This window comes from Actinomycetospora sp. ABD4_176, from assembly GCF_056311855.1.
The window spans coordinates 4,291,956-4,349,113 of record NZ_CM149974.1 but is presented as its reverse complement, the minus strand read 5'-3'; the positions used below and the strand labels follow the sequence as shown (position 1 = coordinate 4,349,113).

Here is a 57,158-nt window from a genome sequence, read left to right as displayed (position 1 = left end):
AAGGTCACGATCGACGCGTCGGGCGCGTCGCGCTCCGCCTCGAACACGGCGAGCGCCGCGACGAACGACAGCAGGCTCACCGTAACGATGAGGTAGCTGCCGACGCGCCCGCGGAAGTCGTCGCGCAGGACCCGGTTGAGGGTCGCGACCGCCGCGACCAGGCGCAGCAGGCGCAGGAACCGGAGGAACGGTGCCGCGACGATGAGCAGGTCCAGGGGGTGGCGGACGATGAACCGCAGCCGCCGCCGGGCCAGCGAGACTCGCGCGACGTAGTCGACGACGTAGACGCCCCAGAGGACCCACATGGCGGTGTCGAGGACCTGCCACACGATCTGGCCCTGCCGCGTCGCGAGCACCTGCACCGCGTAGAGCACCAGGTAGACCACCGACAGCACGGTCAGCGGGATGTCGGTGCGCCGCTCCCAGGCCTCCAGCCGCGGTTCGTCGTCGTGCTCCATGGGCACGGACAGTAGCCCGCCGGCGTCGCCGACCTACAGCGTCGGCAGCCACCGGCCGAGACGCTCGAGGCCCTCCCGGGCGTCCGCGGTCGCACCGGCGAACGACAGCCGGATCCAGGTGTGACCGTCGACCGGGTCGAAATCGATCCCCGGCGCCACCGCCACGCCGGTCTCGGCGAGGATGCGCTGCCCGAACGCGAGGGAGTCGTCGGTGAGGTGGGCGACGTCGGCGTAGACGTAGAACGCGCCGTCGGCGGGCGCGAGCCGCGTCAGGCCCACGGCCGGGAGCCCGTCGAGGAGCAGCCGCCGGTTCAGGGCGTAGCGCTCGACGTGGGCGTCGGCCTCGGCCAGCGACGCCTCGGTGAACGCCGCGAGCGCCGCGTACTGCGCGGGCACCGGCGGGCAGACCGTGAAGTTGCCGGCGATGACGTCCACGGCCCGCCGCAGCCGCTCGGGCACCAGCAGCCAGCCCAGTCGCCAACCCGTCATCGACCAGTACTTCGAGAACGAGGTGACCACGAGCGCCTCGTGCGAGGTGCTCCAGGCGCTGGCGGTCGGCGGGGCGTCCCCGTACTCGATGCCGTGGTAGATCTCGTCGCTGACCAGCTGGACGCCGTGCTCCTCGCACCACCGGGCGAGCGCGGCCAGCTCGTCGGGCTCGATGACGCTGCCGGTGGGGTTCGCCGGGCTCGCGACGACGACGCCCTTCGGCGGGCGGTCGAGCTCCTCGAGCATCGCGACCGTCGGCTGGAACCGTGTCCCCTCGCCGCACGGGAGCTCGACGACGTCGCAGCCGAGCGCGGCGAGGATGTTGCGGTAGCAGGGGTAGCCGGGGCGGGCGAGCACCACGGTGTCGCCGACGTCGAACGCCGCGAGGAACGCGAGCAGGAACCCGCCCGAGCCGCCGGTGGTCACGACGACGTCGTCCCGGCGCACCGTGTCGTCGCCGTAGCGGGCGCGGTGGTGCGCGGCGATCGCGTCGCGGAGCTCGAGGGTGCCGAGCGAGCCGGAGTAGCCGAGGATCTGCTCGTCGAGGGCGCGCTTCGCGGCGTTCCGCACGTCGACCGGGGCGGGCGTCGACGGCTGGCCCGCCGAGAGGTTGACGAGGTCGCCGTGCGTGCGCGCCCGCTCGGTTGCGGCCGCCCAGACGTCCATGACGTGGAACGGGGGGACCGTGGCCCGTGTCGCCGGGCCGAGGCGCGCCAGAGTCGTCACCCCGTCACCCTAGGTCGGGCTCGGCGGGTCCCTAATAGCCGACGTAGGCGTCGCCGCGGGCGAGCGCCTCGACACCCGGCACCCGGGACACCGACCCGTAGCGCTCGATCGCGTAGCGGACCCCGGCGATGATGTTGTCGACGGGATCACGGATGTCGTCGTGCCCGGGCAGCTTGTGCGCCTCGAACGTCGGCCCGATCGTCTGCATGAGGCCCTGGGACGGCGTGCCCCTGTCCGCGTTGGAGTCCCAGTCGTTCACGGCGTCCGGGTCGCCGCCGGACTCGCGCTCGATGATCGTCGCGATGGCGGCCGGGTCCATCTTCTCGGGCGGCACCCCCGACTCCTGCAGGATCGCCGTCGCCTGACGGATCCAGTCGCCAACCTGGCCCGAGGGCGCCGGCCTCGTGCCGCCGGTCGCGGAGCCCGACGCGCCGGACCCGCCGCCGGAGCCGCCGCCACTCCCTGCGCCGCCGGTGCCGCCGCTCCCTTCGCCGCCGCTCGCGCCGTCGGCACTGCCGTGGCTGCCCGGGTCGGCGGCGCCCGCGAGAGTGCCGGTGCTGGTCGCGGCCGCGTCCTCGACCGGCCGCCACGGCACCGGCGTCGCGCGCGGCGTGGCCGTGGCGGGGGCGTCCGGTGCGGGCAGCGCTGCGAACGCCGTCATCGCCTCGGCCGTCCTGCGCAGGCGGGCCGCGGCGTCGGCGAGCTCGATCTCGGCGCGCTCGACGGCCGCCCGCGCGGCGTCGGTGGGTCCGCGCACCGCGTCCGCGGCGAGGCGGTCGGCCAGCGCAGGCGGGAGGCCCGCGCCCGCGACCGTCCGGTCGCGCGCCGCGCCGGCCATCGCCAGCGCCTGCGCCACCTGCTGCTCGACCTCGCGGCGCAGCCCGTCGAGGACGGTGCCGACCTGCTCGAGCGTCGTGACCGCCTCCGCGATCGCCTGGCGCTCGCTCGCCCCCGCCTTCCGGAACGAGGCCACCCAGCCGCCGAACGCTGCCGCGCCCTCGCCCTCCCAGCGGCCCTCGATCGCCGCCGCAGCTCGGTCCACGGCACGCACCGAGCCGTCGACGCCGTCCCCCACCGCCAGCACGTGCGCCGCCACTGCCCGGATCGCACCCGGGTCGACCGTGCGGAGCCGCGCGGCGAGGCCCGCGAGCTCCGCGGCTGCGGGTTCGGCCGCGAGCCGGCCGTCGAAGTCGGCGGGCGGCACGTCAGCTCCCCGCCGGCCGGAGGGAATCGGCGGCGGCCCGGTCGGTCGACCGCACCAGCTGGATGGTGGCGTCGAGTGCCCGGTCGGCGTCGCCGAGGCGGGCGCCGGCCGCCTCCAGATCGGCCGTGAGCGCCCGGGTCAGCGCGGCCACCGCATCGCGCAGCGCCGCCGACGCCGTGAGCCCGCCGACCTCGGGCGGCGGGGTGCCCTCGAGCCGGTCGGCGAGCCCCGGCATCCGCCCGGACTCGCCCGCGAGCACCGTGCGCGCCTCCTCGAGCGCGCGGGTGTCGACGGCGAGGTCGGGCATGTGAGGAACGGTAGGCGGGCCGACGCCACGGTGGTGCCGTTCGGAAGAACCCGCGTCAATAGCCGACGTACGCATCGCCGCGGGCGATCGCCTCGACACCGGGCACCTCGGACACCGAGCCGTACCGGTCGATCGCGTACCGAACCCCGGCGATGATGTTGTCGACCGGGTCGGTGATCTCGCCGTGTCCCTCGAGCTTGTAGGAGTCGAACGTCGGGCCGATGGTCTGCATGAGGCCCTGCGAGGGCGTGCCCTTCTCGGCGTTCGAGTCCCAGTTGTTGACGGCCTCGGGGTCGCCACCCGACTCGTGGTCGATGATCGTCGCGATGTCGTCGGCGTCCATCTTGTCGAGCGGCACGCCCTCGGCCTGCAGGATCGCCATCGCCTCGCGGATCCAGTCGCCCACCTCGCCCTTCGGGCCGCCCGCCGGCGCGGCGTCGGTCGCAGTGTCGGCGGTGTCCCCGGTGCCGTCGGCCGCTGCGGTGCCTGCGGCGGAGTCGTCGGCAGAGGTGTCGGCAGAGGTGTCGGCAGAGGTGTCGGCAGAGGTGTCGTCGGCCGCCGAGGCGCCGGCCGCGGACGAGCCGTCGGACGCTGAATCGCCCGCCTCGTCGTCCGTGTCCCTGCTCGTGCCGGACGCCTCGTCGTCGCCGGTGTCCTCGCTGCCGCCCGAGGCCTCGCTGTCGTCCGGGGACCTGCTGCCGTCCGAGGACCCGCTGCCGTCGGACGCGTCGTCCCCAGCCGCTGCGTCGGGATCGCCCGACGGTCCGTCGTCCGAAGAGCCGGCGCCCTCGGACGAGCCGGTCTCGGAGCCGCCGGGTCCGCCGGCGTCGCCGGTGCCCTCCGATGTCCCGGTCTCGGCGTCCGAGCCGTTCGTGTCCGACGTCGAGCCATCCGACCCGTCTGGTTCGGTCTCCGAAGCATCCGCGTCGTCCGCACCCGACCCCGAGCCGGGCGCGTCGGACCCCGAGCCGTCCCCACCGCTCGCTTCAGTTCCCGAAGCATCCGCGTCGTCCGCACCCGATCCCGAGCCTTCCGCGTCGGACCCCGTTCCATCCGCACCGCTCGCTGCGGTTCCCGAAGCATCCGCATCCCCCGCGCTCGACCCCGTACCCGTCGAGCTCGACTCCGAGCCACCCGACCCCGAGCCGTCCGGGTCAGACCCCGCCCCTCCCGTGTCCGCAGCATCCGAGCTGCCGGCGGAGCCCGAGCAGTCATCCGTCGACGAGTCCGTCGCCGACCCACCCGCCGACGAACCGTCGAGCGACGAGGTGTCGGTGAAGTCGCCGGACGAATCGGCCGAGGACCCACCCGACAAGTCGATCCCCTGCACGCCGCCCCCACCGTCGTCGACGAACGCCGGAGCGGTGGCCACCGCCTCGCCGGTCAGCGGCGACGCCGCCGTCCACCACAGCGGCCCGGCACCGGGCGGCGGGGCGATCGGGCGGGCGTCGGGGGTGGGCAGGCGGGAGAAGGAGGTCAGGTCCCCGGCGAGCTCACGCAGGGCCGCGGCGGCGTCGCCGAGGGCGGTCTCGGCGCGGTCGACGGCGGCTCGGGCCGACGCAGTGGGCTCCGCGATCGCCTCGGCGACGAGCTGGTCGACCATCGCGGCGCGCGACGGGTCGGCGAGCGCCTCGACCCGCAGCCGGCGCGCGGCGTCGAGCGCCCGCGACACGTGGGCGTCGACCTCCCGTCGCATCCCCGCGAGCTCCTGACCAGCACCATCGATGCGGGAGCGGATGCGACCGGCACCGTCGAGCGTGCGCCCGCGGGCACGGTCGACGTCGTCGAGGTAGCCCCTGAGCGCCTCGGCACCACGCCCCTGCCAGGCCTGCCGGACCTCGGCGCCGTGACGGTCGACGGCCCGTAGCGATCCGTCGACGCCCTCGGCCATCCCACCGAGCCCGCGCGCCGCGCCGTGCAGCACCTCGGGGTCGACCTGCTGGACACGGGCGACGAGAGCACTGAGCTCCTGGCCCCCGGGCTGCGCGGCGAGCTCGCCGACGGGGTCGAACGGCACGCGATCACGCCGCGGACAGGGACGTGGCGGCGTCCGCGTCGACGGTACGGATGCCCGCGAGCGCGGCGTCGAGAGCGCGGTCGATCCCGTCGAGACGGGAGCCCGCGGCGCCGAGCTCGGCGTCGAACGCCCGCGCGACCTCGTCGAGGGCGCCGAGCATCGCGCCGGCCGAGGCGAGGTCGCCGAGGCCGGCGCGGGGCACCGCGAACCGGTCGACCATCGCCGGCACCCGGCGTGCCTCGGACGCGATGCCGGCACGCGCCTGCTCGAGGGCGGCGGGGCCGAGGACGAGGTCGGGCACGGACGGCAGGGTAGGTCGCCGCCGCGGACCCGTGGTGCCGTTTCGCGGAACCTGCGTCAGGCGCGCATTGGCATGGCGACGCGACCGGCGGCGGCCTCGCGGGCGATGTCGGTGCGGTGGTGCCCGCCGGGAAGGTGGACGGCGGCGAGACGGGCGTAGGCGTCGTCGCGGGCGGCATCGAGGTCGGCACCGGTCCCCACCACCGAGAGCACCCGCCCGCCGCTCGACACCACGGCGCCGTCGTCGCGGCGGCGGGTGCCCGCGTGCAGGACGCCCGGGTCGTCGGAGCCGCGCAGGACGTCGCCGGTCCGGACCTGCCCGGGGTAGCCCTCGGCGGCCACGACGACGGTGACCGCAGCTCCGTCCGACCAGGTCGGCGCGGGCTCGTCGGCCAGCCGCCCGTGCGCGGCGGCCGCGAGCAGCGACGCCGCCGAGCTGCGCAGGAGGGCGAGGACGACCTGGGTCTCGGGGTCGCCGAAGCGGCAGTTGAACTCGACGACCTGCGGCCCCGACGACGTCAGCGCGAGCCCGGCGTAGAGCAGGCCGGAGAACGGGGTGCCGCGGGCGTCGAGCTCGGTGACGACCGGGGTGACGATGCGGTCGACCACCTCGTCGACGAGCCCCGCCGGAGCCCAGGGCAGCGGGGCGTAGGCCCCCATCCCGCCCGTGTTCGGCCCGGCGTCGTCGTCGCCGAGGCGCTTGAAGTCCTGCGCGGGCAGCAGCGGGACGACCGTCGTGCCGTCGACGACGCAGAACAGCGAGGCCTCGGGGCCGTCGAGGAACGACTCGAGCAGCACGGGGTGCCCGCCCTCGAGCACGGAGGCGGCGTGGCGACGGGCGGCCGCGAGGTCGGACGTCACGAGCACCCCCTTGCCCGCGGCGAGCCCGTCGTCCTTGACCACCCACGGCGCCTCGAAGCGGGCCAGGGCGGCGTCGAGGTCGCCGGGGTTGTCGACGCTCTCGCTGCGGGCGGTGGGCACGCCGGCAGCGGTCATGACGTCCTTGGCGAACGCCTTCGACCCCTCGATGCGCGCGGCGGCGGCCGTCGGCCCGAAGCAGGCGACGCCGGCCTCGCGCAGCGCGTCGCCCACCCCGGCGACGAGCGGCGCCTCGGGGCCGACGACGACGAGGTCGGCGCGCCACCCGCGGGCGAGGGCGACGACCTGCTCGGGGTCGGCGGCGTCGGCGAGCCCCGGGTGCTCGGCCAGGGCCGCGGTCCCGGCGTTGCCGGGGGCGGCCGCCAGGGCGGTGACCTGCGGGTCGCCGGCGAAGGCGAGCAGCAGGGCGTGTTCGCGGGCTCCGGACCCGATGACCAGGACGCGCACGCCCGACACGCTACGGGGAGCCCCCCGTGGGCCGGCCCGGGCGGGGCACCGCACCGAGTTCGGATGCCTCGGCGTGTCTCCTCGCGAGGATGTGGCGATCCTGGCTTTGAACGCCAGCAATGCCGCATCGCTCGAACCGCCCCGCACGCGTTGTTCACCGCGGGGACGGGCGGGCCGGGTGGCGGGGGCGGGCGGGCCTGGGGATCATCCGGCGCGATGACCAGCCCGGATGCGGTGCCCGCCCTGTCCCGTCGCTCCGCCCTCTGGGGTGGTCTCGCCGCCGCCGGGGTCCTGGCGGCCGGGTGCGCCGACACACCCCCGACCGCCGCGTCGCCCGCCGGGCCGGACGGCGCGGCGAGCACCCCCGCTCCGCCGCCCACCCCGGCCGGTGCCCCCGCCCCGGACCGCGGCGCGGACGGCGCCGCGCCGGACCGCATCACCGTCGTCGGGCACCGCGGGGCCTCGGGCTACCGCCCCGAGCACACGCTCGCCGCCTACGACCTGGCGATCCGCATGGGCGCCGACGCCGTCGACGTCGACCTCGTCCCCACCCGCGACGGCGCCCTCGTCGCCCGCCACGAGCCCGAGATCGGCGGCACCACCGACGTCGCGACCAGGCCCGAGTTCGCGACCCGGCGCACCACGAAGCAGATCGACGGCACCGCGACCACCGGCTGGTTCACCACCGACTTCACGCTCGCCGAGATCCGCGCGCTGCGCGCCGTCGAGCGCATCCCGGAGACCCGCCCGCACAGCACCCTCTACGACGGCCGCTACGGGGTCGTGACGTTCGACGAGGTGCTCGACCTGCTCGACGGCCTCGCCGCCGAGCTGCGCCGGCCGGTGGGCGTGCTGCCCGAGGTCAAGCACTCCACCTACTTCGCGAGCCTGGGCCTGCCCGTCGAGCCCGCCCTCGTCGAGACCCTGCGCCGCCGCGGCCGCGACCGCGAGGACTCCGGCGTGATCATCCAGTCGTTCGAGACGGCCAACCTCCGCGCGCTGAGGGGCCAGGTGGGCTGCCCGCTGCTGCAACTCGTCGACACCGCCGGCACCCGGCCCGCCGACCTCGTCGCCGCGAACGACCCCCGCACCTCCGAGGCCCTGCTGACCCCGGACGGGCTGCGGGACGTCGCCACCTACGCGACCTGGCTCGGCCCGAGCAAGGACTGGATCGTCCCGCTCGGTCCCGACGACGCCGCCGGCCCGCCGACGCGCCTGGTCGAGGACGCGCACGCCGCGGGCCTGCGCGTCATGCCCTACACGTTCCGCAACGAGAACGAGTTCCTGCCGCTCGGGCGGCGCCGCGGCGGCGCGACCGGCAACGGGGCGGGCGCGCCGCCGGACACCTACGGCGACGCGTTCGGCGAGTACCAGCAGTTCGTCGGGCTCGGCGTCGACGCAGTGTTCAGCGACGACCCCGACACCGCGCTGGCTGCCGTGACCCCGCCCTGACTAGGGCGCGAGGCGCCGATCGACGTAGCACCAGCGCCAGGACTCGTTCGGCTCGTGCGAGCGCATCACGGGGTGGCCGGTGTCCTCGTGGTGCTTGGAAGCGTGGCGGTACGGGCTGGAGTCGCAGCACGCGACGTGCCCGCACTCCACGCACTTCCGCAGGTGGGCCCATGCGGTGTAGCCCTCGGCCCGGCAGTCCGGGCAGATCAGGGTCTCGCCGTCGCGCGCGACCGCGTCCGGCGCCGGGTCGGCGGCGACACCGCCGGTCCCGATGGTCAGGAGGTGTTCGCAGGCGCCCACCCGGACGAGTTTACGGGGCGGCCTCGGGCCGCGTGACGGTTTCGTCGCGTCCCGGGCCCACCCCGATCGCCGAGACCGGCGCGCCCGAGAGCTCCTCGATGCGCTCGACGTAGTCGCGGGCCTTGGCCGGGAGGTCGGCGAAGGAGCGGCACGCCGAGATGTCCTCGAACCAGCCCGGCATCGTCTCGTACACCGGCGTCGCGGCGGTGACGTCGGCCTGGGTCATCGGCATCTCGTCGACGCGCTGCCCGTCGACCTCGTAGCCCACGCAGATCGGCACGTTCTCGAGGCCGGAGAGCACGTCGAGCTTGGTGAGGAACAGGTCGGTGATGCCGTTGACGCGCACCGCGTACCGGGCGATCACGGCGTCGAACCAGCCGCAGCGGCGGCTGCGCCCGGTGGTCACGCCGAACTCGCCGCCGGTCTTGCGCAGGTACTCGCCGTCGGCGTCGAACAGCTCGGTCGGGAACGGCCCCGAGCCCACGCGCGTGGTGTAGGCCTTGAGGATCCCGATCACCCGGCTGATGCGCGTCGGCCCGATGCCCGACCCGGCCGCCGCCCCGCCCGCGGTGGGGCTCGACGACGTGACGAACGGGTAGGTGCCGTGGTCGACGTCGAGCAGGGTGCCCTGCGACCCCTCGAGCAGCACGGTCTCCCCGCGCTCCAGCGCCTGGTGCAGCGCGAGGCGGGTGTCGGCGATCCGGTGCGCGAAGCCCTCGGCGTGGCCCAGCACGGTGTCGGCGACCTCGTCGACGTCGAGGGCGCGCCGGTTGTAGATCTTGACGAGGACCTGGTTCTTCAGCTCCAGCGCGGCCTCGACCTTCTCGCGCAGCAGCTTCTCGTCGAGCAGGTCCTGCATCCGCACGCCGACCCGGGCGATCTTGTCCTGGTAGGCCGGGCCGATGCCGCGACCGGTGGTGCCGATGCGGGACTTGCCCAGGAAGCGCTCGGTCACCTTGTCGATGGCCACGTGGTACGGCATGATCACGTGCGCGTCCGCGGAGATCAACAACTTGCCCGTGTCGACGCCCTTGGCCTCCAGGCCGGCGAGCTCCTCGAGCAGCACCCCGGGGTCCACCACCACGCCGTTGCCGATCACGTTGGTGACACCCGGCGTCAGGATCCCGGACGGGATGAGGTGCAGGGCGAAGTTCTTGCCGTCGGGCAGCACGACGGTGTGCCCGGCGTTGTTGCCACCCTGGTAGCGCACGACCCACTGGACCTGCTCACCGAGGATGTCGGTGGCCTTGCCCTTGCCCTCGTCACCCCACTGGGCGCCGATGAGGACGATGGCCGGCATGTGACACTCCCTGACGTTCGACTGCGCTGGTCGCACGGGAGTGCGGGGCCCGCCCCGTGCAACGGAAGGGTAGTGCACGCGTGTCCGCTGGCTCGTCGTCGCGCATGCTGACGTGCGGGAGCGACGCCGGAGAGCGCTGGAGCGCCGCCGCGTCGCCGGGCTCGATCCTCGCGCTGTCGGCCCGGCCCACCCGCGGCGAGGTCGACCCGGTCCTCGACGCGATCGGTGACGGCGGGCGCCTCGTCGTCGCCGGCGACGACGCCGCGATCGCCGCGGTGCTCGTCCGCCTGCTGCGTCGCGAGCGCCTCGACGTCGAGGTCGCCCTGCTCGCGGACCCCGACTCGGCCGCCGCGGCCGTGTGGGGCCTGCCCACCGACCCGGCCGCGGCCCTGGACCTCGCCCGCGACGGGACGGCGCGCCCGGCCCCGCTGGTGCGCGACGACCACGGCGGCCTGGTCGCCGGGCGCCACACCACGGGCCCGGTCCACGGCGAGATTTACTGCGGCGAGCACCGCGTCCTGCGCGGCGACGCGGCACAGGTCGCCGTGGCGCCGGACCCCGCCGGCGGCGTGCGCGTCACCGTCACCGGGCCGCGCCGGCTCGGCGGCCTGCGCCCGGGCCGGGTCACCGAGCACGCGGGGCGGGCGGTCCAGCTCGGGTGCCGGCCGCCGGTGACCGTCGTGCGCGACGGCGTCCCCGGCGACCGGCCCGTGCCCCGCCGCAGCTGGTACCGGCACACCGAGGACTGGCTCCTCGTGCGGCCCTGACGCGGCCGCTCGATGTGACCGGCATCACCCCGCGGACCGGCGGGAATCCCCCGGGTCGGTGGGCCGCACGACTGCGCTGGGCGACCACCGAGCCACCGTCCGTGCCCACCTGCCGCCGACCACGTGTGCCGGGACGGGGTGGGGGTATGCCAGGACCATGCTGGCGGTGGTGGTCATCCTCCCGATCGCGATCATCCTGGTCGTCTGCCTGCTCGAGCGGTTCGAAGCCCACGCGACGGCGGTGCCGGTCGCGGCCCGGGCCCGGCGACGCGCCCCGGTGGAGCCCACCGGCCCCGCCCTCACGCTCGTGCACCACGACGACGACGCACCCGCGGCGCCCCGCGCGCCGGTGTCCGGTCTCGACGACACCCGCGAGCTCCGCCGGGCGTCCTGACGCCGTCGCGCGCCGCCTCGGGAGAGGGTTTCCTCAGGAGCGTCCGGGGTCCTCCGGGTCCTCCGGGTCCTCCGGGTCCTCCGGGTCCGCGGGATCCTCGCGATCGCGCCGCGTGCTCGTCGTCGCTGCCACCGCCTCGTCACGGTCGTGGCCGGCCGCGGTCAGAAGGTCCACGATCATCGACTGGATCTGCGCCAGCACCACGTCCGCCGAGTAGCCGCCGCCCCGCTCCGGCAGGGTGGCGACCGTGTCCAGCAGCGCGCTGCGGGCGCCGTCGGTCGACTCGCCGTCGGTCAGCTCGGCACGCAGCGTGCGGGTGTCGTCGGCCAGGCGCCGCAGCACCGCGACCAGCTCCGGATCGGGCCGCTCGCCGTCCCGGATCGCCGCGTGTGCGCGCCGGGCGAGGACGCGCGCGTTGCGCAGGGCCAGGTCGACGGGCCGCACGGCCGTGCGCAGGCGCGCGAGCTCCCCGCGGTGGCGGCGGCGCAGCGGCGCGATCGTCGTGATCTCGAAGCCCGCGTCGACGGCGTCGGACAGCGCGTCGACGCGCCCCTGCGTGGCCCGCGCCCGCTCGAGCACCCCGGCGGCCGCGTCGAGATCGCCGGCCTCGAGCGCGTCGGCGGTCCCGGCGAGCACGGCCTCGAGCTCGGTGAGCAGCGCCGAGAGCCCGCGCCGGGCGCGGGTCAGCGGATGGGAGGGCAGGGTCGCCGCGGTGGCCAGCCCGATCGCCGCCCCGATGAGCGTGTCGATCCAGCGCGAGAAGGCGGCTGTCGTGCCCGGCGGCTGCAGCGTCGCCACCAGCACCGCCGACACCGCGGCCTGGTTGAGCAGCAGCGCCCCGACGTCGAAGAGCAGCGCCGCGAGCAGCGCCAGCCCCACCACCACGCTGATCTGCCACCAGCCCGGCCCGATGAGCACGACGATGAGGTCGCCGACGGCCACACCCACGCTGACCCCGACCGCGAGCTCCACCGAGCGCCGCAGCCGGTTGGTGACGCCGACGCCCAGCACGAGGACGCAGGCGATCGGCGCGAAGAACGGCACCGGGTGCCCGACGACGTCGCGCGCCACGAGGTAGGCGAGGCCGGCCGCGAGCGCGCACTGCAGCACCGGCAGCCCGGAGTCGCGCAGGCGCCGGACCCGGGTGCCGGCGAGCCCGCGCAGGCGCGGACCGACCCGGCCCTGCCCGCCGGGCATCGCGTCAGGCCAGGCCGAGGGCGGCGAGGGCCTCCGGGTCGCAGTCGGCGAGGAGCGCCTCGCAGCGCTCGACCTCGTCGGTCTCGCCGATCGCCCGGGCGGCCTTGGCCAGCGACGCCACCGCGCGCAGGAAGCCCTGGTTGGGCTCGTGGCTCCACGGCACCGGCCCGAAGCCCTTCCAGCCGTTACGGCGCAGCTGGTCGAGCCCGCGGTGGTAGCCGGTGCGCGCGAACGCGTAGGCCGTGACGTGCTCGCCCGCCGCCTCGGCGCGCTCCGCGAGCGCCGCCCACCCGGCCGAGTAGGTCGGGTGGTCGGCGACGACCGCGGCCGGGTCCTCACCGCGCTCCAGCCGCGACGCCGGCTCCGGCGTCTCGGGGAGATAGGTCGGCTGCGGCCCCAGCAGGTTGTGCCCGTGCCCGGCGCCCGGGCCCGTCGGGATGGTCATGGAGCCATCATCCCCGGCGTCACTTCCCGAGCGTCTGCCCCGTCGAGCGCAGGTCCTCGCAGGCCGTGGTCACCCGCTCCGCCATCGCGACCTCGGCCTTCTTGCCGTAGCTGCGCGGGTCGTAGGTCTTCTTGTTCCCCACCTCGCCGTCGATCTTCAGCACGCCGTCGTAGTTCTCGAACATGTGCGCGGCGATCGGGCGCGTGTAGGCGTACTGGGTGTCGGTGTCGACGTTCATCTTGACCACGCCGTAGTCGAGGGCCTCGTGGATCTCCTCGAGCAGCGAGCCCGAGCCGCCGTGGAAGACCAGGTCGAACGGCTTCGAGCCGTCGGGGAGGCCCAGCTCCTTGGCCGCGACCTCCTGGCCCTTCTTGAGCACGTCGGGACGGAGCTTGACGTTGCCCGGCTTGTAGACGCCGTGCACGTTGCCGAACGTCGCGGCCAGCAGGTAGCGGCCCTTCTCCCCGCCGCCGAGGGACTTGACGGTGCGCTCGTAGTCGCCGGGCGCGGTGTAGAGCTTCTCGTCGATGTCGGCGGAGATGCCGTCCTCCTCGCCGCCGACGACGCCGATCTCCACCTCGAGAATGATCTTCGCCTTGCCCGCCTTCTCCAGCAGCTCCTGGGCGATCTCGAGGTTCTCGGTGAGCTCCACCGCCGAGCCGTCCCACATGTGCGACTGGAACAGCGGGTTCTGCCCGCGGTCGACGCGCTCCTGGCTGATCGCGATCAGCGGGCGGACGTAGGAGTCGAGCTTGTCCTTCGGGCAGTGGTCGGTGTGCAGCGCGACGTTGATCGAGTACTTCTCCGCCACGACGTGCGCGAACTCGGCGAGCGCGCTCGCGCCCGTCACCATGTCCTTCACCGACTGCCCCGACCCGAACTCGGCCCCGCCCGTGGAGAACTGGATGATCCCGTCGCTCTCCGCCTCGGCGAAGCCGCGCAGGGCCGCGTTGATGGTCTCCGAGGACGTGCAGTTGATGGCCGGGAACGCGAAGCGGTTCGCCTTCGCGCGGTCCAGCATCTCGATGTAGACCTCGGGGGTCGCGATGGGCATCGTCGTGCCTCCCAGGAGCTCCTCGACAGGGGCCGGGCACCGGAGCGGGCGCGGTCCGGCCGGGCGTCGGCGCAGTATGACGCAGGCGAGGCGCCCGGCGCTGCGTCGTCCGGTGTGACCGGAGTCCCCGCGCACGCCCCTGGGCCACGCGGGTGATCCGGGGGCTCGCGGTCGTCCCCACCGGGACCACGCGTGGTGAAGGGCTATCGTCGGAGAGGTGGGTCACCCGGGGGAGAGCGCCGTCGAGCGCACACTGGGCAGCCTGCGGGCCATCGACGCCGTCGCCCCGGCCGACGCCGCGGTCGCGCACCCGTCGGCCCGCCCGTCGGGCCCGCCGCGACCTCCCGGCCCGCCGGGCACCGCGTCGTCCGGGCCGGCGTTCGGGCCGGCGAGCGGCCCGGTCGCCACCCAGGACCAGCACGAGGCCCCGCGCACGCTCGAGGACCTCTACCGCGAGCACCGGATGCGGTTCGTGCGCCTCGCGGTGCTGCTCGTGGACGACCCGGCGACCGCCGAGGACGTCGTCCAGGAGGCGTTCACCGGGCTGCACCGGCACTGGAGCCGCCTGCGCGACGAGCACGCGGCGCTGGGCTACCTGCGCACGGCGGTGGTCAACGGCTCCCGCTCGGTGCTGCGCCGCCGGCGCACCGCCCGCGAGTACACCCCGCCGCACACCGCCGACGCCCGCTCGGCCGAGTCGCTCGCGATGCTCTCCGCGGAGCACCAGGCGGTGGTCTCGGCGCTGGGCAAACTGCCGCGGCGCCAGCGCGAGGTGCTGGTGCTGCGGTACTACGGGGGGCTCTCCGAGGCCGAGATCGCCGAGGCCACGGGCATCAGCAAGGGCACGGTGAAGTCGACGGCGAGCCGCGGGCTCGAGGCCATCGGCAAGCTGGTCGGCGGGGGGTAGGGCCGGTCGGGCGACCGGCCCAGCGATCCCGGACGGCCCACGGACGGCCCTGGGTCACGCGGGGTGTCGCCGTTACCATCGGCCGGGATGAGCGACGAGCGGCTGCTGTCCGAGGCCCTGCGTGCGCACGCCGCGGGCGGGGTGTCCACCCCGGGCGGCGCCGCCGGGGGTACCGGTGATCCCTCGCCGCCCACCGAGGCGCACGAGGCCCCGTCCGGCGGCTCGCGGCTGCGCGACCGCTTCCGCCCGCTGGGTCGCCGCCGCGGGCAGGAGGAGGCGGCGCCGGGGAACGCGCCGGAGACCGTCGCCCAGCACGGGCCGGCGACCGCCGGCCCGCCCGGCATGACCGGCCCCGGGCCCGCCGTCGGCAAGGCCCCCGCCGGACCCACCGCCGTCGGACCCACCGCTGCCGGACCCACCCCCGCCGGACCCGTCCCCGGCGGGCCCGGTGCCGGCGGCCCCACGACGACCGGCCCCTACTCCGCCGCCACGCGCGGCGGGCCGCCGATGCCGCGTCCGGCCCCGCGTCCCGGGCCGGCGACCGCCGAGCGCCCCTGGGCGCCGGGCGCGCCGCCGCCGCGCGCCCCCGCCCGCCCCGGTCCCCCGCCGCCCGGCCCCGGTCCGGCCGGTCGTCCCGCGGCGCCCGGGGTGCCCCGGGCCCGGCCGGTACCCGCGCCCGGCACGGCGCCGCCGCCCGCCGACGCGCCCTCGGCGTGGACACCCGCGCGGATCGCCTGGTGGTCGGGTGTCGCGCTGCTCGCCGGCGCCGTCGCGGGCGCGCTCGCGGCCGTCGGCACCCTGGCCCTGCCGGGCTGAGCAGGTCACCACCCGGACGAACCGGTGACCCCGCCGCCGACGCCCCGGCCCGCCGCGTACGGTGCTGTGACGTGTCGCCCACCGCCGCCGCCACCACGGTGCAGGCCCTCGGCCCCGAGTGGCTGGACCCGCAGTACATCATCGAGGCGCTGGGCCCCTGGGCCCTCGCGGGCGTGTGCCTGATCATCTTCGCCGAGTGCGGACTGCTGGTCGGCTTCTTCCTGCCCGGCGACTCGCTGCTGTTCATCACCGGCCTCGCGGTGGTCACCGGCCTCATCGACACGCCGCTGTGGCTGGTGTGCGTGCTGCTGGTGGTGTGCGCGTTCCTCGGCAACGCGCTGGGCTACTACATCGGGCTCAAGGCCGGGCCCCCGATCTTCGACCGGCCGAACTCCAGGCTCTTCAAGCGCGAGAACGTCGAGCGCACGCAGAAGTTCTTCGACAAGTACGGCAACCGGGCCATCGTGCTCGGCCGGTTCGTGCCGATCGTGCGGACGTTCATCACCGTCATGGCCGGCGTCGGGCGCATGGACGCGCGTCGCTTCCTGACGTTCTCGCTGATCGGCGGCGTCGCGTGGGCGGCCGGGGTGACGCTGCTCGGGGCCGGCCTCGGCCAGTTCGAGTTCGTGAAGAACAACATCGAGGCCATGCTCCTCCTCGTGGTCGCGCTCTCCCTGGTGCCGATCGCGGTCGAGCTCATCAAGGCGCGCCGGGAGCGCAAGCTCGGGGCGCAGGGGCTGGCCGAGGACGTCCTCGACGGGGCGACCGACGAGCCCACCCAGGTCATCGACACCGGCGTCGACGGGCCCACCCAGCACATCGACCGGCGCCGCTGACCCTCCTACGGGGAGGCGTGCGCGCGGATCCACGCGTGCATGGCGATCCCGGCCGCGACGCCGGCGTTGATCGACCGCGTCGACCCGTACTGCGCGATCGCCAGCACCTGGTCGGCGCCCGCCACGGCCGCCGGCGTCAGCCCGACACCCTCCTGACCGAACAGCAGCACGCACCGGCGCGGCAGCACCGCGGTCTCGAGGGCCGCCGCCCCCGGAGCGGTGTCGACGGCGACCACGACGAGGTCCTCGGTCCGGGCCCAGGCGAGCAGGGCCGCGACGTCGGGGTGGTGGTGCACGTGCTGGTAGCGGTCGGTCACCATCGCGCCGCGCCGGTTCCAGCGCCGCCGTCCGACGACGTGCACGGCCGCCGCGGCGAAGGCGTTCGCGGTGCGCACGATGGTGCCGATGTTGGCGTCGTGGTGCAGGTTCTCGATCGCGACGTGGAACGGGTGGCGCCGCTGGTCGAGGTCGGCGACGACGGCCTCGCGGCGCCAGTAGCGGTAGCGGTCGACGACGTTGCGCCGGTCGCCGGCGGCGAGGAGCTCGGGGTCGTAGCGCGGGTCGTCGGGCCAGGCCGCCGGCCCGCCCGGCCAGGGTCCGACCCCGACCGGCTCCGGCCCGGTCGTCCACTCGGTGGGGCCGGGCTGGTCGTCCTCGGGGCCGGGGTCGCTCACAGCCCCAGGTCGGCCAGCCCGAGCAGGGAGCGGCAGGCCAGGTCGCGGGCCTCGACGGCCTCGGTCGCGCCCGTGCCGCGGTCGACGACGGTGACGACGCCGACCACCTCGGCGCCCGCCTCGACCAGCGCGTCCACCGCGGTGAGCACGCTGCCGCCGGTGGTCGAGGTGTCCTCCACGGCGAGCACCCGGCGACCGGTGACGTCGGGGCCCTCGATGCGCCGCTGCATGCCGTGGGTCTTCGCGGCCGAGCGCACCACGCAGGCGTCGACCGGCGCGCCCGGGGCGTGCATCACCGCGAGCGCGACCGGGTCGGCGCCGAGGGTGAGCCCGCCGGCGGCGTCGTAGTCCCAGTCGGCGGTCAGCTCGCGCACGAGTCGCCCGATCAGCGGCCCGGCCTCGTGGTGCAGGGTCGCGCGGCGCAGGTCGACGTAGTAGTCGGCCTCGCGCCCCGAGGACAGCGTCACGCGGCCGTGGACGACGGACAGCTCCGCGACGAGGGCCGCGAGGCGGGCGCGGGCGTCGGGGTCGACCGTCGGGGTGGTCACCGCACTCATCCCCGTCCCGTCGCCGTGCGCGCCGCGATCGCCCGCAGCAGGGCGCGCGGCACCATCCGCGTCGCGCCCACGATCGTCTTGTACACCGCGCCCGGCACCGACACCGCCTTCCCCGCCTCGAGGTCGTCGAGACCCTCCGACACCACCGTGTCCGCGTCCAGCCACAGCCAGTCCGGGCCCTGGCGCTCCTGCCCGAGGCGCGCGTGGAACTCCGTGCGCGTGAAGCCGGGGCACAGCGCCATGACCCGCACCCCGGTGCCGTGCAGGGTCAGCGCGAGGTTCTGCGAGAGCGTCGTCACGTAGGTCTTGCCGGCGCTGTAGACCGACCCCCGCCCGGGCAGGAAGCCGGCCACGCTGGAGACGTTGACGACGTCGCCGCGCCCCCGCGCCACCATGCCGGGCAGCGCGGCCGCGGTCAGCTCGAGCACGGCGGCCGTGTTGACCTCGTAGTTCGCGCGCAGCGCCGCCGGGTCGGTGTCGACGAACTCGCCGGCGGTCGCGTAGCCCGCGTTGTTGACGAGCAGCGCGACCGGGCGGCCGGCGTCCAGCCGGTCGGCGACCCGCCGCCGCTCGGCGGCCGCCGCCAGGTCGGCGACGAGCACCTCGACACCGACCCCGTACCGCGCCCGCAGGCGCTCGGCGAGGCTCTCGAGGCGGCCGGCGTCGCGGGCGACGAGGACGAGGTCGTGCCCGGCGACCGCGAGCCGCTCGGCGAACGCGGCGCCGATCCCGGAGCTGGCGCCGGTGACCAGCGCGGTGCCGTCGCGCGCCCCCCGGGGACCGCGGCGGCCGCGCAGGGCGCCGGCGAGGCTCCCGCCCCGGCCCCCGCCCCGGCGCAGCCCGGACGCGGCGCGGACGGCGTCGAACGGGACGAGCCGCGACACCCCGGCGAGCGCCTTGAGGCCGATGCCGGGCGTCGAGACCGGGTGGCCCGCGGCGTGGTCGGCGAGCGCGGCGGCCGCCACGGCGTCGGCGTCGGGCGGGGCGACGCGCATCGCCACCGCGTCGGCGGCCCGGCCCGGCGGCGGGGTGGGGCAGACGACGGTGAGCCCGAGGCCGTCGCGCGCCAGGGCCTGGGCCAGCGACTCGGTGAGCATGGCGACGTAGGCCTGCGCGGCCCCGTCGAGACCGGGCGCGCCGGCCAGCGGCACGTAGGCCCCGGGGCCGGCGACGGTGATCACGCCGCCCGGGCCTGGGTGCCCGCGGGCGATCATCCCCGGCAGCGCGGCGCGCAGGAGCGCCAGCACGGCGCCGGCGTTGCGGTCCAGGGCGGCGCGGACCCGCGCGGGGTCGCCGTCGGGCAGGGCCTCGGTGCCCGCCTTCGGGGGGCCGACGACGAGCAGGTCGATCGGGCGGGTGTCGGCCGCGAGGCGGCGGGCGACGAGGTCGAGGTCGTCGGCGTCGGCGAGGTCGCCGGGCAGGATCTCGGGACGCGTCCCGGCCGGCTCCCCGGCCAGTTCCCCGGCCAGCGCCTCGAGCGCCTCGCGCGCACCGCCGGCGAGGATCAGCTCGTCGCCCCCGGCGTGCAGGCGCCGGACGAACGCGCGGCCCAGGTCGCTGTCCGCGGACGTGACCAGGGTCCGGCGCGGGACGGGCCCGCTCACCGCCCCGAGGACGAACTGCTGCGGGCGCCGGGCCCGAACTCGTCGTCCTCGACGTCGTAGGGGATGTCCGCGGGGCTGTCCTTGTGGGTCGGGCGCGGGGCGGCCGGGGGGTCGTCGGGGCGGGCGGCGTCCGCGGGGGCGTCGGGCGCCGGGGCGTCCTCCGGCCCGGGCCCGGCCGCGTACGGGTCCTCCTCGTCGCCGCCGGCCGCGTTCTCGAGGGCCACCGACACCTCGACGAGCGCCTGTAGCAGGCCCTGGACGCGCTCGGGGTCGGCCCCGGCGTCGATGCTCGCGAGCACCCACGTGTCCTCGGCCCAGACGAGCGGCACGTCGTCGCCGACGAGGTCGGCGGCGCGGGCGACCTCCGGGGTGATCAGCGGGCGGGCCTGGGCGACCGAGGTGACGAACGCGTAGCGCTCGCCGACCTGGCCCAGCGAGTCGAGGCCCGCGTCGTCGGGCAGGGGCGCCGAGGGCAGGCGCAGCTCGAGCGCGACGGGCAGGGTCGCCACCCCGCGCACCGCGGCGACGATCCCGGTGACCTGGCCGGCCTGCTCGTGGTCGAAGACGTGGGCGAGGCGGCGGCCGCCCGGACCGGGGACGGCGCCGGTGGCGAGGTCGAGGGCGCGACCGTGCCCGCCCTGGTGCACGGCGCCGTAGCGCCAGCGGCTCGGCAGGACGGGGTCGACGTCGACGAACTCCCAGCTCTTCTGCTCGGCCCAGCGGCGCCGGTCGCGCCGGTGTCCGCCGGTGCGCGCGCGGTCGGAGAGCAGCAGCAGCGCCCCGCCGCCCGCGGCCAGCGCCGCGACGACGAACCAGACCCAGGCAGGCACGCCCTGGAGGGTACGACGCCCACGTCCACCCATCGTGCAGCCCATCACCGGCGCGCCGAACCATGTGAGCACTTTCCGGGCCTATAGGCCCGGAAAGTGCTCACATATCGGGTCGCGGGGCGCGGTTAGAGTCGGTGATCGTGAGCGCCACGCTGGTCGCGCGGGACCTCGCCGCCGCGCACGGCGCCCGGGTGCTGTTCTCCGGTCTCGACCTCGTCGTGGCACCCGGCGACGTCATCGGGCTGGTCGGGGTCAACGGCGCCGGGAAGTCCACCCTGCTGCGCCTGCTCGCCGGGCTCGCCGCGCCGGACCAGGGGTCGGTCGCCGTCACCCCGCCGACCGCGACCGTCGGCCACCTGCCCCAGGAGACCGCGCGCGTGCCGGGCGAGACCGTGCGCGGCTTCCTCGGCCGGCGCACCGGCGTCACCGACGCGGCCGCCACGCTCGAGACCGCGACCACCGCGCTCGCCGAGGGCGTGCCCGGCGCCGACGAGGCCTATGCCGTCGCGCTCGAGCGCTGGCTGGACCTCGGCGGCGCCGACCTCGAGGAGCGCACCGGCGAGGTCGCCGACGACCTCGGCATCCCCGCCGACCTGCTCGACGCGGAGATGACCGCGCTCTCCGGTGGCCAGGCCGCCCGCGCCAACCTCGCCTCGCTGCTGCTCGCGCGCTTCGACGTGTTCCTGCTCGACGAGCCCACCAACGACCTCGACCTCGCGGGCCTCGAACGGCTCGAGCGCTGGGTGCGGGAGCTGCGCGCGGGCACGGTGCTCGTCAGCCACGACCGCGAGTTCCTGGCCCGCACGGTCACGTCGGTGCTCGAGCTCGACCTCGCGCAGCAGCAGATCACCCAGTACGGCGGCGGCTACGAGGCCTACCTCGTCGAGCGGGCGACCGCGCGCCGGCACGCGCGCGAGGCCTACGAGGAGTACGCCGAGAAGCGCTCCGAGCTGACCGCGCGGATGCAGACGCAGAAGCAGTGGGTGGACAAGGGCGTGCGCAACGCCCGCAGGAAGGCCACCGACAAGGACAAGTTCATCAAGCACCACAACGCGCAGACCTCGGAGAAGCAGGCCTCGAAGATCGCCCAGACCGAGCGACGGATCGAGCGCATGGAGGTCGTCGAGGAGCCCCGCAAGGAGTGGGAGCTGCGGATGTCGATCGCGACGGCGCCCCGCTCGGGAACGGTCGTGGCGACGCTCGACGGCGCGGTGGTCCGGCGGGGCGACTTCACCCTCGGCCCCGTCACCCTGCAGCTCGACTACGCCGACCGCGTCGCCGTCACCGGGGCCAACGGAGCCGGCAAGTCGACGCTGCTCGCGCTGCTGCTGGGCCGCCTCGCGCCCGACGCGGGCCGGGCGGCGCTCGGGTCGGGCGTGGTCGTCGGCGAGGTCGACCAGGCCCGCGGCCTGCTCACCGGCGCGACCGCCCTGCTCGACGTCTTCTCCCGGGAGCCCGAGCTCGACCGCTGGCCCACGGCCGAGGTCCGCACCCTGCTCGCGAAGTTCGGGCTCGGCGCCGAGCACGTGCACCGCGGCGCCGACACCCTCTCCCCCGGCGAGCGCACCCGCGCCGCGCTCGCGCTGCTGCAGGCCCGCGGCGTGAACCTGCTGGTGCTCGACGAGCCCACCAACCACCTCGACCTGCCCGCCATCGAGCAGCTCGAGTCCGCGCTCGCGTCGTTCGAGGGCACGCTCCTGCTCGTCTCGCACGACCGTCGCCTGCTCGCCGGGGTCGCCACCACGCGGCACTGGCACGTCGACGCGGGGCAGGTGCGCGAGCGCAGGTGAGCAGCGCACCGGTCGTGAGAACGTTCTCATCGCGTCGTCACGGACCGCTCACCCGCGACGGCCAGGGTGGCGGCATGGCTCGACCGACGCTCTCCGCCGCCCTGCTGCTCGCGGGCCTCGGGATCGGCATGGTGGGCGCGACGGCGTGCGACACCTCGACGGGTGTCCCGCTGCCCGCGCCGGTGTCGGTGCCGTCCGTGCCGCCGGCACCGGGCGGGGCCCCCGCCCCCGGGCAGGACGACGACGGCTACGTGGCGCCGCCGCCCGCCGGCGGGCAGGAGGACGGGGATGACGGCGCGGACAGCCCGGACGACGGCCCCGACGACGGCCCCGACGACGGCCCCGACGACGGCCCCGACGACGGCCCCGACGACGGCTGACCCCGACCGCGACGCGGCACCTGAGCGGGCGACCGCGACGACCGGCCACCTCGCCCGCTTCCTACGTGCCCGCGGCACCCGCGTCCGCATCGTCGCCTGGGTGCTGCTGCTCGTGCTCGGGAGCCTCGCGGTGGTCACCGTCGTCACCTGGCAGCTGCTGATCCGCGCCACCGACGCCCGCATGGACACCGCCCTGCGCACCGAGATCGAGGAGTTCACCGCGCTCACCGCGTCGGGTCGCAGCCCCGCCGACGGCGCCCCGTTCGCGTCGGTCGACCAGGTGCTCCAGACCGCGATCACCTACAACCTCGCCCGCCCGAACGAGAAGTTCCTCGGCTACCTCGACGGCGTCTTCCGCTACCAGAGCCGCCAACAGAGCCCGGTGCTGCTCGCGGACGACCGCGAGTTCGCGCGCCTCGCCGGGTCGGTGGCGACGCCGGTCGAGGCGCGCTACGAGAGCCGGGCGGGGGAGGTCCGCTACATCGCGGTCCCGGTGACGCTGGCGGGCGACCCGGCGCGCGGGGTCATCGTCGTCGCCTACTTCGCCGACCAGGAGCGCTCCGCCGCCGACGACGCCGCGGGACTCATGGTGGCGGCGGGCGCGGTCGTCGCGGTGCTCGCGGCGGTCGCCGCGTGGCTGGTCGCGGGCCGGATCCTGCGCCCGGTCCGCGACGTCGCCGACACCGCGCGGGCCATCACCGAGACCGACCTCTCCGCGCGCATCACCGCGGGCGCCGAGGGCCGCGACGAGCTCGGAGCCCTGGTGCGGGCGGTGAACGCGATGCTCGACCGCGTCGAGGACGGGGCGCGCGCCCAGCGCCGGTTCGTCGACGACGCCGGTCACGAGCTGCGCACCCCGATCACCATCGTGCGCGGGCACCTCGACGTGGTCGACGCCGACGACCCCGCCGACGTCCGCGGGACGATCGGGCTGGTCGACGACGAGCTGGAGCGGATGAACCGCATCGTCACCGACCTGCTCGTGCTCGCGAAGGCCGAGCAGCCCGAGTTCGTGCGCCCGGCGCCCACCGACGTCACCGCGCTGCTCGAGGAGACGCGGCGGTTGGCGTCCGGGCTCGCCGACCGGGAGTGGGCGCTGGTCGGCGGCACCGACGCGCTCGGTCCCGACTTCACCGCCGACCTGGACGCCCAGCGGGTGACGCAGGCGCTGCTCGTGCTCGCCGACAACGCCGCCCACCACACCGCGCCGAGCGACCGCATCGTGCTCGGCGCCGGGGTGGACGGCGGATCCCTGCGGCTGCGGGTCGCCGACACCGGCACCGGCGTCACGGCCGCCGACCGCGAGCGCATCTTCGCCCGCTTCGCCCGCGGCAGCGGAGAGACCCGGCGCTCCGACGGCGCCGGCCTCGGCCTCGCCATCGCCGGAGCGATCGCCGCCGCGCACGGCGGGCACGTCGAGCTCTCCGACGGCGTCGGCACCGGCCTGCCCGGCCAGAGCGGGCCCGGCGCCACGTTCACGCTCGTCCTGCCCCTGCACCACCCCGAGACCGAGACGGACCGCCGTTGAGCAGCATCCTCATCGCCGAGGACGAACCGCGGATCGCCGCGTTCGTCGAGAAGGGCCTGCGGTCGGCCGGCTTCGCCACGACTGTCGTCGACGACGGGATCGCCGCCCGCGACCAGGCCCTGGCCGGGCACCACGACCTGCTGGTGCTCGACATCGGGCTGCCGGGCCTCGACGGGTTCGCGGTGCTCGCGGAGCTGCGGGCGTCGGGGTCGCGGATGCCGGTCGTCGTGCTGACCGCACGGGACAGCGTCGCCGACACGGTCGCGGGGCTCGAGGGCGGCGCCGACGACTACATGGCCAAGCCGTTCCGGTTCGAGGAGCTCCTGGCCCGGGTGCGCAGGCGGCTCGCCGACGCCGGGAGCGGCGAGGTGACGGTGCTGCGCCTCGGCACGCTGTCGCTGGACCTGCGTACCCGCCGGGCCACGGTGGACGGGCAGACCGTCGACCTGTCGGCGCGCGAGTTCGTCCTCGCCGAGACGTTCCTGCGCCACCCCGGCCAGGTGCTCTCCCGCGAGCAGCTGCTCTCGCGGGTGTGGGGCTACGACTTCGACCCGGGCTCCAACGTCGTCGACGTCTACGTGCGCTACCTGCGCCGCAAGCTCGGGGCCGAGTGGATCACGACCGTGCGCGGGATGGGGTACCGGCTCGGCTGAGGCACGGGGGCTGCTGGGGTGCTCGGGCCGTCAGTCGCCCCAGCCGTCGTCGTCGCCGGGACCGTCGTCGTCGTCCCGGACATCGTCGAGGTCGTCGTCGCGGTCGTCGCGGTCGTCGCGGTCGTCGCGGTCGTCGTCGCGGTCCCGCAAGCCGTCGTCGTCATCGTCGTCGTCACCGAGGCCGAGCGGCGGCAGCGGCTGGCCCGGCGCCGGCCCGGAGCCCGGGACGGCGGGCACGGACACGGCGACGGGCATCGGGGCGCCGTCGGTGGCGGCGCAACCGGTGAGGGCGAGCGCCCCGCCGAGCGCGGCGAGGACGAGCAGGGAGCGGCTACGGGTCAGCGGGCTCATGGGGTGCCTCCGGAGGTCGCGCGGGCGTCCCTCGCCCGGCACGCACCAGCGTCGTCGGCGCCGGTGAGGCGTCCGGGAGAGGGCGATGAGGGCACTCTCACGGAGCGCGGAGGACCTCGCGGGCGAGGTCGACGAGGCCGTCGTCGTCGCGGGCGGCGCCGCGGCGCTCGGCGCGGGCGAGGGCGTCGGCGCCGAGCCGGTCGGCGAGGTGGTCGCGCAGTGCGGCGAGGCGGGCGGCGTCGGCACCGAACAGGGCGCCGCCGGATCGCCGGGCGAACAGACCGCCGAGGAGCTCGGCCGCGACCTCGTCCCGGCCCGCCCGGGCGAGCAGCTCGACCACCGCGCGCAGGCCGACCCACTGGTGGGTGCGGTTGCCGGTGCCGCGCCAGTGCTCCAGGGACTCCGCGGCGGCGCGGGCCGCGCCCGGGACGTCGCCCCGGCGGGCGCGCAGGGACGCGACGGTCACCAGGGCGACGCCGAGGGCGTAGTGCTCGCCGACCGCGCGGGCCCGGCGCACGGCGTCCTCGACGAGGTCGAGCGCCGCGTCGGGGTCGTGCTCGACGCGCACCTCGCCGCGCGTGTACACGGTCCACGGCCGCAGCAAGGGATCGCCGCCGGCGCGCACCGCGGCGTCCAGGGCGTCCGCCTCGGCCACGGCCCCCTGCCGGTCCCCCTCGTACGCGACGGCGAGGAGGCGGGAGCAGGTGGCGAGGGTCTGCACGCGGTCGTCACCGGCGGCCGTCGCCAGGCGCTCGGCGTCCGCCGCCGCCTCCGCCGACTCCGCGCCCCGACCGGCGAAGCCCGTCACCTCGGACTGCAGGAAGGCCAGCACGGCCGCCGGGGGATCCCCGGGTGAGGCGAGGGCCCGGCGGCCGCGGGCGACGTGCTCCTGCGCGCGGTCGAGGTCGCCGGCGAACCGCGCCCCCTCCGCCGCGACCGCGTGCACCCACGGAGCCGAGGCGCCGAGATCCGACGGCGCGGCGAGGAGCCCGTCGGCCCAGGCGAACAGCTCCGGGGTCATCCGCACCTCGCCGACGTCGACCAGCGCGGCGACGAGGTCCGCGGTCAGGGCGGGGTCGTGCGCGGACGACCACGCGACCGCGGCCCGCAGCTCGTCCCACTCGGCGACGACGGCGGCGAGACGGCGGTCGGCGTCCGGCCCCGCGAGGCGACCGGTGCGGCGCAGGAACCCTCGCGTCTCCTCGGCGTGACGTCGACGCAGCCCGGCCGCCTCCCCGCGCTCCTCGAGCCGCTCGCGCGCGTGGGCCCGGACGGTCTCGAGCAGGGCGTAGCGCGTCGGGCCGATGCCCGCGTGGTCCACCGACGCGGTGACCAGCGACTTGTCCACGAGCGCGGCGAGCACCGCGTCGAGGTCCGGCTCGTCGGTGACCGCCCGCGCGGCGGCCCGCGTGAAGCTCCCGGCGAAGACGCCGAGCCGGTCGAGCACCGTGCGCTCCCGTTCCTCGAGGAGGCGGTAGGACCAGTCGACGACGGCGTGCAGCGTCCGGTGCCGGCTGCTCCCGCCGCGGTGCGGGCTGCGCAGGAAGCGCCGGTGCACCGGGAGGTCGGCGGCGAGCTCGGCCGGCGACACCACCCGCATCCGGGCCGCGGCGAGCTCGAGGGCCAGGGGCAGCCGGTCGAGGCGCCGGCAGACCTCGGTGACCGCCTCGCGGTTGGCGTCGGTGACCGCGAACGCCGGGTCGGCGGCGCTCGCCCGCTCGGCGAAGAGCGCCACGGCCGCGTCGTCGGCCAGCGGCGGGAGCGGCCGGACCCGCTCGCCGGGCACGCCGAGCGGCTCGCGGCTGGTGGTGAGCACCGTGACGGTCGGGCAGGTGTCGGCGAGGCGCTCGACGAGCTCGGCGACGGCGTCGACGACGTGCTCGGCGTTGTCGAGCACCAGCAGCAGCCGCCGTCCGCGCAGGACCGCGGGGACCCGCTCGCGGGCGTCGGCACCCGACGCGCCCGGGGCGCCCACGGCCGCGACGACCGCCGGCGCGACCTCGGCGCCGGTGGCCACCGTCGCGAGCTCGGCGACCACGACGCCGTCCGCGAACGACCCGCCGACCGACGCCGCGACGTGCCGAGCGAGCGTCGTCTTCCCGACCCCGCCGGGCCCCACGAGCGTCACCGGCCCGTCCCCGAGCGCGCCGGTCACGCCGGCCAGCGCCGAGGCGCGCCCGATCAGTGCGGCCCCGGGATGGGGAGCGAACGCGCCGTCCGCTGCTTCTAGCGCAACGAACGGCGCGTTCGCTGCCACCACCACGGGCGGCGCCGGCTCCCCCGCCAGCACCCGCGCCTCGAGCGCGCGGATCGCCGGGCCCGGGTCGAGGCCCAACTCGTCGGCGAGCACCCGCCGGTGGGCGGCGACCGCGGCGAGGGCGTCGCCCGGGCGCCCGGCGCGGTGCAGCGCGTCGACGAGCAGCTCGCGGCGGCGCTCCCGCAGCGGCGCCGCGGCCACGAGCACCTCGAGCCGGGCGACGGCGTCCCCGGGCCGCCCGAGGTCGAGGTCGGTCGCAGCGCGGGCGTCCTCGAGCTCCCGGCGCAGCTCCTCGAGGCGCACGGCGACCGGGCGGAACGGCTCCTCGTCGGCGAACTCCGCGAACGCCGGGCCGCGCCACAGCGCCAGGGCCTCGTCGAGCAACGACGCCCGGACGTCCGCGTCGACCGCCGCCCGCGCCCGGTCCTGCAGCCGGGCCGCCGCCGTCGCGTCGAGGGCGTCCGCCGCGAGCTCGAGCGCGTAGCCGGGCGGGCGGGTGGCGAGCGCCGCGGCGCCGACGACCCGCCGGGCCCGCGCGACGAGGCTGTGCAGCGCAGCCTCGCCGTGCTCGGGCGCGCCGTTCGGCCAGACGTCGCCCACCAGCCGGTCGACGGGCACGATGCGGCCCGGGTCGAGCGCGAGGAGGGCGAGCAGGCGCCGGACGCGGGCCGAGCGGACCGGGGCGTCGGCGACCTCGATCGCTCCCAGCACCCGCACCACGCACGTCACGTCCACCACCCGCGCACGAAGCCTAGCCACCTCCGACCCCGGATTCACCCGGTGCTCGCAGCGAGTCCCGGGCCGCCCCGACCCCGCGGTCCGGGCCTCGGTGACGGCCGTGGCCACGGTGCCGGTCCGCCGCCCTCGCGGGCGTTTCCTCAGTCCATCGGGACGGCCGGGCCGCTGACGTCGACGCCCCGGCTCGGGTCGGCCGGGACGTCGACGAGCAGCGTGCTCGGGCGTCCCATCTCCTCGCCCTGGTGCAGGGTCAGGCGCACCGGGGCGACGATCGCGCCCTGCTCGACGAGGTAGCCGCCGAGCGCGGCGGCCGCCGCCCCCGTCGCGGGGTCCTCGTACACGCCGCCGGGCGGGAACGGGTCGCGCACGGCGAACTCGACGCCGCCAAGGCGGTGCACGAGCTGCACGGTCGTCCAGTCGCGGTCGGCCATGAGCGCGCCGAGCGCGTCCATGTCGTAGTCGAGGGCGGCCAGGCGCTCGCGCGTGGCGGCCGCGAGCACGAGGTGGTGCGCGCCGGCGTAGGCGACGCGGGGCGGCAGCGCGGGGTCGAGCTCGTCGCGCCGCCACCCCAGCGCGGCCAGGGCGGTGTCGACGTCGGCCTCGGCGACCGGCGCGACCGACGGCGGCACGCTCGTGAGCGTCGCCAACAGGACCCCGTCCTGCCAGCCCGTGCGCACCGTCACCGGGCCCGACCGCGTGTGCAGCACCTGGGTGCCGGGGCCCTCGCGGTGCGCCAGGGCGATCCCGGTGGCGATGGTGGCGTGCCCGCAGAACGGCACCTCGGCGCGCGGGCTGAAGTACCGCACGGTGTGGTGGTGCGCCCCGTCGTCGCCGGCCGCCCCGGGCGGTGGCGCGAGGAGGAACGCGGTCTCGGAGAAACCGACGTCCGCGGCGATCTCGCGCATCGTCTCCTCGTCGAGCCCCTCGGCGCACAGCACGACCCCGGCCGGGTTGCCCCCGGCCGGGGTCGTGGTGAACGCCGCGTAGCGCAGGATCTCGGGCTCGTCCGGGCCGGTCATCCCGTGCTCCCTCCGCCGACCGGTGGGGACCCCGGAGCCTAGGGCCGCAGGCGGTAGAACCGGAACATGTCGTTGTCGAGCTCGTCGAGCACCTCCACCGCGGCGAAGCCGGCGGCGCGGGCGTACTCCTCGAGGGTGCTGCGCCGCATCACCGTGCCGGTGGCGGCCGAGCCCGGCGTGGAGAGGCCGTCGGGCAGGCAGCACAGCAGGGAGAACCCGTAGAACAGCTGCTCGACCTCGTCGCCGTCCGGCGTGAACGTGTCCGCGACCTTCTCGTCCATGATCAGGACGGTGCCGTCCGCGGCGACGGCGCGACGCATCGCGGCGAGGACCCCGACCGGGTCGGGCATGTCGTGGACGCACTCGAACGCGCAGACCAGGTCGTAGCCGCCCTCCTCGGCGATCCCGCGGTCGATCGCGCCGGCCATGTCGACGTGGTGGGCGGCGACCCGGTCGGCGACCCCGAACTCGCGGGCGTGGGCGCGGACGGCCTCGATCGAGGCCTCGTCGACGTCGAAGGCATCGACGCGTGCGGTCGGGTAGCCGCCGGCGATCCCGACCGTCGACCAGCCCATGCCGCAGCCGACGTCGGCCACGCGGCCGCCGGCGCGCAGCGCCCGGTCGACCGCGGGCAGCAGGGGCAGGTAGTCGCGGGTCAGGGCCTTGCGCAGCAGGCCGCGGTTCTGGTCGCCCTGGCCCTCGCGGGCGTCGACGCCGAGCCGCTCCCAGCTCACGCCGCCGCCGGTGCGGTAGGCCTCGAGCAGGTCGTCGACGCGGCGCTGCCCCGCGGTCAGCACCCGGGCCACCGACGGCAGGTACACCTCGCTGTCGGGGTCCGCCAGCACGGGCACGTGGGCGGCGGGGAGCGTGAAGCGCCGGACGTCGGGCTCGGCGCCGGGGTCGTCGACGGTGAGCAGGCCGCAGACCGCCTGCTGCTCGAGCCATTCGCGGGCGTAGCGCGCGGCGGTCTCCGTGCGGGCGGCCAGCTCCGGGGCGGTGGCCGGGCCGTCGGCGGCCAGGGCGCGGTACCAACCCAGGCGGTCGCCCAGGTAGATGGCGGTGAGGTTCTCCGCGCCGAGGATCCATCCGAAGACCTTCTCGGCGCACGCCGTGGTGCGTTGCTCGTCGTCGGTCTCGGCGGGGACGGTGTCGGGACGGGTCTCGGTGGTCGTCATGGCGACGACGGTGCGCCGCGGCCCTGCCGACCGGCTGTCGTCCGGCTGTCCGACCGGTGCCCGCGCCTCGACGGGCGCGCGGCGGGCGGCCGAGGATGCGGGGCGTGACGGTGGTGGTGTGCGGCGCGGGGATCGCGGGGCTGGCGCTGGCGCGAGAGCTCGGCCGCGCGGGGATCCCCGTCACGGTGCTCGAGCGGGCGAGCCGGCCGCGCGGCGGCGGCTACATGATGGACTTCTTCGGCCCGGGGCACCTGGCCGCCGAGGAGACCGGCCTCCTCCCCCTGCTCGCGCCGGTCGCGTACTCCGTGACGGCCGTGACCTACGTCGACCGCCGGGGCCGCCGCACGGCGGAGATCGACTACGCGGCGGCGACCCGCGCCGTCGGGGGCCGCCTGCTGAGCCTGCTGCGGGGCGACCTCGAACGGGTGCTGCGTGACGACCTCGACCCGGTGGTGGACCTGCGCTTCGGGGTGACGGTCACGGAGGTGGTGCCGCGCGGCGACGGCGTCGTCGTGGCGCTCGCGGACGGGACCCGGCTCGACGCCCTCGCCGTGGTGGGAGCCGACGGCGTGCACTCTGCGGTCCGCGCCCTGCTCCACGGTCCGGAGCACGCGTACCTGCGCCCGCTCGGGCTGCACACGGCCGCCTGGACGTTCCGTGACGCCGCGCTGCGCGCCCGCCTGGGTGACCGGTTCGTCATGACCGACACGGTCGGGCACGGCGCAGGTCTCTACGGGCTCGCCGGTGACGAGGTGGCCGCTGCGGTGTTCCACCCGGCCCCACACGCCGACCCGCTCGCCCTGCCCGTCGATGCGGCCGGCACGGTGCGGGCCGTGCACCGCGACCTGGGCTGGGTCGTGCCCGACGCGCTCGCCCACTGCCCGGACGACGCCGACCTGTACTACGACGTCGTCGCGCAGGTCGAGCTGCCGCGATGGAGTCGGGGCCGGGTCACGCTGCTCGGGGACGCCGCGGGGGCGGTCTCGCTGCTCGCCGGCCAGGGCGCGTCGCTCGCCGTCGCGGGCGCCCACGTGCTGGCCGGCGAGCTCGGGCCCGCACTCGCGTCCGGCGGGGACGTCGAGGAGGCGTTGTGCCGCTACGAGGACCGCGTGCGCCCGGTCACGACCGCGAGCCAGGAGGCGGGGCGGCGCAGCGCCGACTGGTTCCTGCCGGCGACCCGCACCCGCCTGCTCGCCCGCCGCCTCGCGCTGCGGGCCCTGCGCCTGCCCGGGTTCGATCGGCTCGTCGCCCGCAGCCTCGTCGGCACCGCCGGCCCGCTTCCCTGACCGGAGGCGTGCCCCGGCCCGCCCGTGGTGCTCACCCGCCCCAGATGTCCTCGACGAAGCGCCCCTCGCCGCGCATCCCGACCAGCCAGTCGGCGGCGTCCTGGCCCGACCCGCCGGCGTGGTCGCGGCGGATCTCGATCAGGGCCTCGCGGACCGCGGGCGCCATGGTCGACGCGTTGCCGCACACGAACACCGACGCGCCCTGCTCGATCAGCTCCCACACCTCGTCGCCCCGGGCCCGCATCTCGTGCTGGACGTAGCGCCGGCCCTCGACCGGGCTGCGGGAGTGCACGGAGCGCACGCGCACGACGCCCTGCTTCTCGTACTCGTCGAGCTCCGCGCGGTACAGGTCGTCGGCGGGGCCGCGGCACCCGGAGAAGAGCAGCGACGGCCCGATCGGCACCCCCTGTGCCCGCAGCGCGTCACGCTCCTGGAGGAAGCCGCGGAACGGCGCGATGCCGGTCCCCGCCCCCACCATGATCATCGGCGTGTGCGGGTTCTCGGGCGGGTGGAAGGGGATCGAGGGCGACCGGACGAAGGCGAACACCGTCCCCTTCTCCGGCACGCGGGCGAGGTAGCCCGAGCAGACACCGCGGAACACCCCGGTCCCACGGCGCGCCGGGCCCCGCAGGACCCCGGACGTCACGGCGCAGATCTGTGGGTCGACCAGCGGGGACGACGAGATCGAGTAGTAGCGCGGTCGCAGCGGGGGCAGCAGGTCGACGAAGACCTCGAAGGGGACGTCGCAGGCCGGGTGCTCCTCGAGCAGGTCGAGCACCGACCGGTTGGCCTCGGCGACCTCGCGCCGGTAGCGCGCGCGGGACTCCTCGTCGTCGCCCGCGAGCGCGAGCAGGGCGCCCCGCTGGTCCGGATCGTCGGTGTGGGCGGCGAGGGTCTCGATGTCGCCGCGCCCTGCCGGGTCCTGGAGCTCCACGCACGCGCCGAGCACCCCGAGCAGGGGTGTCGGCTCGTCGATCGGCAGGTGCGTGTGGGTCCCGCTGCGCGGGCTGATCGTGAGGTACTGCCCGGCGTCCAGACCGAAGCGGGCCATGACGCGCCAAATCTGCTCGGTGGTGTTGCGGGGGAGGACCCCGAGGTGGTCGCCGGTCCGGTAGGTCGCGCCGGCGGGCAGGGCGATCTCGAGGTGTCGTACCGAGCGACCGTCCGCGCTCCGGGCCGCCCCGCCGCCGTCGAGGATCAGCTCGTGGTTGTCGAGCACCGTCGCCGCGCGGGCGTCGTAGGAGGTCACGACCGGGTTGGCCGCCTGCCGGTTGGTCACGGTGATCGACAGCCGGGACCCCGAGGTCGCCGGGGTCGCGGCGGTGGCGGGCAGGTCGAGGGCGGTCGCCAGGTCGCTCCACAGCGACGCGTGCCACGCGCGGTACTGCTCGTCGAAGTCCGCCTCGGCGTCGCCCTCCCCGCGGGCGTGCACCCGGTGGGCCCCGTGGGCCTCGAGCTCGGTGTCGAGCAGCGTGGGCACCTTCTGGTAGGTCGCCGACCAGGCCGTGTCCCCGCACCCGAAGACCGTGTACGCGAGTCCCCGGCCCACGTCCGCCGGTGTCGCCGGGTCCTGCAGCCAGCGGCAGAAGACGGCCGCGTTGTCCGGTGGTGTGCCGTTGTACGACGAGCTCACCACGACGGCCGCGCCCGTGGTCGGGAGGCGACCCACGTGGTCGTCGAGGGGCCCGAGGGTCACCGCGTAGCCCCGCTCGGTGCCCTCGGCGGCCAGGCGGGTGGCGAGGCCCTCCGCGGTGCCGAGGTTCGAGCCGAACAGCACCGCGAGCGGGGTGTCGTGGCGGGCCTCGACGGGCACCGGCGCCGTCGCCGGCCGCGCGGCCGGCTCGTCGGCCTGCGGGGCGCGGATCGTCGTCGACGGGGCCACGCCGCCGACGGGCAGCGGACGCCCCGGGCGGGGCACGACGCGCAGCCGGAAGCCGTCGGGCTTCACGGTGAGGGTGGTGCGGACCCTCAGCTCGTAGTCGAGGTGGTCGACGAACTCGAAGCGCTGCAGGAGCATCCCCAGCACCAGGACGGCCTCCTGCAGGGCGAACTGGCGCCCGATGCAGGCCCGTTGCCCGGTGCCGAAGGGCTTGTAGGCGTTCGGCGGGAGCGCGGCGAGGCGCTCCGCGGAGACGTGCTCGGGGTCGAACTCCTCGGCGTCCGGCCCCCACACCTCGACCGAGCGGTGGAGCATCGGGATGAGCACGGTCAGGGGCGTGCCCGCCGGGACCGCGTACCGCCCGCCGAGGACGGTGTCGGCGAAGGGGGCCCGGGTGAACAGCGGGGCGGTGGGCCACAGGCGCAGGGTCTCCTCGAGCACCTGCCGGACGTAGGTCAGGCGGCGCACCTGCTCGTGCGTCGGCCATGCGTCGTCGCCGAGCACCTCGTCGACCTCGGCGCGGGCCCGGGCGGCGACCTCGGGGTGCTTGACGAGGAAGTAGAGCGCGAAGGTCAGCAGGCCGCTGGTCGTCTCGTGGCCGGCGATGAGGAAGGTCAGGCACTGGGCGATGATGTTGTCGTCGGGCAGGCCCTGACCCGTCTGCCGGTCGACGCCCGTGAGCATGAGCCCGAGCAGGTCGCCGCGCTCGATCTCCCCGGACGCCCGTCGCTCGTCGATGAGCTTCTGCACGACGTCGCGCATGAGCGCCTGGTCCTCGTCGGCCTGCCGCTCGGCCCGCCGGTGCAGCCGGTTCTGGACCGGCAGGCGCCGCGCCCGCGCCTGCGCGGCGGTCAGCGAGCGGGTCATGGCCGCGACGAACGGGTGCGGGGTGTCGCGGTAGAACGAGTTGAAGCGGTAGTCGAACCCGCAGAGGGCGATCGTGTCGAAGGTCAGCGAGGTCATGTCCTTGGCCACGTCGACGTCCTCGTCGGGGTTCAGCCGCGCCCACCGGTCGCAGAGCTGGCCCGCGATGTCGAGCATGCGCGGCAGGTAGCCGTGCATCGCCTGCGCGGCGAAGGCCGGCATGAGGATGTCGTGCGCGCGGTGCCACAGCGGGTCCTCGGTGTCCGAGGAGAACAGGCCGTGGCCGGCCACGCTCCTCTGGATGGTCTTCAGTCCGGCCGCGATCTTCTTGTCGAAGTGCTCGTCGTCGCAGATCTCGTTCACGAGATCGGGACCCGAGACCATGAGGCGGGTCCCGGCCGGTGTGGCGAGCCGGTAGATCGGCCCGTACTCGCGCGCCAGCCGCACGAAGCCCTCGACGGGGCTGTCGCGGTCGATGTCGAGCAGGTTGCCGAGGTAGGGCAGTCCACGGGGGCCCGGGACGGCGTCGAGGTCGGTCGGAGCGGTCATGGCGGGTCCTCCCGGACGTGGGCGGGATCTCGGGCGCTCCGGGTGGTGTGCAGCAGGACCCCGCTGAGCGCGAGGACCCAGACCGGGAAGGCCACCAGGACCGCGGGATGGAAGGTGGTGCCGACGAGCAGGCCCGCCGCGAGGACCAGGGCCGCGATCGTGAACCAGCGCGGCACGAGGCCGGCGGCGCGCACGAGGAGGGTCGTCGCGATCAGGTACATGCCACCGACGCGGACGCCGTAGACGAACAGCAGCGCGTAGCCGGTGCCCGCGAGGGCGCGAGCGGTTCCCGGTGCGGTCGGGGGCCCGGCACCCACCGTGGAGATCAGACCGGGCGCCCCGACCGCGGCGGCCCCGGCGAACACGAGCCCGACGAACACGGTGGCCGCACCGAGGTGCAGCCAGCGGGTCGGCTCCGGGGTCGGCCGACCGGTCGCGGTGACCAGCGAGCGCACGGTGGCCATGTGCCACAGGAACGCGATCCCGGAGAAGGGCGCGACGTGCAGGCCGAGGGCCACGAACGCGTCGCCGCTCCCGGCGTAGTAGGCGATGTAGGCGGCGTCCGGCGCGCCCAGGCCCGGCGCCTGGTCCACGAGCACCAGCGCCGAGAGGGCGAGCGCGGCGAAGACGACGCCGACGACGGCGCACAGCCGCGCGATCCGCCGGAGCGCCGCGGGCCCGACCGGCGGCACGGGCGTGACGGGCACGGGCGTGACGGACCCGGGCGTGACGGGCCCGGGCGGCCCGGAGCGGCCGTCGTCCGGCGCGACGGCCGGTTCGGTCCGCGTCATCGCTGCTCCTGGCACCCGCGTCGGATGGCGTGCCGCTGGGCACTCACCGTGGCGAGCGTGCTGAGATCAGGTCAAGAACGTGCAGGCACTCGGGTGACGTCTTCGCGAACCGTCCACCTCGTGTCACCGAGCGCAACGACGACGTCGGCGCGGAGCAGTCGCGCGGACGCGGGGCGTCACCGCGTCCCGACCGGTTCGACGTCGTGACCCATCCGTGCTGGAGACGGCGACGGGATGGTGGCGCGCTGAGCGGCACCCGTCGAGACATCGGAGGTCTGCCGTGGAGTCGTGGCGTACGGAGCTGGTCCGCGAACGGGTCGGGGGCCGGACCCGCCACGTCGTCGCCGCCCTGCGCATCGTCGCGGGCGTCGCGTTCATCCTGACCTCGATCGGGAAGTTCACCGACCGGGCGGGCTACATGGCGCTCTTCGAGAGCTTCGGCCTCCCGGCGTCCGCCGCGCTCGTGCTGCTCGTCGGCCTGACCGAGCTCGTGGGGGGCGTGCTGCTCGTCCTCGGCCTGGGCACCCGTCTCGCGGCGCTCGCCCTGGCGCTCACCATGGTCGGGGCGATCGCCACCGCCGGCGTGGCGGTCGGCGGGCCGATCCACCTGGGTCTCGCGCCCACCCTGCTCGTGATCATGCTGGTCGTGCTGTGGGCCGGCCCGGGCGCGCCGTCGCTCGACACCCGCCTCCTGGCCGCACGCCCCGGTCGTGCGCTCGGGGCGTGAGGGGCACCGGATCTGGGCGCGGTCGTCGCCGGGACCCCGGACTCGACCGGCGTCAGCTCGTCGAGCTGCTCGCGGCCTGACCGGCCGTCGCTCCCATGGGCGCCGGCGCGCCCGCCGCCGCGTGCTCCCGCCACCGGCCGAGGAGCAGGGCGCAGCCCGCGGCGCCGACCACGGCGGCGACCGCCGGGGCCGCGCCCGGCCGGTCGAGCAGCTGGACGGCCCAGCCCGCGGTCGCCGGCCCGAGCAGCCCGCCGATCGCCGCGGACGCGTGCAGGACACCGAGACGTGCCGCCAGGCCGGTGGTGCCGAACCGCTCCGCCGCCACCGCCGTGCCGAGGCCGACGTAGGCGCCGTGGGCGGGCCCGAACGCCAGGGCGAACACGAGCAGGAAGGCCGCCCGGTCCCCGGCCACGAGCCACACGCCGAGCGCGGCGGTGAGCGTCACCGCGGCCAGCCGGTACAGCGGCCAGGCGCCCCAGCGCGCGACGGCCGGCACGACGGCGAGGCGCCCGGCGACGCTCGCCGCGCCGACGACGGCCAGGAGGCCCGCGCCGAACGCCGGACCCAGGCCCCGGGCGACCGCGTCCGGGGCCAGGTGCACGTACGGGACGAACATCGCGGCGGTCACCCCGACCGCCGCGAGGCACAGCCGGCGGACCTCCGGGTCGGCCAGCACGGCGAGCGGACCCGGTTCGGCGGACCCCGGCTCGCCGGCCGGCGCGCGCACGGGGCCCGCCGTCAGGGCGCACGCGAGGAGGACGGCCGCGGACCCGGCGGCCAGGAGCAGCAGGGCCCCGCGCAGCCCGGTCCCGCCGAGCAGGGCGAGCACCACCGGCGGCGTCACCACGGTGCCGAGCCCGCCGCCGGCCGTGGCCAGGACGAGCGCGACCGACCGGTGCCGCCCGAAGGCGGCCCCGACCTCGGCGAGCAGGGGCACGAAGAGGCAGCCGGCGCCGCCGCCCACCCCGAGCGCGAACGCCGCGCCCGCGAGGGTGAAGGGCTCGACGACGGCGAGGGCCACCAGCCCGGCGGGCACCAGGGTCGCGCCGGCGAGGGCGAGCCGGCGGGTCCCCCACCGCCCCGCGAGCGGTCCCGCGACGAGACCCGTCGCGAGCATGACGAACAACGTCGCCGAGAACATCGACGCGGTGCTCCCCCGGCCGACGCCGTGCGCCGCGGCCAGCGGGTCGGCGAGGGGACCCGCGCCCGTCGCGAGACCGAGCGCCACCGTCGTGGCGGTCACCGCGCGCCCGAGGACGACGACGGGTGCGGCGCCCCGTCCCGTGGCCGTCACGACCCGCCTCCGGCCGTCGCCGCGGCCCGGAAGTACTCGCCGGCCACCGAGTCCCGGTACTGCGCCGGGCCGGCGGCGGCCTCGAGCCCGGCGGTCTGGGTGATCTGTGCGCGCAGCGCGGCGACCTTGCGGTCGAGGAGCTCGCCGTCGAGCTCGAGGTCGACCACCAGCTCCTCGGTCGGGCACGGCGCGAAGGCGTCGTCGCTGTCGTCCATCGGCTCGACGAACTCGGCGAACCGCGCGACCCAGGCCGCCGTGACCGCCGCGTGCAGCACGCGGGGCGCCCGGGCAAGCCGGCCGACGGCGTGGTCGACCCAGGCCGAGACCGCCCGGTGGTCGGAGTGCCCGGTGATGCCGTCCGGGCCGAAGGTCAGCACGGTGTCGGGGGTGACCTCGGCCAGGACCCCCGCCAGCTCGTCGATGGTCTCCGTCCCCGGGTCCGGGCGCAGCGCACCGTCGAGGTGGCAGCGGCCGCGGGCGTCGCCGAGGAAGCGGTGCTCGATCGACGGGTGCAGCGCCGCGAGCGAGTCGACGATCTCGGACGAGCGCACCCGCGCGAGGTGTTCCGGCGGGTGCCGCACGGGGTCGTCGGTGCCGTGCTCGCCGCGGGTGGCGGTGACGACCACGACCCGCTGCCCGGCGGCGGCCGCGGCGGCGAGCACGCCCGCCGAGAGGTAGGCCTCGTCGTCGGGGTGTGCCCACACCCCGACGACGGCGCCGAGGCGGGGCACCGTGGCGGCGGTGCGGATCACGGTACTGGTCTCGATCGTGGTCATGGCGGTCTCCTCGTGACGGTCCGTCGGTGGACGTCGTCGAGGATCGGCGGGGGCGCTGTCAGGGCGCGCACACGTCGCTGTCACGGCTCCGGTCGAGATGGCGGGCGATCGCGGCCCGTGACAGTGCGATCACCTGCTCGCGGTCCGGCGCGCGCTCCGGCGGGACGCGACCGGACCCACGCCCGCCCTCGGGGGCGTCCGGGGCCCGGTCGGCGCCCGCGTCGACGAGATCGGCCGTCTCGGCGTCGCCGAGCTCGCGCAGCAGCTTGGCGAGGTTGCGCAGGGTCACCCAGAGGTGCCCCCAGTTGCCGCCCTCGACCCAGTGGTCGACGACGTCGCGGTAGCCGGCGAGCGCGGCGTCGTAGCGCCCGGCGCGCGAGAGCAGGGACGCCAGCCCCACCGCGGCGATGGCCTCGAGGAAGGTCGACCCCGTGCTCCGGGCGTCCGTGATGGCCGCGGTGTAGCGCTCCTCGGCCACGTCGACGTCCCCGGCGACGCTCTCGATCTCGCCCTCCACGTAGGCGACGAGGCCCTGCAGGGTGGGCGACGCACCGGCCGGGATGGCCGCGGCGAGCTCCCGTGCCCGCTGCGGCCGCCCGGCGTAGAGCGCGGCGAGCGCGCCGATCGTCGGGTGGGAGGCGGGCCTGTCGGCCGCGTCGAGCGCTGCGACGTCGTGGGCGACGGCGTCGTCCCAGGCGCCGAGCGTGAGCTCGGCCTGGGCGAGCCCGGAGAGGCACAGCCGGCGCCCGCGGTGGACGCCGTGCGCGGGGAGGCGCGCGAGGCCGGCGCGGGCGAGGCGCTCGGCCCGCGGCGCGTCGCCGCTGATGTAGGCGTCGAAGGACGCTGCCCCGTACACCTCTCCCTCCCCGGGGTGCCCGACCAGCGCCGGGTCGGCCACCAGTTCCGCCGCCCAGCCACGGATCTCCACGAGGTCCCGCCAGTAGGCGTGCTCGGTCAGGGCCGTGGCCACCGCGACGGCCGCGTCCAGGTCGCCCCGTCGGCGCGCCTCGCGCCAGGCGGCGCGCAGGTTGCCCTGCTCGCGGCGCAGCACCGCGTCGGCGGCGGCCTCGTCGGCGCTGTAGGCCGTGGCCGCCAACCAGCCGGCGAGGTCGACGGCCCAGCGCACGAGACGGTCGTCCGCGGCGTCGTCCTCGCCCGCGGCGACGAGCCGGTCGCGGCCGAACGCGCGCAGCGTCTCCAGCATCCGGTACCGGGCGCGGCCCGGCGAGCCGTCGTCCCGCGGCGACGGCTCCGTCGTGGCCCCCACCATGGAGGTGTCGACGAGGCGGGCGAGCAGGCTGCCCGCGTCCTCGGCGAGCGCGAGCTCGGCGGCCACCCGCTCCACGGCGGTGAGGTCGACGCCGTCGGCGAACACCGACAGGTTCCGGAACAGGCGCTGCTCGTCGTCGGTGAGCAGGTCGTACGACCAGGCGACGGTGGTGCGCAGCGTGCGCTGGCGCGCCGGCAGGGCCCGGTTGCCGAGCAGGTCGAGCGACCGGTCGAGCCGGGCGGCGAGTGCGGCGGGCGCGAACGTGGACAGCCGTCCCGCGGCCAGCTCGATGGCCAGCGGCAGGCCCTCGAGGTGCCGGACGATCGCGGCCACGTGCGCCAGCTCGTCGGGGGCGAGCGCGGGCCGCACGCGCGCGGCCCGGTCGAGGAACACCGCGACCGAGGGGACGTCGGCCAGCGGGACGTCGACCAGGGGGCCGGCGTGGCCGGTCGGCGGCACGGGCAGCGGGGCGAGGCGGACGACGGCCTCCTCGGCGAGCCCGAGGGGCTCGCGGCTCGTGGTCAGCACGGTGAGCCGGGGGCAGCGCTCGAGGAGGGTCGTGACGAGGTCCCGGACCGGGTCGAGCAGGTGCTCGCAGTTGTCCAGCAGGAGCAGGCGCTGCCCCGCCCCGAGCACGTCGAGACACGCGGCGAGGACGTCGCCGGTCACCGAGCCCAGGTGCAACGCGCCGGCGAGTGCGTGGTCCACGGCGCCGGGGTCGGTGACGGGCGCGAGCAGCAGGGTGGCCGCGGCGGGGGCGCGGCGGGTCAGCTCGCGGGCCAGCCGCGTCTTGCCCACCCCGCCAGGGCCCACGACGCTGACCAGCCGCTCGCCCGCGAGCAGCGCCGTCGTCCGCGCGAGATCGGCGTCGCGACCGTGCAACGTCGGATCCGTCGGGGCGAGGGGTGGCGGCCCGGGAGGCGACGGCGCCGGGGGTGACGGCTCCGGCGGTGACGGCTCCGGCGGTGACGGCTCCGGCGGTGGCGGCTCCGGGGCTGACGGCTCCGGCGGTGACGGGGACGGCGCGGGGCTCAGGGCGCCGGCGGCGACGTCCCGCTCGAGCGCGGCGAGGGCCGGCGAGGGGTCGAGCCCGACCTCGTCGGCGAGCCGGCGGCGGAACTCGCGGGCCGTGCGCAGGGCCCGGGGCGCCTGACCGGTCGCGGCCTGCGCACGCACGAGCAGGAGCACCGCCGGTTCCCGCAGGGGGTCCTCGGCGACGGCGTCGGCGGCCGGGCCCAGCGCCTCCGCGGCGGCGCCGCCGTCGACGAGGGCGGCCACGAGGCGGTCGCCGAGCTCACGGCGCAGCTGCGTCGCGGCGTCGGCGGCCGCGCGCAGCGGGGGCACCTCGGTCAGGCCGGCGAGCGCCGGGCCCCGCCACCACGCGAGCGCCGCGCGCAGCGTGGCCACCACGGCCGCGGGATCGGTGTCCGCGAGCCGCCGCGCCCGGTCGCGCAGGACCCGCACGCACCGCAGGTCGAGCCCGTCCTCGGGCAGGTCGAGGCGGTAGCCGGCCTCGTCGGTGGCCAGCCGGGGCGCCGCGACCCCGAGGTCGGACCGCAACCGCGAGACGTGGCTGTGCACGCTCGCCCGCGCCGACTCCGGCGGGTCGGCCGGCCACAGCGCGTCGACGAGCTGCTCGACGCCCACCGTGCGGCCCTCGGCCAGGGCCAGCAGCGCCAGGACCGCGCGTCGCTTGGGCCCCCGCACGTCGACCGGCCCGCCGTCGACCAGGAGCCGCAACGGGCCCAGCACGTCGACCCGCGCCGACGGTTCCTGCTCCGCATCCCGCACCGGCACCACCCTCGGTGAGCAGCATGCCGCGATGACAGCGGCGTGCAAGGGCCGTGTCAGCCGTCCGGCGGAGTCTCGCTCGGCGTCGGCCCGACCGGCCGGCACGCACCGCCGGCGGAAGGACCCGCCGTGGACGCCCTGCACATCACCGTCACCACGTCCCTGTCGCCCGACGCCCGCACCGGCTCGATCACCCGCGCCGCCGCCTGACCCCCTCACAGCACCCCTCCGGAGGACTCCATGACCACGACCATCCCCACCCACGAGGCCGCCCTCGTGTCGACGCTGCGCGCCACGCTGCGCGGCGACGTCATCGACCGAGCCGACTCCCGCTACGACGAGGCCCGCCACGTCTGGAACGGCCTGATCGACCGCCATCCGGCCGCGATCGCGCGGTGCGCGGGCACCGCCGACGTCGTCGCCGCGCTCGCCTCCGCCCGCACCCACCGGCCACCGGTGAGCATCCGCGGCGGCGGCCACCAGGTCGCCGGCAGCGCGGTCTGCGGCGACGGCCTGGTCATCGACCTCTCCACGCTGACCGACGTGACCGTCGACCCGGACGCCGGCACGGTGCGCACCGGACCCGGTGCCCGGTGGGCCGACGTGAACCGCGAGACCCAGCGCCACGGGCTCGTCGTGCCCGGCGGCGAGGTGTCCGAGACCGGCGTCGCCGGCCTGACCCTCGGCGGCGGCATGGGCATGCTGCAGCGCGCGTACGGGCTGTCGTGCGACGCGCTGCGCTCGGTCGAGATCGTCACCGCGGACGGCGTCGTGCGGACCGCGAGCGCGACCGAGCACCCGGACCTGTTCTGGGCGGTGCGCGGCGGCGGGCGCGGCATCGGCGTCGTCACCGCGCTGGAGTACGCGACGCGCCCGCTGGGCCCCCAGGTCGCGAACGCCCTGGTGCTCTACCCGGTCGAGCAGGCCCGGGCCGTGCTCGACGCGTGGCGGGCGCTCGTGCCGCGGATGCCCGAGTCCGTGTCGCCGGAGTACGCGCTGTGGAGCGTCCCGCCCGACCCGGACGTGCCGGCCGAGATGCACGGCGCGCCGGTGGTGGCGGTGGCCGGGCTGTACGCCGGACCCGCCGAGGAGGGCCTCGACGTCCTCGCCCCGCTCGCAGCGCTGGGCACCCCGCTGCTCGACGCGACGGCCGTCACCGAGTACGCGGCCAGCCAGTCGGCCCTCGACCCGCTCTTCCCGGCCGGCGCGCGGTACTTCTTCAAGTCCCACTTCCTCGCCGGGATCGACGACGCCGCCGCCGACGCGATCGTCGCCTCGGGGCGGGACCGCCCGACACCGTCGTGCATCGTCGTCGTCCGCACGCTCGGCGGCGCCATCGACCGTGTCGGCGCCGACGACAGCGCCTACGCCCACCGCGGCGCGGCGTTCAACGTCAGCATCGACGCCGGGTGGACCGACCCGGCGATGGACGACGCGGCGATCGGCTGGGCCCGGCAGGGGTGGGAGTCGCTGCGGCCCCACGCCACGGGCGGCGTGTACGTCAACTTCTCCGGTCTGGACGACGACGCCGACCGGACGAGCTCGTTCGGCGCCCACGCCGACCGGCTCGACGCGATCGTGCGGTCCTACGACCCCGACGGCGTCCTCAGCGGCGCCGCGGCCCGCCCCTGAGCTGTTCGTGCCGCGCGATACGGCGTGTGCGGATCCACGACGACCAGGAGCGTCCGACACATCGCTCCTGGTCGGCTGAACGGGTGGTTCGCAGACCACCGCCGGACGAGCCTTTACGACCCAACGTCATCAGCGGACCGTGGGGACGGCGACGGCGCCGTGCCGCCGCGGTCGAAGGGGGGCGAGGGGCCGAGCCCCGGGCAGGGTGTCCGGGGCGTCCGCGGCCACGGGCTCGGAGAGCCACCCGACCGTGCCGCCGCCGGGGAACTCCTCGCTCCCACGAGGGGAGAGGACATGACCCACACGCAGGAACCGAGGACGACGCCCGCTCCGCCGGCGGAGATCGACCAGGGCAAGCTGGAGGCCTTCCTCGGCAAGGTCGTCGACGAGGTCGGCGCCGCCTACAACACGGTGCTCACGGCCATCGGCGACCAGCTCGGCCTGTACCGGGTGCTCGCCGACGCCGGACCGTTGTCCTCCGGCGAGCTCGCCGAACGGTCCGGCACCGCCGAGCGCTACGTGCGGGAGTGGGCCAACGCGCAGGCGGCCAGCGGGTTCCTGCGCTACGACCCCGCCGCCGGCACCTACGAGCTGCCGGCCGAGCAGGCCTTCGTGCTCGCGGACGAGAACAGCCCGGTGTACCTGGCGGGCATGTTCCAGGGCGCGCCGGCGGTGTTCGGGCTGACCCCGAGGATCGTCGAGGGCTTCCGCACCGGGCAGGGCGTGGGCTGGCACGAGCACGGTCACGAGCTGTTCGAGGGCACCGAGCGGTTCTTCCGCTCCGGGTACCGCGCCAACCTGGTCTCCGCGTGGATCCCCGCCCTGGAGGGGGTGGAGGACAAGCTGCGGGCCGGCATCGCGGTCGCCGACGTCGGCTGCGGGCACGGCGCCTCGACGCTCCTGCTCGCCGAGGCCTACCCGAGCTCGACGTTCGTCGGCTACGACTACCACGAGGCGTCGATCGAGGCCGCCCGTCGCCGGGCCGCGGACGCCGGCTTCCCCGCCGACCGGGTGCGTTTCGAGGTGGCGGCCGGCGACGCCTTCCCCGGCACGTACGACGTGGTCGCGATCTTCGACGCCCTCCACGACATGGGCGACCCGCTGGCGGTCGCGCGCCACGTGCGGGAGTCGCTGACGCCGGACGGCACGTTCATGCTGTTCGAGCCGGCGGCGGGCGACCAGGTCACGGACAACCTCAACCCGGTCGGCCGCCTGTACTACGCGCTGTCCACGATGATCTGCACGCCGGCCTCGCTGGCCCAGCCGGGCGGCGCGGCACTCGGCGCGCAGGCCGGGCCGGCCCGCCTCCGCGAGATCCTCCTCGCGGCCGGGTTCTCGCGCGTCCGCGAGGCCGCCCGCACGCCGTTCAACATCGTCCTCGAGGGCCGTCCCTGATCCCGGGATCGCCCCGGAGCGCATGAGCAAAGGGCACCCTCGCTCGCATTGACGAGCGAGGGGCACCCACCGCCGGAACATCGCGCCTGGGACCCGCACAAGCGAAGGGCCCCTTCGGTCGAAGCAGTCGACCGAAGGGGCCCTTCGCTCACACGGCTCAGCCGACGGGCGTCGCCGCCCGCGCCACCACCAGCGAGCCGGCACCGCCGTCGCCCTGCTCGTCGAGGTCGACGGTCACGGTGTCGCCCTCGCGCACGTCGCCGGCGAGCAGCGCCCGGGCGAGCTGGTCGCCGATGGCCGACTGCACGAGCCGGCGCAGCGGCCGGGCGCCGAAGACCGGGTCGAAGCCCTGCAGCGCGAGCCACTCGCGGGCCGCGTCACTGACCGCCAGCGTCAGCCGCCGGGCCGCCAGGCGGGCGCCGAGGCGCTCGAGCTGGATGTCGACGATCGACGTCAGCTCCTCGGTCGACAGCGCGTGGAAGACGACGACGTCGTCGAGCCGGTTGAGGAACTCCGGCTTGAACGAGCGCCGCACGACCTCCATGACCTTGTCCCGCCGGCCGGCGTCGTCGAGCGAGGTGTCGACGAGCGCCTGCGAGCCCAGGTTCGAGGTCAGCACGAGGATCGTGTTGCGGAAGTCCACCGTGCGGCCCTGGCCGTCGGTCAGACGGCCGTCGTCGAGCACCTGCAGCAGCACGTCGAAGACGTCCGGGTGCGCCTTCTCGACCTCGTCGAGCAGCACCACCGCGTACGGGCGGCGTCGCACGGCCTCGGTGAGCTGACCGCCCTGGTCGTAGCCGACGTACCCGGGCGGTGCGCCGACGAGCCGGGCCACGGAGTGCTTCTCGCCGTACTCGCTCATGTCGATGCGGATCATGGCCCGCTCGTCGTCGAACAGGAACGCGGCGAGCGCCTTGGCCAGCTCGGTCTTGCCGACGCCGGTGGGGCCGAGGAACAGGAACGACCCGGTGGGCCGGTCCTCCTCCGCGATCCCGGCGCGGGCGCGGCGCACGGCGTCGGACACCGCGCGGACGGCCTCGGCCTGGCCGACGACGCGGCGGCCCAGCTCGTCCTCCATGCGCAGCAGCTTCTGGGTCTCGCCCTCGAGCAGCCGCCCGGCGGGGATGCCGGTCCACGCCGACACGACGTCCGCGACGTCGTCGGGGCCGACCTCCTCCTTGAGCATCACCGGGGCCGCCGAGGTGGCGTCCGCGGCCGCCAGCTCCTTCTCCAGCGCCGGGATCTCGACGTAGCGCAGCTTGGCGACCCGCTCGTAGTCGCCGTCGCGCTCGGCCCGCTCGGACTCGCCGCGCAGGCCCTCGAGGCGCTCCTTGAGCACCCGGGACCCGTCGATGGCGTCCTTCTCCGCCTGCCAGCGCGCGGTCAGCGCGGACAGCTCCTCGCGGCGCTCGGCCAGCTCGGCCCGCAGCGCGGTGAGCCGCTCGCGCGACGCCTCGTCGGACTCCTTGTCGAGCGCCATCTCCTCGATCTCGAGACGGCGCACGATGCGCTCCACCTCGTCGATCTCGACGGGGCGCGAGTCGATCTCCATGCGCAGCCGCGAGCTGGCCTCGTCGACGAGGTCGATCGCCTTGTCGGGCAGGAAGCGCGCGGTGATGTAGCGGTCGGACAGCGTGGCGGCGGCGACGAGCGCGGCGTCGGTGATCCGGACGCCGTGGTGCACCTCGTAGCGCTCCTTGAGCCCGCGCAGGATGCCGATCGTGTCCTCCACCGTCGGCTCGCCGACGAGGACCTGCTGGAACCGGCGCTCGAGGGCCGGGTCGTGCTCGATGTGCTCGCGGTACTCGTCGAGCGTCGTCGCGCCGACCATGCGCAGCTCGCCGCGGGCGAGCATCGGCTTGATCATGTTGCCGGCGTCCATCGCGGACTCGCCGGTCGCACCGGCGCCGACGATGGTGTGCAGCTCGTCGATGAACGTGATGACCTGGCCCGCGGAGTCGGTGATCTCCTGCAGGACGGCCTTGAGCCGCTCCTCGAACTCGCCGCGGTACTTCGCGCCCGCGACCATCGAGCCGAGGTCGAGCGCCACGACGCGCTTGCCGCGCAGGGACTCGGGGACGTCGCCGGCGACGATGCGCTGGGCCAGGCCCTCGACGATCGCGGTCTTGCCGACGCCGGGCTCGCCGATGAGCACGGGGTTGTTCTTGGTCCGCCGCGAGAGCACCTGCACGACGCGGCGGATCTCGGCGTCGCGGCCGACGACCGGGTCGAGGCTGCCGGAGCGGGCGCGCTCGGTGAGGTCCTGGCCGTACTTCTCCAGCGCCTGGAACGTGCTCTCCGGGTCGGCGGACGTGACGCGCGCGGAGCCGCGCACCTTGGTGAACGCCTCCTTGAGCGCCTCGGGCGTGGCGCCGTGGCGGGTGAGCACGTCGCCGGTGCGCCCGCCGGCCGCGGCGAGCCCGACGAGCAGGTGCTCGGTTGAGACGTACTCGTCGCCCATGTCGGCGGCGAGCTGCTGGGCGTGCTGGAGCACGCGGGCCATCTCGCGGTCGAACTGCGGCGCGGAGACGCTGGAGCCGCTCGCGCTCGGCAGGCCCGCGAGGACCTTGCCCACGTCCTGGCGCACGGCCGACGGGTCCGCCCCGACCGCGCGCAGCAGCGGCTCGGTGAGGCCGTCGGTCTGGTCGAGCAGCGCGGCCGCGAGATGGGCCGGCGAGACCTGGGGGTGCCCGTCGACGGTCGCCGCGCGGACGGCGTTCGAGACCGCCTGCTGCGTGCGGGTGGTGGGGGTGAAGTCCATCGGGTGTCCTCCTGCGCTGGGGATCGGGCGGCCCACCAAGCCGCCCTGGTTCTTGAGTCTACCTGGCTCAACTCTGGGGAACCGAGGTTTCTTCCCGTTCCGGAGGAGCTCGACCGGTCACCCACAGCAACGACGACGAACGGCACCGGTCGAGCGCGTCGTGGCTGCTCACGGTGCCCACGCGCACCGTCCGGCGCACGTGACGAGCCGGACGACCCGCTCGCGTGGGGACCCTGCGTGACGAGACATGACGGGCTGTCATAGTGGTCGCGAAGCGGGGACGGGTCCCCGCGCCGGGGGGTCGAGGAGGCACGTCGTCCATGTCCGCGGAGCCGCTGTCCGAGGGCGGTCCGGCCGACCCGGACCGGCGGCCCACGCCGGGTCGCGGTGATGGGCGGAGTGACGGGCGGAGTGACTGGCGGGGTTCCGGGCGGGGAGCCGTCCGCCGGCTCACACCGGTCCGTGCCGTCCCGCCACCGCCCACGACGCCGATCGTCGCGCCCGGACGCCACGCGGCGCGGGACGACGCGCCCCCGCCGCCGACCCCGGCTTCCACCCCGGACACCCCCGAGGCGCAGGCCGCCCGCCGGGTCCGGCAGACGTGGACCGAGGTCGAACCGCGGGTCGACGAGCTCGCCGACTGGTTCGCGGCACTGCTGTTCAGCCTCGCCCCCGAGGTGCGCGCGCTCTTCCCCACCAGGGTCACCGAGCCGGCGCGCCGGCTGCTGCGCTCGCTCGTGCTGCCGATGAGCACGGTCGACCGCCCGGGCGAGCTGCGCGCCCTGGTCGAGCCGCTCGTGCGCGAGCACCGCGCGCTCGGTCTGCGCGCCGAGCAGTACGAGGTGCTCGGGGTCGCGCTGATCGGGGCGATGCGCCGCTTCGCCGGCACCTGGGACGACGCGGGCGAGCACGCCTGGGTGCGCGCGTTCTCGCTGGCCGCGGGACCGATGGAGCAGGCGGTCCGTGCGGCGGCGGTGCCCGCGGTCGCCGAGGGCACGGTCGTCGGGCACCGGCGCCTGAGCTGGGACCTCGCGGTCGTCCACGTCGCCCCGGACACCCCCGTGCCGCACCGCGCCGGCCAGTACCTCACCGTCGAGATCCCGCAGCGCCCGCGGATGTGGCGCCCGCTCTCGCCGGCCACCGCGCCCCGACCCGACGGGCTGCTGGAGTTCCACGTCCGCGCGGTCGAGGGCGGCTGGGTGAGCCGGGCGATGGTGGCGCACGCCGCGCCCGGCGACCGGTGGCGGCTCGGCCCGCCCGCCGGGCGGCTCGGACTGGACCCGCGCAGCACCCGCGAGGTGCTCATGGTCGCGGGCGGGACGGGCGGCGCGCCGGTGCTCGCGCTGTGCGAGGACATGGCCCGCTGGGCCCGCCCGCGCCCGTGCACCGTGTTCCTGGGCGGGCGCGTGCCCGAGGACCTCACGGTGCTCGCCCGGCTCGAGGCCCTGGCGGCCGAGCACCCCTGGCTCGCGGTCGCCGCGGTGTGCGAGGACGACCCGCTCTCCGAGCACACCCTCCCGGGCACGCTGCCCGACGCCGTGGTGCGCAGCGGCGACTGGTCCGGCCACGACGTCCTGCTCGCCGGCTCGCCGACCATGATCCGCGCGACGGCGTCGGCGCTGCTCGTCGACGGCGTCGGGCTCGACCGCATCACCTACGACCCGTTCACCGAGTAGTCAGTCGCGACGGCGCGGGCCGGGCTGCCAGACGACGACCGACTGGGTGCGGCGGGCCGGCAGGCGGTCGCCGTCGGAGGCGCTCTGGGCGGTGTTCCGGGCGGCCTGCTCGGCGGCGGCGCGCCAGCGGGCGAGCTCCTCGGTGACCTCGGCGAGCCGGTCGGACAGCGCCCCGACCTCGCGCTCGAGCTCGATGATCCGCTTGATGCCCGCGAGGTTGACGCCGTCCTCCTGCGACAGGCGCTGCACCTCGCGCAGCACGGCGATGTCGCGCACCGAGTATCGCCGCCCGCCGCCGCTGGCGCGGCCCGGCGTGACGAGCCCGATGCGGTCGTAGGAGCGCAGGGTCTGCGCGTGCATGCCGGCGATCTGCGCGGCGACCGAGATGACGAAGACCGGCGTGTCCTCGTCGGCCCACGCCGGCAGCGGGGGGACGGCACCGGACGACGAGCCGGACGGGCCGGCCGAGGACGTGCCGAGCGGGGCCGGCCAGGGCCCGCGCTCGTCACGGCCGCGCCCGCTCACGACGCGGTCTCCCTCCGTGCGGCGGCCTCGGCGCGCCGGGTGAGCTCGGCGCGGGGGTCGTGGTCGCGGGTGGCCTCGGCGTAGGCGTCGAGCGCCTCGCGCGCGGCCTTGTCCAGACGGCTCGGGACGGCCAGCTCGACGGTGACCAGCAGGTCGCCCGTGCGCCCGTCCTTGCGGCGCACGCCGCGCCCGCGGACCCGCAGCGTGCGGCCGCTCTGCGACCCGGCGGGCACCTTGAGCGAGACCTTGCCGTCCATCGTCGGCACGGTGATCGTCGTGCCGTCGACGAGCTCGGGGAACGTCACCGGGACGGTGAGCGTGAGGTCGTCGGCGTTGCGCTCGGAGCGCCCGAACAGGTCGTCGGGGTTGACGTGCACGACGACGAACAGGTCGCCGGCGGGCCCGCCCCGGCTGCCGGGCTGCCCCTGGCCGGCGAGCCGGATGCGCTGGCCGTCGTCGACTCCCGCGGGGATGCGCACGGTCAGGGTGCGCGAGCGGGTGCTGACGCCGTCGCCGCCGCACTCCGGGCACGGGTCGTCGACGATCGCGCCGGTACCCGAGCAGTCGCGGCACGGCTCGCTGAAGGCGAACGCGCCCTGGCTGCGCGAGACCACGCCGGCCCCGCCGCAGGTCAGGCAGGTGCGCGGGCTGGTGCCGGGCTTGGCGCCGTTGCCGCCGCACGTGCCGCAGCGCGTCGGCGACGCCAGGCGCAGCGGCAGCGTCGTCCCGCCGACGGCCTCGGAGAAGTCGATGCGCACGTCGGTCTCGACGTCCGCGCCGCGCTGCTCCCGCGGCCGGGTGGCGCCCATCCCCGGGGCCGGCCCCGCCGTGGGACCGCCGCCGGCGGCGCCGCCGAACAGGCCGCCCAGCAGGTCGCCGAGACCACCGGCGCCGGCACCGCCCGCACCGCGACCGCCGAAGAGGTCGCCGACGTCGAAGCCGCCGGAGAAGCCGGTGCCGCCGGCGCCCGCGCCGGCACCCCGGCCACCGGGGGCACCGCCGAAGCCGCCGAAGCGCCCGCCCGCGAACAGCGTGCGGGCCTCGTCGTACTGCCCGCGCTTCTCGGGGTCCGAGAGCACCCCGTACGCCTCGCCGGCGGCCTTGAAGCGCGCCTCGGCCTTCGCGTCGCCGGGCTTGGCGTCGGGGTGGTTCTCGCGGGCGATCTTGCGGTACGCCTTCTTGATGTCGTCCGCGGACGCGTCCTTGGCCACGCCCAGCTCGCGGTAGTAGTCCTTCTCGACCCAGTCACGCGCGCTCATGGCGGGACGGCTCCTTCCGCGGGGTGGGCTGTGGGGTGGGCTGGGGTGTGGCTGTCAGGACCGGCCGGCGTCCGCCGGCTCGGACGGGGTGGCGGCCGGGGCGGTGCCGTCGGTGTCGGTGACCCCGACCATGGCGGCGCGGAGCACCTTGTCGCCGAAGCGGTAGCCGCGGCGCATGACCGTGGTGACGGTGGGCGCGGAGACCTCGGGGGACGTCTCGTGGGCCACGGCCTCGTGCACCGACGGGTCGAACGCGTCGCCCTCGGCCCCGAAGGGCTGGAGGCCGGCGCGGTGCAGCGTCTCGGTGAGACGGTCGGCGACGACCTTGAACGGGCCGGTCAGGTCGCCGTGGGCCTGGGCGCGCTCGACGTCGTCGAGGACGGTGAGCAGCTCGCCCGCCACCGACGCCTTCGCGCCGGCCACGGTCGACTCGCGCTCACGCTCGGTGCGGCGCCGGTAGTTCGCGAACTCGGCGGACACGCGCTGCAGGTCCGCGGTGCGCTCGGCGAGCTCGGCGCGGACGCGCTCGAGCTCCGGGTCCGCAGCGGGCGCGTCGGGTGCGGCCGTCTCGGCGCTGTCCGGCGCGGCAGACGCCTCGGCGGCGGCCTGCGCGGCCCGGGCCTCGGCCGCGACGGCCCCGGCACCATCGGGCGCGGCGGTCTCACCGCCGTCGGTGGCACCGTCCGCCTGGGCGGTGCCGCCCGGCGCGTCCCGGCCGGAGGTGGGCACCCCGCCGACGCTGGAGTCGGTGGGGACGTCGGTCGCGTCGGCGCCGTCCTGGCCGACGACCGGATCCTGCACTGGGACCTCCTCGAGAGGACTCCGACGCCTCGCGCCGGGGTGGGGTCAGGGAGCCGCGACGGTGGGGCCGCGGCCGGGCCACCGGCCGCGGCCCCACCGGGCGCGTCAGTCCTTCTTGTCGTCGTCGACGATCTCGGCGTCGACCACGTCGTCGGCCTGCCCGGCGGCGCCGGCCTCGCCGGCACCCGCCGCGCCACCGGCCGCGCCGGCGCCCGCCGCGCCCTCGGACTGCTGCTGGGCGTAGAGGGCCTGGCCGAGCTGCTGGGACTCGGTCGCGACCTTCTCCGAGGCGGCCTTGATCGCCTCGGTGTCCTCGCCCTTGAGGGCCTCCTTGAGCTCGGCGACGGAGGCCTGGACCTTCTCCTTGACGTCCGACGGCAGCTTCTCGTCGTTGTCGGTGATGAACTTCTCGGTCTGGTAGACCAGCGTCTCGGCCTGGTTGCGGGTCTCCGCGGCCTCGCGGCGCTTGCGGTCCTCGTCGGCGTGGGCCTCGGCGTCGGAGACCATGCGGTCGATCTCCTCCTTGGAGAGGGCCGAGCCGCCGGTGATGGTCATCTGCTGGGACTTGCCGGTGCCCTTGTCGACCGCCGAGACGTTGACGATGCCGTTGGCGTCGATGTCGAAGCTGACCTCGATCTGCGGCACGCCCTGCGGGGCGGGCGGCAGGTCGGTGAGCTCGAACATGCCGAGCTTCTTGTTGTAGGCCGCGATCTCGCGCTCACCCTGGAAGACCTGGATCTGCACCGACGGCTGGTTGTTCTCCGCCGTCGTGAAGACCTCGGACTTCTTGGTCGGGATCGTCGTGTTCTTCTCGATGAGCTTGGTCATCACGCCGCCCTTGGTCTCGATGCCGAGGGACAGCGGGGTGACGTCGAGCAGCAGGACGTCCTTGACGTCACCGCGCAGCACGCCGGCCTGCAGCGTGGCGCCGACGGCGACGACCTCGTCGGGGTTGACGCCCTTGTTCGGCTCCTTGCCGCCGGTCAGCTCCTTGACCAGGTCGTGCACGGCGGGCATGCGGGTCGAGCCGCCGACGAGCACCACGTGGTCGATCTGGCCGACCGAGATGCCGGCGTCCTTGATGACCTGGTTGAACGGCTTGCGGCACCGGTCGAGCAGGTCGGAGGTGATCCGCTGGAACTCGGCGCGCGAGAGCGTCTCGTCGAGGAAGAGCGGGTTCTTCTCGGCGTCGACGGTGATGTAGGGCAGGTTGATGCCGGCGCTCGACGAGCTCGACAGCTCGATCTTCGCCTTCTCCGCGGCCTCACGGAGCCGCTGCATCGCCATCTTGTCCTTGGACAGGTCGATGCCCTGCGAGTTCTTGAACTTGTCGACGAGCCACTGGATGACGCGCTCGTCCCAGTCGTCGCCGCCGAGCTCGTTGTCGCCGTTGGTGGCCTTCACCTCGACCACGCCGTCGCCGATCTCGAGCAGCGAGACGTCGAACGTGCCGCCACCGAGGTCGAAGACCAGGATGGTCTGCTCGTTCTCGCCCTTCTCCAGGCCGTACGCCAGCGCCGCCGCGGTGGGCTCGTTGACGATGCGCAGGACGTCGAGGCCCGCGATCTGGCCGGCCTCCTTGGTGGCCTGGCGCTGCGCGTCCTCGAAGTAGGCCGGGACGGTGATCACCGCGTCGGTGACCGGCTCGCCCAGGTAGGACTCCGCGTCGCGCTTGAGCTTCTGCAGCACGCGGGCGCTGATCTCCTGCGGGCTGTACTTCTTGTCGTCGATCTCGACGTTCCAGTCGGTGCCCATGTGCCGCTTGACCGACCGGATCGTGCGGTCGACGTTGGTCACCGCCTGGTTCTTGGCCGACTGGCCGACCAGGACATCGCCGTTGCGGGCGAACGCGACCACCGACGGGGTGGTGCGGCTGCCCTCCGAGTTCGCGATGACCGTCGGCTCGCCGCCCTCCAGGACGGCGACCACGGAGTTGGTCGTGCCGAGGTCGATGCCGACCGCTCGCGCCATGCTCGTGTCTCCTCTCGAGACCCCGTGGATCCCGGGTGTGCTGATGAGTGCTCATTGAGCGCCTTGTGCTCAAGTATTGGCCCGCAGCCACTGGCTCGCAAACCCGACCTGAGTCCCTGGCGCTCAAGTGTGTCATCCCGACCAACGGAGGGTGTCACGGACTTGTTCCCGACACGCTCAACTCCCTCGAGATCGCGGCGATCAGGCCCGCTCGGACCCCGTCCCCGGTCGGGTCGCGAGCGGGAGCAGCTCGTCCTCGCCCCAGGTCACGGCCCGGGTGCCCAGGGGCACGCCGGTCTGCTGGGCCTCCATCATCTGCCCGTTGCCGAGGTACATGGCGACGTGGTGGATGGTCTCGGGGTCCGACTCGTCGTAGGCCCAGAACAGCAGGTCGCCCGGCTGCGCCTGCTCCACGGGCACGTGGGACCCGGCGTGGTACTGATCACGCGAGACGCGCGGCAGCACGATCCCGGCGCGCTCGTAGGCGCGCAGCATCAGCCCCGAGCAGTCGTAGCTGCCGGGCCCGGTGCCGCCCCAGACGTAGGGCTTGCCGGTCTCGGCGGTGGCGAACTCGATGGCGGTGCGGGCGACGCCCGGCGGCAGCGCCTCCGCCGGCCCGGGACCCGCCTCGTCGGCCGGCACGCACTCCTGGATCGCGCCGGTGACGCCCGCGAGGTCGGCGACGAGGCTGGAAGCCAGCGTCTCCCACTTGGCGTAGGCGTTTGGGAACGCCGAGCGCTGGACGATCTGCGCGGCCTCGGTCACCGGCATCGTCTCCCACCCGGGCACCTGCAGCAGGCGGTCGAGGAAGGTCGTGGTCGCGTAGACGGGGTCGCGCACCTGCTCGGGCGTGCCCCAGCCCTGGCTCGGACGCTGCTGGAAGACGCCGAGCGAGTCGTGGTCGACGGCCACGTCCATGCCGACCGTGCCCATCTGCGACTCCTGCATCGCCGTCGCGAGCGCGACCACCCAGCCCCGCGGCGGCACGGCCATGCCCTTGGCGACGCCGATGATCGTCGCCGCGGTCCGGCGCTGGACCTCGTCGAGCTCGGCCGACGTCTGCGGCACGTCCCCGGTCGGCGCCCCGGTCCCGGCCTCGCACGTCGTGCCGTCCGAGCCGTCCTGGCCGCCGGGCACGAACTGCCCGACGACCAGCAGCCCCGCCGCCATGACGACGACGAGGAACCCGGCGAGCACCGCGACCGGCAGCAGCAGGCGCAGGATGCGGAAGCCGGGCGGCAGCTTCGGCGGCGTGTAGCCCGGGGGCAGCCGCGGCGGGGAGAGCATCGCTACGAGGCCCGGTCGTACCCGGACACGCGCCAGTCGCCCGGCGCGACCTGCACGAGCAGCAGCTCCAGGCGCACCGCGTCGGTCGGCACCTGCACGCGCACGGCCTCGGGGCGGACCTCGACCGCCTGCGCCGGGCCCGTCACCCGCGTGCCCGGGACGTTGGCGGGGTCGACCGACGAGAGCACCGCGAGGTACTCGTCGGTCGTGTACGGGGCGAGCCCGGCGCTCCACTGCGCGGCCGTCGTCCCCGGCGGGTGGGTGGCCCAGGCCTGCGTCCAGCGCTGCGCGACGGCCAGGGCCACCGGCGGCGCGTCGGCGAGCGGGAGCGTGCGGGGGCTCAGCTCGGTCACCGGGGCCGGGCCCGGCGCCGGCGCCTGCTCGGGCGCAGCCGACGGCGCCGGGCCCAGGGCGCGCCCGGAACCCTGCTCGGAGCCGCCCACCGCGCCGCCGAGCGACGAGATCCCGATCGCCAGGGCCGCCAGGACGACGAGCACGCCGAACAGGCGCGCCGGCGAGTGCAGGGGCCACTCCCAGAGCGCCCGGTAGGCCGCCGCGCGTCCGCGCCTAGTCCGGATCGGCACCGGGGCCTCCCGGGGCGGGGCGCGGGCTGCTGCGGGACCGGCCCGACGACCCGGCGCCGATCGGGCGGCTGGGGCGGTAGATCCGGTACACCGGTGCGCCGTCGACGAGCTCGGCCTGCACGGGGCTGCGTGGACCACCCGACCCGCCCGCCCCCGCCTCGCCCGTCCGCGCGGCCACGCTGCGGTAGAGGCTGCGGTCGGCGTCGCTGATCTGGGCGCGGGCCGGGGTGGCGTCCCGGTCACCGCGGGGCGTCCCGCCCGGCACCGCACCGGCGCCGCGGGGCAGGGCCCGCTGCGCCGCCGAGCGGGCGGCGAGCGCGGCGGCCGGGTCGGCGTCATGGCTGGGCGCGCCGCCCGCGCCCACCCGCTCGCTGTCGACCCGCACGGGCCCGCTCGGTCCGCCGAGCCCGTCGGCGCCCGCGGGCGAGGCGTCGGTGCGCGACGGGGCGCTGCTCTCCGGGCGCCAGCCGCCGCCGGCGGCGGCCGCGGAGCGCCGCTCGCTCCACCAGTCGTCCTGCCGGTCGGACCCGCGCGGCAGGAACCGGGAGAGCACCCCGCCGCCGGCGGGCGGGAGGACGCCGCTCATCTGGTCGCGGGTCAGCGAGACCATCGCCGCCAGCCGCCGGAACGGGCGCGCCACGGCCCACAGCACCACCGTCACCACCCCGGTGACCAGCAGCGCGAGCCACGTTCCCACCCCGGACCCGGGCCGGAACAGCGCGATGACCATCAGCGAGTGCAGCCCCGCCATCGCGCCCACGAGCAGCGTGTTGACCAGCGCCGCGCCGCCGACGCGCAGGGTCGCCGGCAGCACCTCGGGCTTGAGGAGGGCGACCACGGCGAGCGCGGGAGCGACCATCACCAGCAACCGGATGATCAGCATGGAGACCAGGACGAGCAGCTTGCTCATCAGCTGGAACAGCCCGATGCAGACGGCCTGGATGAACGCCAGCACGCCCGCGCCCGTCCGCGAGCCCTGCCGGCCCTGGAAGTAGCTGTACCGGTCGCCCGCGCGGTCGGCGACGCTCGTGTACTGCTGCTTCTTCGCGTCCGCCGTCGCCTGGGTGTCCTGGCCGTCGGCGATCTCCTGCTTGGTGAACGTCTGCGCGCGCAGCAGCTCGCGGCCCATGTCGCGCGCCTGCGGGACGTCGGCGGAACCGAACTGCCCGCGCAGCCAGTTGTTGTAGACGATCTGGTCGGTCAGCACCGTCGGCAGCGTGTTCGCGTCGCCGACCCCGACCTGGGAGAGGAAGCCGCGCTGCATCGCCGTGACGCCGTCGAGCAGGACCCCGTCGAGCATGCTCGACCAGCGCACCGGCGCCGCGTACGCCGCCGCCGCGATCGCCAGCGCGATCACCGCGATCGCGCCGCGCTGGGCCTGGCGCGACAGGTCCCCGCGCATCGCGAGGACCAGCAGGATCGCCGCGAGGACGATGAGCGCGAGCCCGACCCAGGTCGTGAACACCGCGTCGTACATCGCCGACGTCCCGGCCTGCACGATCCCGTCGAGCGGCGCGAGCAGCCCCGAGCCCTGCTCGATGAGGTAGTGCGACCAGTTCACGCCGCCGACGACGAGCTTGGCGAGGTTGAAGAACTGGTTGCCCAGCCAGGTGTCGGTGGCCGCCGCGGGGTCCCGGGCGCCGCCCGGCCCGCAGCCGAGGTCGTAGGTCCACCAGATCTGCCCGGCGTAGCCGACCTCGGCGTAGACACTGCCCGGGGCGCCCACGCCGAGCGGGGCCGGGTCGAGCGAGCCGACGAGCCCGGTGCCCGGACGGTCGGGGTCCGGCGGGGCCTTGCAGTCCAGGGGGGCCGCCGACGCCGGTAGCCCGACGAGCACCAGGCCGGTGACCATCGCGACGACCAGCGTGACCGCCCGCCGCCGCCCCGCGCTGCGCACCCGAGGGATGCGAGCGATGCGGCGTCGCCGGCGTTCACCGCCAGGATCGCCACACGCTCGCCGCGACGCCACGCCGTCGGCGTCCCGCGCGCGCCGCGACCGCCGCCACCCCACGACGAGGGCGGCGGCGAGGACCACGACGGCGAGCGTCACCCCGACGTCCCCGGGGCGCGGCGGCCGGCGCCCACCCACCGGCCGGGGTCGTGCACCTCGCTGCCCTCGCGCCAGCCGGGGTTGCGGTCCGCGGGCGTCGTGACCGTGGCCTGGTCGGCGTCGTCGGCCAGCTCGCCGA

General features: G+C 76.1%; 50 protein-coding genes (2 of these 50 cut by a window edge). 16 read left to right on the top strand and 34 right to left on the bottom strand.

Going from position 1 to position 57,158, the window contains the following annotated elements; translation table 11 throughout:
- From ACYX4T_RS20990 to purD, 7 genes are all read right to left on the bottom strand, one after another.
- A protein-coding gene (locus ACYX4T_RS20990) for a potassium channel family protein (RefSeq protein ID WP_476011206.1) crosses the window boundary here: on the bottom strand, window positions 1-458 show its 5' portion. 334 nt of this gene lie to the left of the window's left edge; only the first 458 of its 792 coding nucleotides appear in the window; it begins with the start codon at window positions 456-458; its stop codon lies beyond the left edge, outside the window.
- Window positions 459-491: 33 nt separating this feature from the next.
- Window positions 492-1,613: a pyridoxal phosphate-dependent aminotransferase gene (locus ACYX4T_RS20985; RefSeq protein WP_476015330.1), complete on the bottom strand. Its 1,122-nt coding sequence runs from the start codon at window positions 1,611-1,613 to the stop codon at window positions 492-494.
- A gap of 91 nt (window positions 1,614-1,704) precedes the next feature.
- On the bottom strand, window positions 1,705-2,877 hold the full coding sequence (locus ACYX4T_RS20980) for a transglycosylase SLT domain-containing protein (protein ID WP_476011205.1): 1,173 nt from the start codon (window positions 2,875-2,877) through the stop codon (window positions 1,705-1,707).
- A gap of 1 nt (window position 2,878) precedes the next feature.
- On the bottom strand, window positions 2,879-3,184 hold the full coding sequence (locus ACYX4T_RS20975; RefSeq protein WP_476011204.1) for a hypothetical protein: 306 nt from the start codon (window positions 3,182-3,184) through the stop codon (window positions 2,879-2,881).
- Window positions 3,185-3,239: 55 nt separating this feature from the next.
- The gene (locus ACYX4T_RS20970; RefSeq protein ID WP_476011203.1) at window positions 3,240-5,201 is read right to left on the bottom strand and encodes a transglycosylase SLT domain-containing protein; all 1,962 of its coding nucleotides are present in this window, start codon (window positions 5,199-5,201) and stop codon (window positions 3,240-3,242) included.
- A 4-nt stretch (window positions 5,202-5,205) separates the two neighbouring features.
- Window positions 5,206-5,502 (bottom strand): hypothetical protein, encoded by a 297-nt coding sequence (locus ACYX4T_RS20965; RefSeq protein ID WP_476011202.1) that lies wholly within the window; start codon window positions 5,500-5,502, stop codon window positions 5,206-5,208.
- 56 nt (window positions 5,503-5,558) lie between these two features.
- On the bottom strand, window positions 5,559-6,827 hold the full coding sequence (gene purD / locus ACYX4T_RS20960; RefSeq protein WP_476011201.1) for a phosphoribosylamine--glycine ligase: 1,269 nt from the start codon (window positions 6,825-6,827) through the stop codon (window positions 5,559-5,561).
- Between the two features lie 216 nt (window positions 6,828-7,043).
- Here purD and ACYX4T_RS20955 point away from each other — a divergent pair, with 216 nt between their 5' ends.
- Window positions 7,044-8,279, top strand: coding sequence for a glycerophosphodiester phosphodiesterase (locus ACYX4T_RS20955; RefSeq protein WP_476011200.1), 1,236 nt, complete (start codon window positions 7,044-7,046; stop codon window positions 8,277-8,279).
- On the opposite strand, the gene ACYX4T_RS20950 is transcribed toward ACYX4T_RS20955, so the two are convergent.
- Together ACYX4T_RS20950 and ACYX4T_RS20945 are read right to left on the bottom strand one after the other, a co-directional pair.
- On the bottom strand, window positions 8,280-8,579 hold the full coding sequence (locus ACYX4T_RS20950; RefSeq protein WP_420791724.1) for a UBP-type zinc finger domain-containing protein: 300 nt from the start codon (window positions 8,577-8,579) through the stop codon (window positions 8,280-8,282).
- 10 nt (window positions 8,580-8,589) lie between these two features.
- A complete protein-coding gene (locus ACYX4T_RS20945) occupies window positions 8,590-9,879 on the bottom strand; it encodes an adenylosuccinate synthase (RefSeq protein WP_476011199.1) in 1,290 nt (429 codons plus the stop codon).
- A gap of 80 nt (window positions 9,880-9,959) precedes the next feature.
- On the opposite strand from ACYX4T_RS20945, the gene ACYX4T_RS20940 reads away from it, so the two are divergent.
- Both ACYX4T_RS20940 and ACYX4T_RS20935 read left to right on the top strand, forming a co-directional pair.
- Complete coding sequence (locus ACYX4T_RS20940; RefSeq protein ID WP_476011198.1) at window positions 9,960-10,646, top strand: hypothetical protein; 687 nt, start codon at window positions 9,960-9,962, stop codon at window positions 10,644-10,646.
- A gap of 157 nt (window positions 10,647-10,803) precedes the next feature.
- Window positions 10,804-11,040 carry a hypothetical protein gene (locus tag ACYX4T_RS20935; protein ID WP_476011197.1) on the top strand — a complete coding sequence of 79 codons (237 nt, stop codon included), beginning with the start codon at window positions 10,804-10,806 and terminating at the stop codon, window positions 11,038-11,040.
- Window positions 11,041-11,073: 33 nt separating this feature from the next.
- On the opposite strand, the gene ACYX4T_RS20930 is transcribed toward ACYX4T_RS20935, so the two are convergent.
- Genes ACYX4T_RS20930 through fbaA form a run of 3 tightly spaced genes read right to left on the bottom strand, consistent with a single transcriptional unit; the run spans window position 11,074 to window position 13,736 of the window.
- Window positions 11,074-12,237, bottom strand: a complete 1,164-nt coding sequence (locus tag ACYX4T_RS20930) for an FUSC family protein (RefSeq protein ID WP_476011196.1) — start codon at window positions 12,235-12,237, stop codon at window positions 11,074-11,076.
- Between the two features lie 4 nt (window positions 12,238-12,241).
- Window positions 12,242-12,682, bottom strand: coding sequence for a DUF3151 domain-containing protein (locus tag ACYX4T_RS20925; protein ID WP_476011195.1), 441 nt, complete (start codon window positions 12,680-12,682; stop codon window positions 12,242-12,244).
- 19 nt (window positions 12,683-12,701) lie between these two features.
- Complete coding sequence (gene fbaA / locus ACYX4T_RS20920) at window positions 12,702-13,736, bottom strand: class II fructose-bisphosphate aldolase (RefSeq protein WP_476011194.1); 1,035 nt, start codon at window positions 13,734-13,736, stop codon at window positions 12,702-12,704.
- A 217-nt stretch (window positions 13,737-13,953) separates the two neighbouring features.
- On the opposite strand from fbaA, the gene ACYX4T_RS20915 reads away from it, so the two are divergent.
- From ACYX4T_RS20915 to ACYX4T_RS20905, 3 genes are all read left to right on the top strand, one after another.
- Complete coding sequence (locus ACYX4T_RS20915) at window positions 13,954-14,643, top strand: SigE family RNA polymerase sigma factor (protein WP_476011193.1); 690 nt, start codon at window positions 13,954-13,956, stop codon at window positions 14,641-14,643.
- 87 nt (window positions 14,644-14,730) lie between these two features.
- Window positions 14,731-15,459 carry a hypothetical protein gene (locus tag ACYX4T_RS20910; RefSeq protein ID WP_476011192.1) on the top strand — a complete coding sequence of 243 codons (729 nt, stop codon included), beginning with the start codon at window positions 14,731-14,733 and terminating at the stop codon, window positions 15,457-15,459.
- Between the two features lie 71 nt (window positions 15,460-15,530).
- Window positions 15,531-16,295, top strand: coding sequence for a DedA family protein (locus ACYX4T_RS20905; RefSeq protein ID WP_476011191.1), 765 nt, complete (start codon window positions 15,531-15,533; stop codon window positions 16,293-16,295).
- A gap of 5 nt (window positions 16,296-16,300) precedes the next feature.
- Here ACYX4T_RS20905 and ACYX4T_RS20900 read toward each other — a convergent pair whose 3' ends face one another.
- From ACYX4T_RS20900 to ACYX4T_RS20885, 4 genes are read right to left on the bottom strand one after another with little or no spacing between them, the layout of a single operon-like run.
- Window positions 16,301-16,969, bottom strand: a complete 669-nt coding sequence (locus ACYX4T_RS20900) for a TrmH family RNA methyltransferase (RefSeq protein ID WP_476011190.1) — start codon at window positions 16,967-16,969, stop codon at window positions 16,301-16,303.
- Window positions 16,966-17,517 carry an orotate phosphoribosyltransferase gene (gene pyrE, locus ACYX4T_RS20895; RefSeq protein WP_476011189.1) on the bottom strand — a complete coding sequence of 184 codons (552 nt, stop codon included), beginning with the start codon at window positions 17,515-17,517 and terminating at the stop codon, window positions 16,966-16,968. The genes ACYX4T_RS20900 and pyrE overlap by 4 nt, the downstream gene beginning before the upstream one ends.
- A gap of 5 nt (window positions 17,518-17,522) precedes the next feature.
- Entirely contained in the window at window positions 17,523-19,130 is a 1,608-nt protein-coding gene (locus tag ACYX4T_RS20890; protein ID WP_476011188.1) for an SDR family NAD(P)-dependent oxidoreductase, read from the bottom strand.
- The gene (locus ACYX4T_RS20885) at window positions 19,127-19,960 is read right to left on the bottom strand and encodes a type III secretion system chaperone family protein (protein ID WP_476011187.1); all 834 of its coding nucleotides are present in this window, start codon (window positions 19,958-19,960) and stop codon (window positions 19,127-19,129) included. The genes ACYX4T_RS20890 and ACYX4T_RS20885 overlap by 4 nt, the downstream gene beginning before the upstream one ends.
- 140 nt (window positions 19,961-20,100) lie before the next feature.
- Here ACYX4T_RS20885 and ACYX4T_RS20880 point away from each other — a divergent pair, with 140 nt between their 5' ends.
- The 4 genes from ACYX4T_RS20880 (at window position 20,101) to ACYX4T_RS20865 (ending at window position 24,311) form a co-directional block, all read left to right on the top strand.
- Window positions 20,101-21,750, top strand: a complete 1,650-nt coding sequence (locus ACYX4T_RS20880) for an ABC-F family ATP-binding cassette domain-containing protein (RefSeq protein ID WP_476011186.1) — start codon at window positions 20,101-20,103, stop codon at window positions 21,748-21,750.
- 74 nt (window positions 21,751-21,824) lie between these two features.
- Entirely contained in the window at window positions 21,825-22,130 is a 306-nt protein-coding gene (locus ACYX4T_RS20875; protein WP_476011185.1) for a hypothetical protein, read from the top strand.
- A complete protein-coding gene (locus tag ACYX4T_RS20870) occupies window positions 22,039-23,658 on the top strand; it encodes a sensor histidine kinase (RefSeq protein ID WP_476011184.1) in 1,620 nt (539 codons plus the stop codon). The genes ACYX4T_RS20875 and ACYX4T_RS20870 overlap by 92 nt, the downstream gene beginning before the upstream one ends.
- Window positions 23,655-24,311, top strand: coding sequence for a response regulator transcription factor (locus tag ACYX4T_RS20865; protein ID WP_476011183.1), 657 nt, complete (start codon window positions 23,655-23,657; stop codon window positions 24,309-24,311). The genes ACYX4T_RS20870 and ACYX4T_RS20865 overlap by 4 nt, the downstream gene beginning before the upstream one ends.
- Before the next feature lie 30 nt (window positions 24,312-24,341).
- On the opposite strand, the gene ACYX4T_RS20860 is transcribed toward ACYX4T_RS20865, so the two are convergent.
- From ACYX4T_RS20860 to ACYX4T_RS20845, 4 genes are all read right to left on the bottom strand, one after another.
- Entirely contained in the window at window positions 24,342-24,662 is a 321-nt protein-coding gene (locus ACYX4T_RS20860; RefSeq protein ID WP_476011182.1) for a hypothetical protein, read from the bottom strand.
- A gap of 97 nt (window positions 24,663-24,759) precedes the next feature.
- Window positions 24,760-27,657 (bottom strand): ATP-binding protein, encoded by a 2,898-nt coding sequence (locus tag ACYX4T_RS20855; RefSeq protein ID WP_476011181.1) that lies wholly within the window; start codon window positions 27,655-27,657, stop codon window positions 24,760-24,762.
- Between the two features lie 140 nt (window positions 27,658-27,797).
- Window positions 27,798-28,676, bottom strand: coding sequence for a PhzF family phenazine biosynthesis protein (locus ACYX4T_RS20850; RefSeq protein WP_476011180.1), 879 nt, complete (start codon window positions 28,674-28,676; stop codon window positions 27,798-27,800).
- A 38-nt stretch (window positions 28,677-28,714) separates the two neighbouring features.
- Entirely contained in the window at window positions 28,715-29,851 is a 1,137-nt protein-coding gene (locus tag ACYX4T_RS20845) for a class I SAM-dependent methyltransferase (protein WP_476011179.1), read from the bottom strand.
- 104 nt (window positions 29,852-29,955) lie between these two features.
- Here ACYX4T_RS20845 and ACYX4T_RS20840 point away from each other — a divergent pair, with 104 nt between their 5' ends.
- Window positions 29,956-31,137 carry an FAD-dependent monooxygenase gene (locus ACYX4T_RS20840; protein WP_476011178.1) on the top strand — a complete coding sequence of 394 codons (1,182 nt, stop codon included), beginning with the start codon at window positions 29,956-29,958 and terminating at the stop codon, window positions 31,135-31,137.
- A gap of 31 nt (window positions 31,138-31,168) precedes the next feature.
- Here the strand turns inward: ACYX4T_RS20840 and ACYX4T_RS20835 are convergent, their stop codons facing one another.
- Together ACYX4T_RS20835 and ACYX4T_RS20830 are read right to left on the bottom strand one after the other, a co-directional pair.
- Window positions 31,169-34,429: a bifunctional cytochrome P450/NADPH--P450 reductase gene (locus ACYX4T_RS20835; RefSeq protein ID WP_476011177.1), complete on the bottom strand. Its 3,261-nt coding sequence runs from the start codon at window positions 34,427-34,429 to the stop codon at window positions 31,169-31,171.
- A complete protein-coding gene (locus tag ACYX4T_RS20830; protein WP_476011176.1) occupies window positions 34,426-35,220 on the bottom strand; it encodes a hypothetical protein in 795 nt (264 codons plus the stop codon). Before ACYX4T_RS20830 ends, ACYX4T_RS20835 begins: the two co-directional genes overlap by 4 nt.
- Window positions 35,221-35,500: 280 nt before the next feature.
- On the opposite strand from ACYX4T_RS20830, the gene ACYX4T_RS20825 reads away from it, so the two are divergent.
- A complete protein-coding gene (locus ACYX4T_RS20825; protein ID WP_476011175.1) occupies window positions 35,501-35,947 on the top strand; it encodes a DoxX family protein in 447 nt (148 codons plus the stop codon).
- Between the two features lie 52 nt (window positions 35,948-35,999).
- Here the strand turns inward: ACYX4T_RS20825 and ACYX4T_RS20820 are convergent, their stop codons facing one another.
- Genes ACYX4T_RS20820 through ACYX4T_RS20810 form a run of 3 tightly spaced genes read right to left on the bottom strand, consistent with a single transcriptional unit; the run spans window position 36,000 to window position 41,078 of the window.
- Window positions 36,000-37,241 carry an MFS transporter gene (locus ACYX4T_RS20820; RefSeq protein ID WP_476011174.1) on the bottom strand — a complete coding sequence of 414 codons (1,242 nt, stop codon included), beginning with the start codon at window positions 37,239-37,241 and terminating at the stop codon, window positions 36,000-36,002.
- Window positions 37,238-38,017, bottom strand: a complete 780-nt coding sequence (locus ACYX4T_RS20815; protein WP_476011173.1) for a PIG-L family deacetylase — start codon at window positions 38,015-38,017, stop codon at window positions 37,238-37,240. The genes ACYX4T_RS20820 and ACYX4T_RS20815 overlap by 4 nt, the downstream gene beginning before the upstream one ends.
- A gap of 58 nt (window positions 38,018-38,075) precedes the next feature.
- Entirely contained in the window at window positions 38,076-41,078 is a 3,003-nt protein-coding gene (locus tag ACYX4T_RS20810; RefSeq protein ID WP_476011172.1) for an AfsR/SARP family transcriptional regulator, read from the bottom strand.
- Between the two features lie 42 nt (window positions 41,079-41,120).
- Between ACYX4T_RS20810 and ACYX4T_RS20805 the strand changes: the two genes are divergently transcribed.
- From ACYX4T_RS20805 to ACYX4T_RS20795, 3 genes are all read left to right on the top strand, one after another.
- Complete coding sequence (locus ACYX4T_RS20805; protein WP_476011171.1) at window positions 41,121-41,288, top strand: hypothetical protein; 168 nt, start codon at window positions 41,121-41,123, stop codon at window positions 41,286-41,288.
- Window positions 41,289-41,318: 30 nt separating this feature from the next.
- Window positions 41,319-42,710, top strand: coding sequence for an FAD-binding oxidoreductase (locus ACYX4T_RS20800; protein ID WP_476011170.1), 1,392 nt, complete (start codon window positions 41,319-41,321; stop codon window positions 42,708-42,710).
- A 294-nt stretch (window positions 42,711-43,004) separates the two neighbouring features.
- Window positions 43,005-44,105, top strand: a complete 1,101-nt coding sequence (locus ACYX4T_RS20795; protein WP_476011169.1) for a class I SAM-dependent methyltransferase — start codon at window positions 43,005-43,007, stop codon at window positions 44,103-44,105.
- 157 nt (window positions 44,106-44,262) lie between these two features.
- Here the strand turns inward: ACYX4T_RS20795 and clpB are convergent, their stop codons facing one another.
- Window positions 44,263-46,866, bottom strand: coding sequence for an ATP-dependent chaperone ClpB (gene clpB, locus ACYX4T_RS20790; RefSeq protein WP_476011168.1), 2,604 nt, complete (start codon window positions 46,864-46,866; stop codon window positions 44,263-44,265).
- A 320-nt stretch (window positions 46,867-47,186) separates the two neighbouring features.
- On the opposite strand from clpB, the gene ACYX4T_RS20785 reads away from it, so the two are divergent.
- Complete coding sequence (locus ACYX4T_RS20785) at window positions 47,187-48,542, top strand: FAD-binding oxidoreductase (protein ID WP_476011167.1); 1,356 nt, start codon at window positions 47,187-47,189, stop codon at window positions 48,540-48,542.
- Here ACYX4T_RS20785 and ACYX4T_RS20780 read toward each other — a convergent pair whose 3' ends face one another.
- The 8 genes from ACYX4T_RS20780 to ACYX4T_RS20745 all read right to left on the bottom strand — a co-directional run.
- Window positions 48,543-48,968: a heat shock protein transcriptional repressor HspR gene (locus ACYX4T_RS20780; protein WP_476015329.1), complete on the bottom strand. Its 426-nt coding sequence runs from the start codon at window positions 48,966-48,968 to the stop codon at window positions 48,543-48,545.
- A gap of 95 nt (window positions 48,969-49,063) precedes the next feature.
- Entirely contained in the window at window positions 49,064-50,326 is a 1,263-nt protein-coding gene (locus ACYX4T_RS20775; protein WP_476011166.1) for a DnaJ C-terminal domain-containing protein, read from the bottom strand.
- 54 nt (window positions 50,327-50,380) lie between these two features.
- A complete protein-coding gene (grpE, locus tag ACYX4T_RS20770) occupies window positions 50,381-51,127 on the bottom strand; it encodes a nucleotide exchange factor GrpE (protein ID WP_476011165.1) in 747 nt (248 codons plus the stop codon).
- 105 nt (window positions 51,128-51,232) lie between these two features.
- Window positions 51,233-53,098 (bottom strand): molecular chaperone DnaK, encoded by a 1,866-nt coding sequence (dnaK, locus tag ACYX4T_RS20765; protein WP_476011164.1) that lies wholly within the window; start codon window positions 53,096-53,098, stop codon window positions 51,233-51,235.
- A gap of 201 nt (window positions 53,099-53,299) precedes the next feature.
- Window positions 53,300-54,268: a C40 family peptidase gene (locus ACYX4T_RS20760; protein WP_476015328.1), complete on the bottom strand. Its 969-nt coding sequence runs from the start codon at window positions 54,266-54,268 to the stop codon at window positions 53,300-53,302.
- 119 nt (window positions 54,269-54,387) lie between these two features.
- Window positions 54,388-54,969 (bottom strand): hypothetical protein, encoded by a 582-nt coding sequence (locus ACYX4T_RS20755; protein ID WP_476011163.1) that lies wholly within the window; start codon window positions 54,967-54,969, stop codon window positions 54,388-54,390.
- Window positions 54,953-56,866 carry a hypothetical protein gene (locus tag ACYX4T_RS20750; protein WP_476011162.1) on the bottom strand — a complete coding sequence of 638 codons (1,914 nt, stop codon included), beginning with the start codon at window positions 56,864-56,866 and terminating at the stop codon, window positions 54,953-54,955. Before ACYX4T_RS20750 ends, ACYX4T_RS20755 begins: the two co-directional genes overlap by 17 nt.
- 149 nt (window positions 56,867-57,015) lie before the next feature.
- Window positions 57,016-57,158, bottom strand: the 3' end of a protein-coding gene (locus ACYX4T_RS20745) for an ATP-binding protein (RefSeq protein ID WP_476015327.1). Its footprint extends 3,103 nt past the window's final position; 143 of the gene's 3,246 nt are visible here — the last part of the coding sequence; the start codon falls outside the window, past its right edge; its stop codon occupies window positions 57,016-57,018.

Bases quoted from the DNA above. Each gene is read 5' to 3' on its own strand.
- ACYX4T_RS20850 (WP_476011180.1), bottom strand. From the start codon at position 28,676: ATGACCGGCCCGGACGAGCCCGAGATCCTGCGCTACGCGGCGTTCACC.
- ACYX4T_RS20925 (WP_476011195.1), bottom strand. From the start codon at position 12,682: ATGACCATCCCGACGGGCCCGGGCGCCGGGCACGGGCACAACCTGCTG.
- ACYX4T_RS20800 (WP_476011170.1), top strand. From the start codon at position 41,319: ATGACCACGACCATCCCCACCCACGAGGCCGCCCTCGTGTCGACGCTG.
- ACYX4T_RS20785 (WP_476011167.1), top strand. From the start codon at position 47,187: ATGTCCGCGGAGCCGCTGTCCGAGGGCGGTCCGGCCGACCCGGACCGG.
- ACYX4T_RS20835 (WP_476011177.1), bottom strand. From the start codon at position 34,429: ATGACCGCTCCGACCGACCTCGACGCCGTCCCGGGCCCCCGTGGACTG.
- ACYX4T_RS20975 (WP_476011204.1), bottom strand. From the start codon at position 3,184: ATGCCCGACCTCGCCGTCGACACCCGCGCGCTCGAGGAGGCGCGCACG.
- ACYX4T_RS20945 (WP_476011199.1), bottom strand. From the start codon at position 9,879: ATGCCGGCCATCGTCCTCATCGGCGCCCAGTGGGGTGACGAGGGCAAG.
- ACYX4T_RS20910 (WP_476011192.1), top strand. From the start codon at position 14,731: ATGAGCGACGAGCGGCTGCTGTCCGAGGCCCTGCGTGCGCACGCCGCG.
- ACYX4T_RS20815 (WP_476011173.1), bottom strand. From the start codon at position 38,017: ATGACCACGATCGAGACCAGTACCGTGATCCGCACCGCCGCCACGGTG.
- fbaA (WP_476011194.1), bottom strand. From the start codon at position 13,736: ATGCCCATCGCGACCCCCGAGGTCTACATCGAGATGCTGGACCGCGCG.
- ACYX4T_RS20955 (WP_476011200.1), top strand. From the start codon at position 7,044: ATGACCAGCCCGGATGCGGTGCCCGCCCTGTCCCGTCGCTCCGCCCTC.
- ACYX4T_RS20930 (WP_476011196.1), bottom strand. From the start codon at position 12,237: ATGCCCGGCGGGCAGGGCCGGGTCGGTCCGCGCCTGCGCGGGCTCGCC.
- ACYX4T_RS20985 (WP_476015330.1), bottom strand. From the start codon at position 1,613: ATGGACGTCTGGGCGGCCGCAACCGAGCGGGCGCGCACGCACGGCGAC.
- clpB (WP_476011168.1), bottom strand. From the start codon at position 46,866: ATGGACTTCACCCCCACCACCCGCACGCAGCAGGCGGTCTCGAACGCC.
- ACYX4T_RS20830 (WP_476011176.1), bottom strand. From the start codon at position 35,220: ATGACGCGGACCGAACCGGCCGTCGCGCCGGACGACGGCCGCTCCGGG.
- ACYX4T_RS20870 (WP_476011184.1), top strand. From the start codon at position 22,039: ATGACGGCGCGGACAGCCCGGACGACGGCCCCGACGACGGCCCCGACG.
- ACYX4T_RS20775 (WP_476011166.1), bottom strand. From the start codon at position 50,326: ATGAGCGCGCGTGACTGGGTCGAGAAGGACTACTACCGCGAGCTGGGC.
- ACYX4T_RS20845 (WP_476011179.1), bottom strand. From the start codon at position 29,851: ATGACGACCACCGAGACCCGTCCCGACACCGTCCCCGCCGAGACCGAC.
- ACYX4T_RS20935 (WP_476011197.1), top strand. From the start codon at position 10,804: ATGCTGGCGGTGGTGGTCATCCTCCCGATCGCGATCATCCTGGTCGTC.
- ACYX4T_RS20860 (WP_476011182.1), bottom strand. From the start codon at position 24,662: ATGAGCCCGCTGACCCGTAGCCGCTCCCTGCTCGTCCTCGCCGCGCTC.
- ACYX4T_RS20875 (WP_476011185.1), top strand. From the start codon at position 21,825: ATGGCTCGACCGACGCTCTCCGCCGCCCTGCTGCTCGCGGGCCTCGGG.
- ACYX4T_RS20760 (WP_476015328.1), bottom strand. From the start codon at position 54,268: ATGGCGGCGGGGCTGCTGGTCGTCGGGCAGTTCGTGCCCGGCGGCCAG.
- dnaK (WP_476011164.1), bottom strand. From the start codon at position 53,098: ATGGCGCGAGCGGTCGGCATCGACCTCGGCACGACCAACTCCGTGGTC.
- ACYX4T_RS20795 (WP_476011169.1), top strand. From the start codon at position 43,005: ATGACCCACACGCAGGAACCGAGGACGACGCCCGCTCCGCCGGCGGAG.